The sequence below is a fragment of the Carnobacterium sp. 17-4 genome (assembly GCF_000195575.1).
GTDB lineage: Bacteria > Bacillota > Bacilli > Lactobacillales > Carnobacteriaceae > Carnobacterium_B.
In genome coordinates this window covers 1-50,105 of record NC_015390.1, presented here as the reverse complement: position 1 = coordinate 50,105, position 50,105 = coordinate 1, and the positions used below count along the sequence as shown (strand labels likewise).

At 31.5% G+C, this 50,105-nt stretch carries 52 protein-coding genes and 1 other annotated feature; of the genes, 23 read left to right on the top strand and 29 right to left on the bottom strand.

The window, feature by feature from the left end:
• The first annotated feature begins 1,145 nt into the window (after window positions 1-1,145).
• From CAR_RS12795 to CAR_RS12770, 6 genes are all read left to right on the top strand, one after another.
• Complete coding sequence (locus CAR_RS12795) at window positions 1,146-1,874, top strand: type 1 glutamine amidotransferase (RefSeq protein WP_013709695.1); 729 nt, start codon at window positions 1,146-1,148, stop codon at window positions 1,872-1,874.
• 130 nt (window positions 1,875-2,004) lie between these two features.
• Entirely contained in the window at window positions 2,005-2,475 is a 471-nt protein-coding gene (locus tag CAR_RS12790; protein ID WP_013709694.1) for a hypothetical protein, read from the top strand.
• 57 nt (window positions 2,476-2,532) lie between these two features.
• A complete protein-coding gene (locus tag CAR_RS12785; protein WP_013709693.1) occupies window positions 2,533-3,381 on the top strand; it encodes a hypothetical protein in 849 nt (282 codons plus the stop codon).
• Between the two features lie 164 nt (window positions 3,382-3,545).
• Window positions 3,546-4,580: a hypothetical protein gene (locus tag CAR_RS12780; RefSeq protein ID WP_013709692.1), complete on the top strand. Its 1,035-nt coding sequence runs from the start codon at window positions 3,546-3,548 to the stop codon at window positions 4,578-4,580.
• A gap of 239 nt (window positions 4,581-4,819) precedes the next feature.
• A complete protein-coding gene (locus CAR_RS12775; RefSeq protein ID WP_041557125.1) occupies window positions 4,820-5,152 on the top strand; it encodes a PadR family transcriptional regulator in 333 nt (110 codons plus the stop codon).
• A complete protein-coding gene (locus CAR_RS12770; protein WP_148229472.1) occupies window positions 5,145-5,969 on the top strand; it encodes a hypothetical protein in 825 nt (274 codons plus the stop codon). Before CAR_RS12775 ends, CAR_RS12770 begins: the two co-directional genes overlap by 8 nt.
• Before the next feature lie 122 nt (window positions 5,970-6,091).
• Here CAR_RS12770 and CAR_RS12765 read toward each other — a convergent pair whose 3' ends face one another.
• The gene (locus CAR_RS12765; protein ID WP_013709689.1) at window positions 6,092-6,565 is read right to left on the bottom strand and encodes a hypothetical protein; all 474 of its coding nucleotides are present in this window, start codon (window positions 6,563-6,565) and stop codon (window positions 6,092-6,094) included.
• A 215-nt stretch (window positions 6,566-6,780) separates the two neighbouring features.
• On the opposite strand from CAR_RS12765, the gene CAR_RS12760 reads away from it, so the two are divergent.
• Window positions 6,781-7,263: a GNAT family N-acetyltransferase gene (locus CAR_RS12760; RefSeq protein WP_013709688.1), complete on the top strand. Its 483-nt coding sequence runs from the start codon at window positions 6,781-6,783 to the stop codon at window positions 7,261-7,263.
• Between the two features lie 24 nt (window positions 7,264-7,287).
• On the opposite strand, the gene CAR_RS12755 is transcribed toward CAR_RS12760, so the two are convergent.
• On the bottom strand, window positions 7,288-7,806 hold the full coding sequence (locus CAR_RS12755; RefSeq protein ID WP_013709687.1) for a YcxB family protein: 519 nt from the start codon (window positions 7,804-7,806) through the stop codon (window positions 7,288-7,290).
• 224 nt (window positions 7,807-8,030) lie between these two features.
• Here CAR_RS12755 and CAR_RS12750 point away from each other — a divergent pair, with 224 nt between their 5' ends.
• Both CAR_RS12750 and CAR_RS12745 read left to right on the top strand, forming a co-directional pair.
• On the top strand, window positions 8,031-9,215 hold the full coding sequence (locus tag CAR_RS12750) for a hypothetical protein (RefSeq protein ID WP_013709686.1): 1,185 nt from the start codon (window positions 8,031-8,033) through the stop codon (window positions 9,213-9,215).
• Between the two features lie 95 nt (window positions 9,216-9,310).
• Complete coding sequence (locus CAR_RS12745) at window positions 9,311-9,523, top strand: hypothetical protein (RefSeq protein WP_013709685.1); 213 nt, start codon at window positions 9,311-9,313, stop codon at window positions 9,521-9,523.
• A gap of 73 nt (window positions 9,524-9,596) precedes the next feature.
• Here CAR_RS12745 and CAR_RS12740 read toward each other — a convergent pair whose 3' ends face one another.
• On the bottom strand, window positions 9,597-9,815 hold the full coding sequence (locus tag CAR_RS12740; protein ID WP_041557122.1) for a hypothetical protein: 219 nt from the start codon (window positions 9,813-9,815) through the stop codon (window positions 9,597-9,599).
• A gap of 171 nt (window positions 9,816-9,986) precedes the next feature.
• On the opposite strand from CAR_RS12740, the gene CAR_RS12735 reads away from it, so the two are divergent.
• Window positions 9,987-10,679 (top strand): CPBP family intramembrane glutamic endopeptidase, encoded by a 693-nt coding sequence (locus tag CAR_RS12735; protein ID WP_013709683.1) that lies wholly within the window; start codon window positions 9,987-9,989, stop codon window positions 10,677-10,679.
• A 768-nt stretch (window positions 10,680-11,447) separates the two neighbouring features.
• Here the strand turns inward: CAR_RS12735 and CAR_RS12730 are convergent.
• From CAR_RS12730 to CAR_RS12715, 4 genes are all read right to left on the bottom strand, one after another.
• Complete coding sequence (locus CAR_RS12730) at window positions 11,448-11,864, bottom strand: hypothetical protein (RefSeq protein ID WP_013709682.1); 417 nt, start codon at window positions 11,862-11,864, stop codon at window positions 11,448-11,450.
• 6 nt (window positions 11,865-11,870) lie between these two features.
• The gene (locus CAR_RS12725) at window positions 11,871-12,068 is read right to left on the bottom strand and encodes a helix-turn-helix transcriptional regulator (protein ID WP_013709681.1); all 198 of its coding nucleotides are present in this window, start codon (window positions 12,066-12,068) and stop codon (window positions 11,871-11,873) included.
• A 272-nt stretch (window positions 12,069-12,340) separates the two neighbouring features.
• A complete protein-coding gene (locus CAR_RS12720) occupies window positions 12,341-12,958 on the bottom strand; it encodes a DUF2812 domain-containing protein (protein WP_013709680.1) in 618 nt (205 codons plus the stop codon).
• 14 nt (window positions 12,959-12,972) lie between these two features.
• Window positions 12,973-13,284, bottom strand: a complete 312-nt coding sequence (locus CAR_RS12715; protein ID WP_041557120.1) for a PadR family transcriptional regulator — start codon at window positions 13,282-13,284, stop codon at window positions 12,973-12,975.
• 683 nt (window positions 13,285-13,967) lie between these two features.
• On the opposite strand from CAR_RS12715, the gene CAR_RS12705 reads away from it, so the two are divergent.
• Entirely contained in the window at window positions 13,968-14,438 is a 471-nt protein-coding gene (locus tag CAR_RS12705; protein ID WP_013709678.1) for a helix-turn-helix transcriptional regulator, read from the top strand.
• Between the two features lie 285 nt (window positions 14,439-14,723).
• Window positions 14,724-14,769: a sequence feature (sodium ion sensor (DUF1646 type); this cis-regulatory element may regulate processes involved in with the transportation of sodium ions), on the top strand.
• Window positions 14,770-14,811: 42 nt separating this feature from the next.
• Window positions 14,812-15,819, top strand: a complete 1,008-nt coding sequence (locus tag CAR_RS12700) for a calcium/sodium antiporter (protein ID WP_013709677.1) — start codon at window positions 14,812-14,814, stop codon at window positions 15,817-15,819.
• Window positions 15,820-16,106: 287 nt separating this feature from the next.
• Here the strand turns inward: CAR_RS12700 and CAR_RS13485 are convergent, their stop codons facing one another.
• Window positions 16,107-16,271: a hypothetical protein gene (locus CAR_RS13485; protein ID WP_013709676.1), complete on the bottom strand. Its 165-nt coding sequence runs from the start codon at window positions 16,269-16,271 to the stop codon at window positions 16,107-16,109.
• Window positions 16,272-16,540: 269 nt separating this feature from the next.
• Entirely contained in the window at window positions 16,541-17,074 is a 534-nt protein-coding gene (locus CAR_RS12695; RefSeq protein WP_013709675.1) for a DUF421 domain-containing protein, read from the bottom strand.
• Between the two features lie 240 nt (window positions 17,075-17,314).
• Between CAR_RS12695 and CAR_RS12690 the strand changes: the two genes are divergently transcribed.
• The 3 genes from CAR_RS12690 (at window position 17,315) to CAR_RS12680 (ending at window position 20,630) form a co-directional block, all read left to right on the top strand.
• Entirely contained in the window at window positions 17,315-18,214 is a 900-nt protein-coding gene (locus CAR_RS12690) for a mechanosensitive ion channel family protein (RefSeq protein WP_013709674.1), read from the top strand.
• An 83-nt stretch (window positions 18,215-18,297) separates the two neighbouring features.
• Window positions 18,298-19,647: a TrkH family potassium uptake protein gene (locus CAR_RS12685; RefSeq protein WP_013709673.1), complete on the top strand. Its 1,350-nt coding sequence runs from the start codon at window positions 18,298-18,300 to the stop codon at window positions 19,645-19,647.
• A gap of 431 nt (window positions 19,648-20,078) precedes the next feature.
• Window positions 20,079-20,630, top strand: coding sequence for a tyrosine-type recombinase/integrase (locus CAR_RS12680; RefSeq protein ID WP_013709671.1), 552 nt, complete (start codon window positions 20,079-20,081; stop codon window positions 20,628-20,630).
• Between the two features lie 381 nt (window positions 20,631-21,011).
• Here the strand turns inward: CAR_RS12680 and CAR_RS13250 are convergent, their stop codons facing one another.
• Complete coding sequence (locus CAR_RS13250) at window positions 21,012-21,185, bottom strand: hypothetical protein (protein ID WP_013709670.1); 174 nt, start codon at window positions 21,183-21,185, stop codon at window positions 21,012-21,014.
• Window positions 21,186-21,209: 24 nt separating this feature from the next.
• Window positions 21,210-21,413 carry a hypothetical protein gene (locus tag CAR_RS12670; protein WP_013709669.1) on the bottom strand — a complete coding sequence of 68 codons (204 nt, stop codon included), beginning with the start codon at window positions 21,411-21,413 and terminating at the stop codon, window positions 21,210-21,212.
• A 253-nt stretch (window positions 21,414-21,666) separates the two neighbouring features.
• On the opposite strand from CAR_RS12670, the gene CAR_RS12665 reads away from it, so the two are divergent.
• Window positions 21,667-22,173 (top strand): GNAT family N-acetyltransferase, encoded by a 507-nt coding sequence (locus CAR_RS12665; protein WP_013709668.1) that lies wholly within the window; start codon window positions 21,667-21,669, stop codon window positions 22,171-22,173.
• 125 nt (window positions 22,174-22,298) lie between these two features.
• Window positions 22,299-22,793 (top strand): NUDIX hydrolase, encoded by a 495-nt coding sequence (locus CAR_RS12660; RefSeq protein ID WP_013709667.1) that lies wholly within the window; start codon window positions 22,299-22,301, stop codon window positions 22,791-22,793.
• A 91-nt stretch (window positions 22,794-22,884) separates the two neighbouring features.
• Here the strand turns inward: CAR_RS12660 and CAR_RS12655 are convergent, their stop codons facing one another.
• The 6 genes from CAR_RS12655 to CAR_RS12630 all read right to left on the bottom strand — a co-directional run bounded on the left by CAR_RS12655 (window position 22,885) and on the right by CAR_RS12630 (window position 29,752).
• Window positions 22,885-23,409 (bottom strand): MerR family transcriptional regulator, encoded by a 525-nt coding sequence (locus CAR_RS12655; protein WP_013709666.1) that lies wholly within the window; start codon window positions 23,407-23,409, stop codon window positions 22,885-22,887.
• Window positions 23,410-23,611: 202 nt separating this feature from the next.
• Window positions 23,612-24,106, bottom strand: coding sequence for a hypothetical protein (locus tag CAR_RS12650; protein WP_013709665.1), 495 nt, complete (start codon window positions 24,104-24,106; stop codon window positions 23,612-23,614).
• 819 nt (window positions 24,107-24,925) lie between these two features.
• Window positions 24,926-25,429, bottom strand: coding sequence for a hypothetical protein (locus CAR_RS12645; protein WP_013709664.1), 504 nt, complete (start codon window positions 25,427-25,429; stop codon window positions 24,926-24,928).
• Window positions 25,426-25,677: a hypothetical protein gene (locus CAR_RS12640; RefSeq protein WP_013709663.1), complete on the bottom strand. Its 252-nt coding sequence runs from the start codon at window positions 25,675-25,677 to the stop codon at window positions 25,426-25,428. Before CAR_RS12640 ends, CAR_RS12645 begins: the two co-directional genes overlap by 4 nt.
• 3,536 nt (window positions 25,678-29,213) lie before the next feature.
• Window positions 29,214-29,504 (bottom strand): addiction module toxin YoeB, encoded by a 291-nt coding sequence (locus CAR_RS12635; RefSeq protein WP_013709661.1) that lies wholly within the window; start codon window positions 29,502-29,504, stop codon window positions 29,214-29,216.
• Entirely contained in the window at window positions 29,504-29,752 is a 249-nt protein-coding gene (locus tag CAR_RS12630) for a type II toxin-antitoxin system Phd/YefM family antitoxin (RefSeq protein WP_041557113.1), read from the bottom strand. The genes CAR_RS12635 and CAR_RS12630 overlap by 1 nt, the downstream gene beginning before the upstream one ends.
• A 629-nt stretch (window positions 29,753-30,381) precedes the next feature.
• Between CAR_RS12630 and CAR_RS12625 the strand changes: the two genes are divergently transcribed.
• From CAR_RS12625 to CAR_RS12605, 5 genes are read left to right on the top strand one after another with little or no spacing between them, the layout of a single operon-like run.
• Window positions 30,382-32,025, top strand: coding sequence for a BglG family transcription antiterminator (locus CAR_RS12625; RefSeq protein ID WP_041557111.1), 1,644 nt, complete (start codon window positions 30,382-30,384; stop codon window positions 32,023-32,025).
• Window positions 32,022-32,453 (top strand): PTS sugar transporter subunit IIA, encoded by a 432-nt coding sequence (locus CAR_RS12620; RefSeq protein ID WP_013709658.1) that lies wholly within the window; start codon window positions 32,022-32,024, stop codon window positions 32,451-32,453. Before CAR_RS12625 ends, CAR_RS12620 begins: the two co-directional genes overlap by 4 nt.
• Before the next feature lie 13 nt (window positions 32,454-32,466).
• On the top strand, window positions 32,467-32,748 hold the full coding sequence (locus tag CAR_RS12615) for a PTS sugar transporter subunit IIB (protein ID WP_013709657.1): 282 nt from the start codon (window positions 32,467-32,469) through the stop codon (window positions 32,746-32,748).
• Window positions 32,749-32,751: 3 nt separating this feature from the next.
• Window positions 32,752-34,002: a PTS ascorbate transporter subunit IIC gene (locus CAR_RS12610; RefSeq protein WP_013709656.1), complete on the top strand. Its 1,251-nt coding sequence runs from the start codon at window positions 32,752-32,754 to the stop codon at window positions 34,000-34,002.
• Between the two features lies 1 nt (window position 34,003).
• Entirely contained in the window at window positions 34,004-34,744 is a 741-nt protein-coding gene (locus tag CAR_RS12605; RefSeq protein ID WP_013709655.1) for a sugar isomerase domain-containing protein, read from the top strand.
• Between the two features lie 1,000 nt (window positions 34,745-35,744).
• On the opposite strand, the gene CAR_RS12600 is transcribed toward CAR_RS12605, so the two are convergent.
• The 5 genes from CAR_RS12600 to CAR_RS12580 form a co-directional block, all read right to left on the bottom strand.
• The gene (locus CAR_RS12600; RefSeq protein WP_013709654.1) at window positions 35,745-36,572 is read right to left on the bottom strand and encodes a MurR/RpiR family transcriptional regulator; all 828 of its coding nucleotides are present in this window, start codon (window positions 36,570-36,572) and stop codon (window positions 35,745-35,747) included.
• A gap of 149 nt (window positions 36,573-36,721) precedes the next feature.
• Window positions 36,722-37,981 (bottom strand): PTS transporter subunit EIIC, encoded by a 1,260-nt coding sequence (locus CAR_RS12595; protein ID WP_052303173.1) that lies wholly within the window; start codon window positions 37,979-37,981, stop codon window positions 36,722-36,724.
• A gap of 83 nt (window positions 37,982-38,064) precedes the next feature.
• Entirely contained in the window at window positions 38,065-39,582 is a 1,518-nt protein-coding gene (locus CAR_RS12590; RefSeq protein WP_013709652.1) for a DUF4127 family protein, read from the bottom strand.
• A gap of 27 nt (window positions 39,583-39,609) precedes the next feature.
• Window positions 39,610-40,398, bottom strand: a complete 789-nt coding sequence (locus CAR_RS12585; protein WP_013709651.1) for a Cof-type HAD-IIB family hydrolase — start codon at window positions 40,396-40,398, stop codon at window positions 39,610-39,612.
• The gene (locus CAR_RS12580) at window positions 40,389-41,072 is read right to left on the bottom strand and encodes an N-acetylmannosamine-6-phosphate 2-epimerase (protein WP_013709650.1); all 684 of its coding nucleotides are present in this window, start codon (window positions 41,070-41,072) and stop codon (window positions 40,389-40,391) included. The genes CAR_RS12585 and CAR_RS12580 overlap by 10 nt, the downstream gene beginning before the upstream one ends.
• A 95-nt stretch (window positions 41,073-41,167) precedes the next feature.
• Between CAR_RS12580 and CAR_RS13190 the strand changes: the two genes are divergently transcribed.
• The gene (locus tag CAR_RS13190) at window positions 41,168-41,329 is read left to right on the top strand and encodes a hypothetical protein (protein ID WP_013709649.1); all 162 of its coding nucleotides are present in this window, start codon (window positions 41,168-41,170) and stop codon (window positions 41,327-41,329) included.
• Between the two features lie 505 nt (window positions 41,330-41,834).
• Here CAR_RS13190 and CAR_RS12575 read toward each other — a convergent pair.
• The 7 genes from CAR_RS12575 to CAR_RS12545 form a co-directional block, all read right to left on the bottom strand.
• Complete coding sequence (locus CAR_RS12575; protein ID WP_013709648.1) at window positions 41,835-43,742, bottom strand: PTS fructose transporter subunit IIABC; 1,908 nt, start codon at window positions 43,740-43,742, stop codon at window positions 41,835-41,837.
• 35 nt (window positions 43,743-43,777) lie between these two features.
• Window positions 43,778-44,644, bottom strand: coding sequence for a ketose-bisphosphate aldolase (locus CAR_RS12570; RefSeq protein WP_013709647.1), 867 nt, complete (start codon window positions 44,642-44,644; stop codon window positions 43,778-43,780).
• Window positions 44,645-44,659: 15 nt separating this feature from the next.
• Window positions 44,660-46,516 (bottom strand): BglG family transcription antiterminator, encoded by a 1,857-nt coding sequence (locus CAR_RS12565; RefSeq protein WP_013709646.1) that lies wholly within the window; start codon window positions 46,514-46,516, stop codon window positions 44,660-44,662.
• 343 nt (window positions 46,517-46,859) lie between these two features.
• Complete coding sequence (locus CAR_RS12560; RefSeq protein ID WP_013709645.1) at window positions 46,860-47,462, bottom strand: recombinase family protein; 603 nt, start codon at window positions 47,460-47,462, stop codon at window positions 46,860-46,862.
• A 351-nt stretch (window positions 47,463-47,813) separates the two neighbouring features.
• Window positions 47,814-48,539, bottom strand: a complete 726-nt coding sequence (locus tag CAR_RS12555) for a Fic family protein (protein ID WP_013709644.1) — start codon at window positions 48,537-48,539, stop codon at window positions 47,814-47,816.
• Window positions 48,540-48,722: 183 nt separating this feature from the next.
• Window positions 48,723-49,133 (bottom strand): hypothetical protein, encoded by a 411-nt coding sequence (locus tag CAR_RS12550; RefSeq protein WP_013709643.1) that lies wholly within the window; start codon window positions 49,131-49,133, stop codon window positions 48,723-48,725.
• A gap of 29 nt (window positions 49,134-49,162) precedes the next feature.
• On the bottom strand, window positions 49,163-49,981 hold the full coding sequence (locus CAR_RS12545) for a ParA family protein (protein ID WP_007723335.1): 819 nt from the start codon (window positions 49,979-49,981) through the stop codon (window positions 49,163-49,165).
• Window positions 49,982-50,105 lie beyond the last annotated feature (124 nt).

The window sequence follows — 50,105 nt, the reverse complement described above, 5'->3', positions numbered from 1 at the left end:
AAGCATAAGTATACCAGTATACTTATGCTTAAGTTAAAAAGTATACTAGTATACCAGTATACTACGCACAAGTATACTGGTATACCGACGCATAAGTATACCAGTGTACTTGTGCGTGATCTTATATTTCATTAAGATCACTGACAAAGTAACATTTCCCTATAAATTACTTTCGGTTATACCTAATGAAAACTATACAAGAGTATACCAGTATACCCTTGTATAATTTTTTCAGCATGTAAAAACCTCTACACAAACTACGCGTTAGTATACCAGTATACTAACGTTTGTTTCATAAAGTATACTAGTATACTGTAGTATAGTTTGTTAATAGAAAAAAGCATTTACATCACATTTCAAGTGCGTTAGGCTCGATATAACACTAAAATTAAATAAAAAAAAAGCCCCACGAATTGGCGTTCGTAGGACAACAAATTATTCTGATTTATGTATTGTCATTATACCAAGCACCTGGACAAATGGCAATTGGCTTTTTTACCAACACAGGAGCCAAGCTGTGTGCGTAACAGCATTTAAGTAGACAGGTTAAGCATACGCCGCTGCAATAAGGAATGCTAGGAACAATCAAATAGGGTCGCTATATCCTCTATTGTTCTGAATGGTGACCACGACCGATTTGAACTGGTGGGGGCGGTAATCCAGGTCTGATTTAGACTGGTAGCTTAAAACAATACTCTTAGGGTGGATTTTAAGAGTGTTTTAAGCGTGTTGAGACAACAACACCGACGATATAGCATGTGAAACAGGCTCCGACTCGATCCGAGGCTAGAACATACATAATAGACACATTCGTACTCTAGTTCAGCTTAAATCTATTTTAGGCTTTGCTAGGGTACAACTATGCTCATCTCACCACTTTCTCTCACCTCGGCTAGCAAATGAGAAACCTTAAGTCAACCCCTTTTATTTAAGTTAAATAGTAAATAAAAGGAAATATATCTTGTGATGGTAACTGATGAATGAATAAAAGACTAATATATGGAAATTGAGTTTGATTATAGCTTAAATAACGTTTAAGAATGTTTAAAATAGATTGTTGAGAAACAAAAAATACAAAGAAATATATTTGGTTAATAAAAAAGCTTCATGGAAAAATGAACTATTATAGTTAGTAAGGAGGTAGCATGAATATACATATTATTCAACATGTTTCATTTGAAAATCCTGGTCGGATTATGGACTGGATACAAGAGAATAATCATACAGTCGAAATAATAAAAGTTTTTAACGGAGAGTCTCTTCCCAAAGTGGAAGAAGTCTCTTTCTTAATTGTTTTAGGTGGACCAATGAGTGCGAATGACACAGAACAATGGATACAAGATGAACGACATTTGATAAAACAAGTTGTCGATAGTGGAAAACCGATGTTAGGAATTTGTTTAGGTGCACAACAATTAGCTAAAGCCTATGGAAGTGATATTATTTCTACTCCTAAAGAAGTTGGTTGGCACTCGGTGACCTCTTTAACGCAAAACTTTCATCCGAGTAAAGAGTACACTGTCCTTCATTGGCATGGTGAAGGATTTACAAAACCTTTCCATGCTACGCCTTTATATTCTACTGAAAAGTGGGAAAACCAAGGATTTAGCCTGTTCAATGCGATAGGATTACAATTTCATTTTGAAACGACCAAAGAAACTGTGAAAGAGATTGTAGAAGCTGATTCACAGTTTCTTTCACAGTCAGTTTTCTCTGTGACAAGAGGAAAAACAATAGATTTTACTGTTCCTGATGAGAATAAAGACATTTTATTTTTGATCTTAAATACATTGGAACGTGAAGTGAAATTAAAGGACATGTATTTAAGAAAACGTACTTTCAAGTGCGTTTTTGACTCCCAATTAAAAACATAGTATTCTTCTAAATAATTTCGTATATTTATGAAATGACCATTAGTTATGGAATGTATTATCTAGGAAATTTACTTTCGATTAATAATATGTGTTATTATTAACTATATTATAGAATAAGGGAGTTGTTGAGTTGGAAAAAAGAGTAGATTTTTCGTTGTCAATGTTATTTTTTTGGGTGAAAGGCTTCATTTCTGTAGATTCAAGGTTTGTTAAAGTTTCTGGGGCAAATACTATTTTAGGCATTATCCCAGCTGGTAGAGATAATCAATCGATACCATTGAAAAATATTAGTTCTGCTAGAATTTCTACGAGTTATAAGATAAAACCTATGCTTGTTGGTATCATTCTTATTTTTATTGCTATTAATATGTTAGGGGATAACGTCCTTGGAGCTTTAATTTTATTACTTATTGGTGTGGGTATCTTAGGTAGTGGCATGTTATCTGTATTAATCATTCAAAGAGCTGGTAGTGATTTTTATATTTCAGTCCCATTCTTTGATAAAGGTAAATTACTACAAGCTCAAGATATGATTGAAGAAGCTTTATCTTATGATACTGACAAAGGCGATTTGAACATGTTTTTTGAAAAAAAACAATAGTAGTACTTTAGTTTTTTTTAAAAGTTAAATTAGAAACTAGTTTACACGGAGGAAAAAATGAATATAAAAAAAACGACTACATTATTTTTATCTTTAAGCATACTTACTTTCTTAGGTGGCTGTGAAACTGAAGAAGAAACAACACCTGCACCAACGGGTGCTGTAGAAAGCTCATATGCAGAGGAAGTTCATGACGAACCCTATGAGTTTACAGATGAAACTGGTACATACTTAATCGACAAAGAAAATGCAACAAAAACACCCATTTTTCGTGAGGGAGACGTAGTTGGAGAGGACGCGTATGCATCTACAGAGGGTACAGGTAAGGGTGAAGTAGATTTCAATTTTACTTATTCTTATGATGATGGAGACTACACAGAGATGTTGACTGATGTGGCAAAAGAAGTTGAAAAACCATTATCTAAATTAACAGTATTAAGCGCAGAAAAAACGATGGTTGGACACATAAAACCCGTTAACACAATAGATGAACAAGCTATGGATATCAAAGAAGATTCCGTTGATTTTGCAAACGCTGATCGTAGCGAAACAACATCAAAAATATTTGTAATGAAAAAATCATATGATCAAATCATGTTAAATGATGGGTTTGGTAATGAATTACCAGAGCCAAGTTACTTATATGGAAGCCTCACAAATGAAGAGGTTCAGCGTGAAAATGGGTCGCCACTATCAGAAGATATGCGTAATATTGTCACTCTTTATGAAACGGATGATGTCGTGGTGGTGCTCGTAATACAAGATACCTTAATGGGCCCTACTTACCGCACACTTGACGATGATGAGTCTGTAACAACACCGTATGAAGAAAAAAGTGTCAACAACATTGTTAACCCATTTATGTCTGAAAACGCACAAGACGTTTTTGCTAAACACCTAAATTAAAAACAATCCATGCCAAGCAAGGATCCACATACAGAATTAAAAAAAGAGGAACACTTATATTGAAGTGTTCCTCTTTTTTTCTTTTTATACCATTAAAATTTTAAAAATAAGCAAAAAGTCTTTTAAAAGACTTTTAATAAATTTAATTAAAGGAGAGGAATTATATGCCTATAAAAAATAAAAAAACAATAATTACACTAAGTTTAATAGTTTTACTGATTGTTGGAGGTAGTTCGGTAATTGCTATTGAAAAAAATAAAAAAGAAGAACAAAAAATTTATAATGAAAAAATCGAAAATCACATAAATGAAATTAATGAAAAGTATAATGAATTAACTTTAGAGAAAGATGAATCTAAAAAATTAGAAGAGTTAAAAATTATAATTGCAGAACAAAATAAATATATATCGGACAAGGAAAAAGATGAAAAAGTTGTCGAAGCTTATAAAAATTCTATTGATAAATCAAAAAAAATATTCAAAGATACAAACGACAAAGTTGTAAAAGACAACACTATTAAAGATCTAGAAAAAGAAGAAAGAAATTCTTTAAGTAAAAAATCAGAATTATTAAAATCTTTAAAAGATAAAATTAAATTACAAGAAAATATTGTTTATACCACCAAAGAAAGAGAATCGCTTGATAAGAATATTGGAGGTCTTTTAAAACAATACGGAGACAAAATGACTCAATTGGATAAAGAAGCTAAAGAAAAAGAAGAAGAAAAAATAAAAGAAGAACAAGCAATTAAAGAAGCAGAAGAAGTTGCAGCTGCAGAAGAAAAAATACAATTAGAAAACGAAACTGGTTCTAGTTCTAGCGAAAATGACACTTCTAGCAATAATAGTTATGTTGAAAGCAGCAATAGTGGAAATGGAAGCACAAGTAGTAGTTCTTCAAATGGAAACTACAGTTCTGAAAATACACAATCACCAAATAGTAGCAGCAGTCAAAATAATACAACAAGTTCTAATAGTTCAAACAGTAATTCTAGTTCTTCAACAAAAGCACCAACTCAATCAGCACCAAAACCAAGTGCACCATCTAATAGTTCAGGTAAAGATTATGGTTGGTCTGCCGGTCAAAATGGTGAAAATAAAACGGACACTTGGACACAGACAAATCCAGATGGTTCAGTTTCTGCGGGTTTGGGAAATGGAACCAACGATAAAGAATTGGGAGGTTGGGTGATTGATTAATAACTGAAAAATGAGGATTTTCACATCCTCATTTTTTATTTTAAAGATATAGAGTTATATGCTATTTTAAAAGGTTCTACATACACGTTTTTATACAATTTCATGTATTGAAAACAAGCTATTAATTTAAATTAATAGCTTGTTTCTTTGTCTCATTTAAAAAAACCAACTATTATGCTTTACAAGCTAGTTTGCATTTGATATAACTAACTTGTAAAGCATAATAGAGGAGGGATAGCATGGACAATAAAATAAACTCTCAAATGTTGAAAGGAATTTTATCAGGTAGTATTTTACTTTTACTTTATCAAGAAGAATTATATGGTTATAAATTGAGCGAAAAGCTTACAGACTTTGGTTTTACTGATATTCCTAAAGGAACGATCTATCCTCTTTTGCTCTCACTGGAAAAAAAAGAATTAATAAAAGGGACCTTACGTAATTCTGATACAGGGCCAAAAAGAAAATATTATTCTCTTACTGAAAAAGGGCTAATAGAAAAAAATGAATTTACATTGCAATGGAATAAGTTGAAAGAAAGTGTTGATAATCTAGTAGAAGGAAGTGAATAACTTGGAAAAAAATGAATTGATAGAGACAAATGCGGTCTTACAAGAATCGTTGACAAAAGAAAACGAAAAATACTATGGAAACCTACTTATTTATATTAGAATAATGGCTTTTTTCAGAGATGTGAAAAAAAGCGAAGAATTATTATTAGAAGTTTTAAGGGATATTTTAGATGCTCAAGAACAAGGTATTTCCGCAGAAGAATATTTTGGAGAAAATCCAAAAAAAGTTGCTGACGACATTATTAAACAGCTGCCTATTAATCTTTTAGATACTGTAAAAATAATTCTAACTGCTTTAGCAAGCTATAGTATTTTTAGTATTTTATCTGAAATTATTTTTCCAGATGAAAGCCTGGATATTGGAAGTTTACTAATACGCGGATTCTATTGGGCTATTATGGTTATTTTTGCTCTATGGCTTTTAGGGATTAGCTTATATCGATTTAAAGACAAACTATCTAAACTAGTTTTACTTTTATTAGTTGGGTTAGGCGTCTCAGTTGGTTTTTATATTAGTTTTTTAATATCTACACCACTCAAAGTAAATCTTAGTGGCAATTTAGGCATAGTTACCATCATTCTTATATCTGGACTAATACTCTATCTGTTTTATAAAGAAAAAGATAAAAAAATATGGGCACCTTTTCTTCCAATTGTACTTACTTCTGCTATTTTAGGAATTCTTACTAGGATAGACATTTTTTCAGAATTATTAAGTTCAAAAGAAGGTAAAATAGGTGTGGGTGTTATTTTAGGGATCTTACTTATCCTTCAATACGTATTCATTTATTTAACTAGCAAACAGTCAAATAAATAATTTTTCTACTCATCTTAAAATAACTGAATGCACTAATTTTAAAAAAAAGAACCTTGATTTAACAAGGTTCTTTATACATTAATCTATCTAATTTCATGTATTCAATAAGATAATAAGCATTGTTAATACCAATCGAATTCTTCTTTAATTTTTAATTCTACATTTATATTTCTATTTCGACATTCTTCTAAAAATGCATTCTTTTTTGAAAATGAATCAATTTCCTGTGTTTCTTTATTTACAATGGAATAGTCATATTCTTTAAAAAAAAGACTATCAAAGTTTTCTGTAACCGATTGAACAAGAATATAATTATTATCATAATTCAATTTTTCCACGTGTTCACTTAACGTTATGGGATTTCCGCCATCTTCCACAAACCATAAATAGGATGTGGAAGCACTTGTTGTTACCACAGAGTAGTGTTGATCTATTTTTATTGTATGACCAGCTGCACTTGCAGTTGAAGATCTATAAATATTATCTGGTGGAAAAAATCGCGGAGAAACCCATTTAAATCCAGCAAATAAAAAAATACCTCCAACAGTAACTAATAGAATAATACCTATGATAATTATATTAGATTTCTTTTTCACTATGCGATTCTCCTTTAATTAACTCTAACAGTTACATTATAAGACATTAATCGTTCTAATCCTACAGCGAGATCAGTGTTTAAAATTATTGTTGATACATGAAATTATATAATTTCATGTATCGTATGTGTAAAATATAGAGTATTAATTACTTACTTCTGAGATATAATAACAATAAATAAATGAGTAACTATTGAATTCAATTGGAGGTCCTAATGAAATTAAATCTATTGAAGTTTAAGGAAGATGATTTTGACTATTATTATCAACTTGTTTCAAATGATCGTGTTATGTCTCAAGTCACTGAAAGAGCTATTCCCTATGAAGAAGCCAAAACAAATTTCCAAAAATTAGTAACCTATAATAAAAAAAATAACGATTATGGTTCATACAAAATATCTATGGATTTAGATCAAAAATTTATTGGGCTTGCTCATTTAACTTTGAATGAAAAACAACCTAACGAAGCAGAAATAGGCTATATGATACTTCCAAAATATTGGGGAAGAGGTTATGGAACTGGTGTAGCAAATCAATTAATTGAGATAGCAAGCCGACTAGGGTTAGAGAAAATACAAGCTATCATTGATCCAGAAAACGTTGCTTCTAGAAAAATATTAAGTAATCAAGGTTTCATATCTGAAATTGTTTGTGAAATAGACGGATTGCCCGGAGAAATATTAAGTAAAAAATTATAGATTTTATCTAATTTCATGTATTTTTTATTTTTTTAAGTATACTTTATCAGAAAATATATGTTTTGATATTAATTCTTTGAATAGGTTTATATCTTTTTTAGAAGTAAAACATCTCTTTGGTAAGGTAAAGGCTGTATAGGCAGAATAATAAAGAGCAAAGTCTTTTTTTAGTTCTCGAACTGAATAAAAATAATTCCAGTCTTGGTGGGTACATTCTTGTGTTGTGGTTAAACTAAAACCTGAATCATTAAATTCAAGTAATACCTCTTCACTTAAACTGTAATTGCTTCTAAACTCTTTTTTTGCTTTATAGATTAAACCAACAAGCGCTAAAGGAATGACAAGAAATAATATAACTAGAGCAGAAAGAGTAATATTCATTAGTAACGGAATGCCAGTTAATACATAAAAAACGAGTATATAAAGAAAAAAACCACATGTTAAAATTATTAAACTAGTTTTCATTTTCATGTACAAGAAAAAACGGATATACTCTTTTTCTTTCAATGCTAATTTCACAATAATACTTTTATCATTATTCATAAACTACCTCCTTATAAAATAAACAAAAAAAATTTAAATCGTCTATTGCATTTAGTATAGCAAAGATAAAATAAGCTTTGTTTAATTAAAAAAAATAATAATATATCAAAAAAGAACCTTGATTAATAAAGGTTCTAAATACATGAATCTATGTAATTTCATGTACGCACTTTAAAAATATATTCTACTAAATAAATTTATTGGTGAAATAGGAGGTAATTTAAATGTCTCGAGCAGTAACAGCAGATCATGTATTATTTGATGAATGTATTGCCTTATTTCGTCCAGAAGAAATGAAAATGGATGAAAACGATCACACTACTACAGGGTATTTATTAATAGATTTCCACCTCACTGAAGAATTAGTATTTGAATATTTTACAATTAAGCCATCTATTGAGGTCAAGGGTCCAGGAGCGTATTCAAGTTTTATTGCACCAGTCCTATTACCTACGTGGTTTAGTTGGTATGATGAACATAACGCACATTTATTTACTATAGCACTTGCGTCAGTCTTTTCTTTTATTACAAATAGACCAGTAAGGGCCCCTCGAGATGGATATATATCAAGAAGAGAACAATTAGATGAAAATTCTTTGTACGAATTAGCTATTCAATTTCCTATATTAACTGCAGGACCGGGTGCACATGAAACTAGAATATCCAAGTATACGCTAGATAATATAAATAATGACTTAAAAGAGATGCTAAGAATACTACATGGAGTGCCATACAAAATTTATGTAAACACTATGCAATCGATACGACTTGTTCACCTTTCTCATCTTAATAAAAGGGATGATTTTGGTTTAGCATATTATCTATTAGTTTCTGCAATAGAAACTATGGCACAAAGAGCAATAAAAAAGAAAAAACTTGTTACAAAGCACGAAAAGGAAAACGAATGGAAAGAATTAGCTAACACAGACGAAAATATCAAAGAACTATTGCACTTGTACAAGCACCTACGCAATGAATCTGAATCTATTAGTAAGAGGTTTGTAGCATTTATTATGGAATACTGCCCACCTGATCAGTGGGAAGATTTGGAGCACCCAGAAGCCAACAGAGTAAATTATATGAAAGAACATAATGGGACTGAAAATAACTTTGATTGGCTTTTAGAAAAATCTTGGTTTGAAAAATACCCTTCCGATTTACACGAAGATGAGAAAATGAAAATTATAAATAATATCTATAAGTATAGATCTAAATATGCTCATAGAGGGGAAAGCCCTCCTAATAAAGATCCAAATAGTCATAACAGATTTTTTGATTCTGAAACATTGTATAAAGAAAAAAATGGTAGGTATACGATTGAGGAAATTACGTTACCAAACTTTCAACTAATATCTTTTATTGCAAATCGTTCAATACAAAATTATTTATTACATGTCTACCCTAAATAGACAATTATAAGACATTGAGTTCATAAATTGCACGCTATCTTTTATAACTATCTGTTTAGTTATTTAGCAATTATAAAGAAAACAGGAGGGTTCAAATGATAAAATTATTTGGAAAAGAATACACATTAAATTATCTGCTTTATGTTTTTATTCTTGTATGTAGCATTATCATTATCTTTTTGAATATCTTATATTTTATTTCATTTAAGGAAAGTATTTTTAATGGAAATATGGCATTGGGGATTATTTTATTTATTTCTTCACTAACCCATTTATTTTTTTCAAGAAAAAAAAACAGAAAAGACTAGAGGATCTTTGACCAAGTTGTTTGAAAAATAATTACATAAAATAAAAAAGCAGGGATAAAACAAAAAGTGATTCTTATTTTATCTTTTTATTTTCTTTACTTTGAACTTCATTTCTATCTGTGACGAAATAAAGTAGTCCAACCAGTAAAGATGAACCGCCATAAATGAAACAAAAAGAGGCAATATATTTAGCTGTTGCAGGGAAAATCATCCCAGTTATCCCTACAAGGAACAACACGCCTCCATATAAAAAAGTTATTTTATACTCTTCTTTTTTCATACTATTTTTCATTTTAAGTTTAATTCCTTCCAACTGCTCGTATTCTTTAAAAAAATGTCTTATAAGACATTTTAACACTTAATTTGAATGACTAACCGGAGAATTGTCTATGATTTTAGGTCAAAAAACATATTGGGAAAAAATTAAAGATATATTATTAAACCAAGAATAGGATGATTAGACATGAAAAATAAAAATTTCACTACTATTTTAAAAAAAGTAATACAATCAACACTTATCATCATATGGGCTACATTACCCATAACATTTATTACCACAGCAGACATATATCAAGAAATAACACCAACATATATTAAATGGATGATCGCTCTACTAATTATTTTATTTACATTAATTTCAATGTCTTATTTTTATAACTACTATAAAAACAAGGCATTTCTAAAAATTCAAAAAATACATTTAAAAGATATATTTATAACAATTGGATTGTTTTTAATTCTTAGATTAATTGCTATTATAGGAACTTTACTAAATGAGTACGCAACTGGAAATACGATGACATCAAATGATGCTGCTGTACAAACAACTGACTCTTTAGCAACATTTCCGTTATATTTACTTATTTTTAATTTAATAATTGCTATAGCGGCTCCTATTTTAGAAGAATTAGCATTTCGTGGAATTTTTATAAACATCTGGTTTAAACATAAAAATAAAATATTACCAGGATTAATAACTTCTATTGTTTTTTCTATTGCTCATGGACACGATAATCTGATTACCTTTTCAATGTACTTCTTTATGGGAATGATTTTATTTTTTGCCTATTGCAGACGCTGGAATATTAAAGATTCTATACTATTACATGTACTAAATAATGGATTTATTGTGTTATTTCCTTATATATTTGGATAAAATAATTTAACAAAATAAAAAAAGACTATAATACATAATTTGACTAATAATTTATGTATATTTTAGATATGTAGTCTCTAAAATGCTAGCCGAGGTGATAGAAAGTGGTGAGATGAGCATAGTTGTACCCTAGCAGTTAGCCTTAAGACACCCATAAAAAAGCATAAAAAATAATAATTTGCTGAAGCACACGTTAAAAGACAAAGAAAAAAAAGGGGGGGGGGGCAGTCTAAAAATTTGATAAATGGGCTTATTGTTAAAACAGCCTAAGGACGATGTTTATTTACTGCTCTCTACGTTCGTGCAGGGCAAGCCCTACATACCCAAAATCAGGAAAAACAAAAAACAGACGGCTAATCAGTTGAATATCTATTGTTAAACGCAAAAAAAGCATGTTTAACAGATTTTACCCCACTAAATACACAATTCCCTTCTTTTGTTTTTAAAGTCGCTTAGAAACGATTTTAAGCACCTAAAATGAACTGCGAAATAATAAACGTAATTATTATTGTGATTAACACCATTAAATTAGTGTTAAAATAAGTTTGTAGTGAAGTGTTTTTTTCTGAATCTCGATAATAAAAGGAGAGATGACCATTTTTTTAGTGGGTATGGTTTGTTCCTTATTTGCTTGCTCATTATGGTTATATCTACTAGAAAAAATAAACAATAAATCTATAGTAGATTTATCGTTTTGACACACTAATTTACATAAAAATATGTATTTAGAACCTTATTAAATCAAGGTTGATTTTAAGTAATTATAACCTAATCTTGCTGTTTGGTACGTAGGTAATAAATGTAAATATAGGGTATAAGAATGCAAATAAAACCTATTCCTCCTACGATTAATCCATTTATTGGACCAGATTTACCCGTGAAAGGGACAAAAATTCCAATTGCCATAGAAATAAGTGCAATAATAACGATGGAGATAATAAGGCTTCTTTTAGGAGCTTTTTTACGAACTTCATGATCTACACTAATATTCATGGAGAATAATGTTAATGCAGTAGTTGAAACGATAAAAACAAACCATAATGGGCTTTTGTACATTACTTCTGATCCTCTAGTAATCCAGTCATATCCTAATATACTTAAGATACCTATAGTTTGAATAGCATATGCGTTTCTGATATTTTTTAGATTCTTTAATATTAAACGTTCATCTGTAATTTTTTTCAATTTATATTAGTCCCTTTCTTTCCAAAATAGTTCATCTAGTGTTTTATTGACTGCGTGGCAGATATTAAGACATAGTTTTAAAGAGGGATTATATTTGCCTTTTTCAATTAGACTAATCGTTTGACGAGTGACATCTACTTTTTCAGCTAATTGTTGTTGTGTTAAATCAACCTGAATACGCGCAACTTTTATTCTATTATCCACGAATACTATTGACCTCCTTTATTATCCCTTATAGGGAGAGTGTAACATATAAAAAACATTATTCAATATATATGTTACATAATTTGCAATCCTAGTTGTTTATTTAAAAATATAAATTAACACATGAAATTGGATAGAGTCGTTCATCCAAAACCTTTTTTTAGCAAGATTTTATTTTGCTTGGTACGAAAAAAACTTTAAATTTCTTAATGTGGCACTCCGAAATTAGATTTATTTTTTAATTTCAGAGTGCTGCGCTATGATTTCTATCGTTACTCTTTTGAGATGGTATTTTTATACTGATAGTGAGCTTTGATTGCAAAAATAACATATAGGACGATCAAAATAAGGGGAATTGACCATGCAACCCCTCTTCCCAAAGCAAAAGGGGTTTCAAATAAGAAAGCTCTCCAAAAAGAACTACCTGTCATTTCCCATAAGCCAGGCGTCAGATAGAATGACCGTGGATTGAGAAATGATTTGAAATCAATAATGTTCGTTTGAAAAAATACGATGGCTATCGGTATATATATTAAAGCTAAAGTCAGCCAGCCATTAGCCATTCTTTTATAGCGCTCCGCTTTGGAGAGCTGATCAGAAAAGATATCTCCATCTGCATGAGCATCTTTTTTCATAAAATACTGTTTCCCAGAATTTTTATTTCCTACAAGATGTTGCCAACCACTATCTTCAAATAATAAAATATAGTCTTCTAAATCTTTTTTCGATTTAAATGTTCGATAGTCTATCTTTATCAGTTTTTCTTTACCATCAACTTGATCAAATTCATATTTAAAAATTTTTCCTGATAATACTAGTCCTTGTTGAGCCATTTCATTTAACCATTTTTCTTCTTTATCTAAATTAAAAAAGAACTTAAATTTTTTCATACTTATACACCTTCCTAAGTCAAATTTTCTTCAGTAATAGCTACTATGTGCTTCATTCTTTCACAATCAAGAAAGAGAATGTTTTTTCCTTCTTGTGTAATAACATAAACTTTACGCCTCTTATCTTCATTCTCAACCGGCTTAATAAACTTCAATTTTAATAAGTTTTCGATAGCTCCGTACAATGTCCCAGCAGCCATCCTCACCTCACCATTACTCAAGTCTTCAACTTTTTGTATAATAAGATAACCATGTGCTGGTTCAAATAAAGATAATAGAATATAATAAACAGTTTCTGTCAGCGGTAAATGTTTGTTTCTTTTCATTTAGTTCAGTCCCTTCTTAAAATAAAATACGAAAAATAAACAGTCCAACTATATACTTGCATTGTATACAGTCGAACTGTCTATGTCAATTATTTAATTAAAGATAAAAATAACTAGTTGCTAATTATTTAAAACAATACATGAAATTAGATAAAGTTATGTGTCTAGAATCTTGATTAAACAAGGTTCTTTTTTTGTATTTTCATTCTTTTTTTTAATTAAACAAAGCTTATTCTATCTTTGTTATACTAAAAATAACAGATGATCGCTATATAAATTCTTAATGCAATATTATTATGATCATTAATGATTTATAAAAATTGGAGGTTAATTTATTATGGACAAAAAAATTAAACTAATCATTTTAGCAATAGTATCTTTTATTATTTTCGCTATAACTATGTTTTATGGCGAGAACTCAGTGTGGATTATGATGATTTCCTTAATAAGTTTTGTGACATTTCTACTTTCAGTACATCACATTTTTCTTAATGTTAAAACAAAATCAGATTCCAATACATAAAGACATGTGTTTTGAACCTTGTTAAAACAAGGTTCTTTTTTTATTAATCAGACGCAATGGTTATGTTAATAGGAGCATTTAAAGCAACAGTACGAACGTTGCGTTATCGTTGCTTTGTTTAAAAGAAAAGAAATGATACGTTATATCTGAGGAGGTTATTATGGATATTTCTAATAAATTGAAACTAAAAAGAACAGAATTAAATCTTACACAACAACAAGTAGCAGATAAAGTATTTGTTACACGGCAAACAATTTCTAAATGGGAATTGGGAAAAAGCCAACCTGATTTGATCAGCCTAAAACTTTTAGATAATCTATTCAACTTATCTGACCTTGAAGATAAAGGAACAAACTATTCGAAAGGAGTTTTTGAAATGAATCAAAAATTGTCATTCAAAGATGTTCTTTTCACACTACTATTTGGAGTCTTATTTTTACCCGTTCGATTCCTATATACGTTAAATCAACAGCATAAAGGTTCTAAGGTGCTAAGATTCCTAGTAAAACCTGTTCTACTTGCACTGTTTTTACTATACGTTGGAACTTTAAACTTAAAAGCGCTTATTGTTGTTATAGCAGTTACACTATTTTTCTATTATCTTATGACTATTTATTATTCAGAAGATTAACCAGTTTTTTTAAAAATTATTTAAGATACATGAAATTGCTTAAAATAGTGTACCTAGTACCCTTTTAAAACAAAGTTTTTTTATTAATCAGACGGAATGTTCTTGCAACTATTATAGTTTGAGTATTTATTATTCAGACGACCAATAAATTGTTTCTAAAAAGCTCTCTGTTTGCTAGACACTTCTTGGCGCAGATGACTTTGAGCTAGAAAAACAGCTCTGGAATGGTGTCTATTTAGGGGTTTTTCATGTATAATTGAAATCTAAACATTATAATGATAAGACGGTTGAGCATATGCTTTCAAGGATTTTTCTTCAGGGGCGGGAAGAAGGTTCTTAGGCATATGTTTTTTTGTTTTAAGGGGGTTGTTCTATGGATACATTCATTTCAAATCAAAACACGTTTGTTTTGATTATCATATTTCTTGTTTCACTGGTTATTTTGTCAAAGGCAACCGACATCTTGATTGATCATGCGGTTTATCTTTCCCAGGAATTCGGTATCTCCCAGATTATCATTGGTGCGACCATCGTTTCACTGGGCACTACGCTCCCGGAATTGTCTACTTCCATTGCAGCTATCCTTAAGGGGACGCCCGATTTTGCTCTTGGGAACGCTGTGGGCTCTGTCATTACCAATACTGCTTTGGTTTTAGGTGTGGGATCTTTAGCGGGCGCCATTCCGGTGCCGAGATCGATTGCCAATCGGTTAATCTTCCTTGTAGGTTCACTGCTGATCCTCGTGTTTGGGAGTCTTCGCTTCTTTGACGGGAATCTCTTCAACTCTCCCGGCCATCTCCACCCGCTCATTGGCATCCTCTTTCTCTTGACAGTACCGGTCTTTCTAATGTCCACTTTCTTAAAAAAGAAAGTTCACACTGAACCGGATGGTTCGGAGGAAAAAAAGCGAATAAATAATAAAGCTCTAATAATAGAGGTAAGCATCATCCTTGTCAGTGCAGTTGCCGTAGCTTTCAGCGCCACCGTTCTAGTCTCAACCGTCTCGACGGCGGCAACGCGATTGGGCGTTTCCGAAGCCATCATCGCCGGTACTGTTGTTGCTCTTGGAACCAGCTTGCCAGAATTGACCACAACCTATGCTGCTGCCCGAAAAGGTTATGGCAGCTTAGCCATAGGCAACGTCTTGGGGGCCAATATCTTGAATATACTCTTGGTATTGGGTGTTTCCATTTCGCTGACTCCGGGTGGACTCTCTGTCCCTCCCGTATTCTACCAAATCCATTTCCCCTTCGTCCTAGTGGTGGTGGGTTTACTCAGCTACTTTATCTTCAACACCAAAAAACATGAGATTAGCAAAAACGAAGGAAAGGTATTACTGGCGATTTACCTGCTCTATCTGTTGTTCAGTCTCTTTGCTTAAGGGAACCCTATGTATAGGAAAAACCTCACTGATTACTGTCCCATTTTAATAGGATAGGAATCGGTGAGGTTTTTCCTTAAGTTAATTATATAAAATCCTGAATTAGTTGTATTCTATTATTTCAATTTATCATAGATGGAAGTATTCTAGGATAAACGCTGGGATATTTTTGGACATTAATGACGAAACGGTAACGATTTTAATGTAAGTGACTGGTCATAAAAAAGATATGTGAGAACCGAGACACTAAATTAGATAGATTCATGTATTTGAAAAGAGCAATAAACCTAAACTTGGTTTGTTGCTTTTTTATCTTCACTCCTAAAGTAGATATGTTCTGAGTCCTTCTTTTGTTTTTTTCCAATTTCACTGTAAAAGTTCTTACTATATTTAGATAAAGTTGCTTTCCCACCTTTTCTACCTGCTTCTTGTTTGCTCATTTTTTTGGTCATAAAGTACCTCCTTAGTATTTTTAGAAAAGTAATTCTGTATTTAAGTTTCACTAATTTTATGTATGGAGAAGAAAATTATCGGTATATATCTAGTTACCACAATACCGTTACTACATAAATGCATTAGGTATACTATTTTCATATAATTATATATTGATAAGAAAACTTAATAGTGTGTAATTAAGGAAATAACTGCATAACATAGTTCACTTTTCCTTTTTTTTAACAAGTAGTCCTTTTTTGGTTGGGGAGTGAGGCATTTAACAGACCTATAAATTAGTAAAATGATCTTTTTTTATATTCTTCAATGTACTATTTTCAATAGTAAAGTTACTGTTAGAAAGAACTGAAAACTCACCATTCGTTTCCAAAATAATTCCTGAAATATCGTCCATTGAAACAAATCCAGATGAACGAGCTGTTTGATAAAGATCCTCCTTTAAAATACGCTCTTTTTCCATAGCTTGTTCATCGTAATTTCCTTTAAAGTACAATAGAACAGGTTCTGATTTAACTAACTTATCTATAAAATTGAAACGTTTTATTAATTTTGAAAGAACAAACTGTAAGAATACTAACAACGTCAGTGAGGTTATCCCATCAGCCAATGCTAATTTACTATCTGTCAAAATAGTTGCTAAAATAGAACCAAAAGCAACTGTAACGACAAAGTCAAAAGCACTCATTTTTGAAAGTATTCGTTTTCCGAAAATGCGAAGAACTAGAATTAATAAAAGATATGCTAGTGTTCCAACGAGCAGTGTTCTATAAATGGTTGTCCAATCTTTAAATAAAAAATCCATATTCAACATCCCCTCTATAATAAACTCTCTATTTTAAGAATTAAATCAATGATTCAACATACTATCATAAGGTTTCTTATTCAGCATAACTGATACACTAGAAATATGCATTGTTTTTATGGAAATTACTTCATTTTATTAAGTGGAGAAAAAGTCACTATTCAAGCATGTATTCCAATGTATAGTATACTCGAATAAGAGGAATAATCATTTTTTTATAGAGAGGAAGAGATTACTTGTATGGAATTTATTCGTAATTTTTCTGAATCGTATCCTTTATTAGTAAATATAATTTGGTTTTTTATTTTATTTATTATTCTTTACTTTTTACGCCGTTTTCTGTTAAATCGTTTGTATGGAAGATTAAAGGACTCAGGACATTGGTATGTTTCTCGAAAAATTGCCCGTTGGATAACTAATTTTATTTTATTTATTATATTTATGTATATATTTGGAAGAAACCTTACTGGATTTACAACAGCAATTGGTCTGGCTGGAGCTGGAGTCACTTATGCCTTGCGTGAAGTAATTGTTAGCATTGCAGGATGGATTGCAATTCTATTTGTTGAGTTTTTTGAAACAGGAGATCGTGTACTTCTTGGTGGAATTAAAGGCGATGTAGTAGATATCGGTGTATTAAGAACCACGTTGATGGAAATTGGAGAATGGGTAGATGGTGATCAATACACAGGTAGAATTGTTCGAGTTTCAAATAGTTATATTTTTAGCTCTCCTGTTTACAACTATAATGCTTATTTTAAATTTTTGTGGGATGAAATTAAAATTCCGTTACGTTTTGAAAGTGATATAAAGCTAGCTAAAACTATTTTATTAGAAGTCGCGGAAAAACATACTGGACAATATAATAAAGAAGCTGTTATAGCTTGGGAAAATATGAAAAGACGTTACAAATTAGAAAATGCTTCTTTGGAAAACCAAGTTTTTCTTTCTTTTAATGATAACTGGGTGGAGATAAGTCTTCGTTATGTGGTAGATTATAGAGAAAGGCGTAATGTAAAAGATAAACTTTTCTCGGAAATTATCCAACGATTCGATCAAGAAGGAAATAGCTTGGAAATAGCATCTGAAACGCTTGAAGTGATTTCAGATAGGAGTAAGGAAACGAAAAAAAATAAGTAACTTTAAAGCCAAAAATATTATAAATATTAGTATGGTGATTAAAAAACATTTTTCTTATATAGAAATGAAAGGATTTTAGATAGATGAAGAAGCTTATTTTAAAAGGATATTTAAAACAATCTACTAGTCGTCTTAATCCTTCTGTGACAGTAGTGTTAAGTTTTTTTGTTCTTATTTTAGTTGGTACAGTATTATTGAAGTTGCCCATGGCGACTACAGAAACAATTTCATGGTTAAATACATTGTTTACCGCTACTTCTGCAGTAACAGTTACTGGATTAATTGTAGTTGATACTGGTACGGCTTTTACTTTATTCGGACAAACGGTTATTATGTTTCTCATGCAAATTGGTGGATTAGGTTTAATGACAGCCGCAGTTTTTATCTTTTTTATATTTAAACGAAAAATTAGCATGCAACAAAGGAATCTCATTAAAGAATCTTTAAATCAGGACTCTTCAGGAGGAATTATTCGATTGGTTCGTTATTTGCTTTTTTTCTCTTTCAGTATTGAACTAGTTGGATTTATTTTATTGTCCATCAAATGGATCCCAGAATTTGGATTTTCTAAGGGAGCTTTTTATAGTTTATTCCATACTGTTGCGGCTTTTAATAATGCTGGATTTTCTTTATGGTCTGATAATTTATCTAGCTATGTAGGAGATCCTATAGTTAATTTAACGATTACAAGCATGTTTATTTTAGGAGGAATAGGATTTACAGTTCTTTTAGATGTATGGAATAAGAAGAAATTTAAGACATTGACCTTACATTCAAAAGTAATGATTGTAGGTACACTAGTGATAAATATTAGTGCAATTATTTCAATTTTTATTTTAGAATATTCAAATCCTCAGACTTTAGGTAGTTTATCATTTGAAGATAAAATGTGGAGCGCTTATTTTCAAGGTTTAACTCCTAGAACAGCCGGCTTTAATTCTATTGATATTACGGCACTGACCTTACCTTCTATGCTTTTGACGGTTCTACTAATGTTCATTGGAGCAGGAAGTGCGTCAACTGGTAGTGGAATTAAGCTAAGCACTTTTATTATTTTACTTTTAACAACTATTACCTTCTTAAAAGGTGGAGAAGAAGTATCTTTATTCGGGCGAAGATTAAAAAATAGTGCTGTTTTAAGAGCTTTAACGCTAACATTAATAAGTTTTTTATTAGTGTTTGTAGCTATCTTTGTTTTAGCGGTGACTGAAAATGAATCTTTTATCGCTATTGTTTTTGAAGTTGTTTCAGCATTTGGCACAGTAGGGCTTTCAACTGGGTTAACTACTGAGCTATCAACTATAGGCCGATTTGTAATCATGTTTGTCATGTTCATCGGACGTATTGGTCCAATCACAATTGCCTCTATACTATTAACCAGAAAAAAAACTTCACTGATACGCTATCCTCAAGAAGATATTTTTGTAGGATGACATTAAGAACGTTATTTATTTTTTTAGAGCTAAAATAAATGGAACGAAAGTAGACATTAGTTTTTTATAATTAATTTCACTTAACGCTGTATATATAAGTTAAACAATAATTATTTTATAGTTTGAGTAGACTTTTTATTATCAAGAGTATCTAATGTCCATTAAACAAAACTTGTTATACAGGTTTATTTACAAAAATTTTTGTTTCAAGTAATAGCTTCTGATGTTGACTCCCAATCTTTAGGATTATCATTAAGTTGTGCGCCACATCCTATATAATTTTTTTCTGTGAATACACTATTTTGGATAAAATCGTGTATCGGGAATCCTATTCCAATAGGGTTCTTTTTTTGTATCGCCCCACAATACATGATTTCGTGGTATAATAAACGAAATCATGTATCACTTTTGTGAGAGGAGAGGGCTTTTAAATGAGTTACAACGTCCAACCATTACGGACTCAACAAGAAATAAACGACTTTTTATTCTGTTTGAGGCGCAATAAAAACGCGGATCGGGATGTTTTTCTATTTTTGATTGGCATTAATAGCGGTTTACGCATGTCGGATATCGTTAAATTAAAGAAACAAGACCTGATTTCCTCAAAAAATCCCCGTATTGTCGAAAAGAAAACGGGTAAGACTCGTATTTTGTATTTGAGTAGTCTGCAGGACTTGATCCAGGAGTACACGAAAGACCTGGCAGCAGATGATTATTTATTTCCAAGCACCAAGGGTGGTCATTTAGAAGTGAATACCGTTTACCAGATGTTTCAAAAGGTCGCTCAGCTGTTAGGAAGAGACGATATCGGCACGCACACGCTGCGTAAGACGTTCGGTTACCATTATTACAAAAAAACCAAAGACGTGGCCACACTGATGGAAATATTTGGACACAGCAGCGAGAAAATTACAAAACGCTATATCGGGATCAATGAAGATGAAATCAGCGAGACCTTATTAAATTTCAGATTAGGATTTTAAATAGTTTAAAGGTAAACAAAAACGACAACTAAAAATTAGTTGCCGTTTTTGTTTTGAATTAACATTAATACAAAAAGAGGAATGAAAATTAAAGATTGTACAATAAGTGTTTGAAAAATTGCTCCCAAAAGACCTGAATTATCTGAAAATAAGTAAATATCTATGAATAATACTATAAATGTGACACTAAATAAAATTATACTTTTTTTTAGTGTGATCTTTTTTCCCATTTTCTAGCTCCTTTTTAAATTCAAGTATTATAAAAAGGAAATTACGTGCCTACTCTAATTATAATATTAGTCTTTTTATTAGCTATCCTGATAATTTTTCGGGAATAATAGGTTAAAATGTAAGGTAAGTAACCTATAATTGTTGTTCACCTTACATTACCTTAGTTCTAATGGCCTTGATTACTTGATAGCCTATTACTATAAATACAATTAGTGAAGCCAACAATAATAGCAGTAATGGAGGAAAATTTAGAGTTAATCCACCAAATAAAACGATTAAAAATACCGTTCCAAAAATAATGATTGATTTTAAAATGTCTTTCATATCCTGACTCCTTTCTAAATTAAATTATTTTTTACGATTATAGATAAATTGTTTGATCAAGATTTCAAGTATTTTATATGTAAATAAAATTAGTCCAAGGGCTAAAGATAAGGAACTTAATTGCATTAAAAAGCTACCTATAGTTGTATGAAGTACATTATTCAAAATAAATGTTACAGCTGCATATGAAATTGCTAGGATCCAAAATTGTTTTTTGTTTATTTTCATTATGTCACTCCTTTTGTACAAGAAAAAGTCTATTTTTATTGTCATGCTGCTTGAAAAAATAAGTATAATTATTTTTTGGTAGAAAACTTCTAAAATATTCGATCATATAATATATTCTGAATCAAAAAACAAAATTAAACAACCGTCATCTTAAACTTTGCAGCAGACTAAAAAATAAAAGAGCCCACTTATAATTCAATAGTTTACATAAAACTATTTATTCTATGTTAATAAGTTGAAGGAGTGATTTTAATTGAATGAAGGACGAATTAATATAAGGAAAATCGAGAAAAATGATTTCAAATACTTAAAAGAACTATTGCAAGATGAACAACTAATGATTCTTGGATGGGGAAAAATTTATCCAGATAATGAGGTTAACCTTTGGATAGATAAAATAAGAGAACAATATGCTAAATATGGATATAGTTATTTTCTCATTGAAAATAAAGACACCAATGAATTTATTGGAATAGCTGGATTAATTCAAACTGAAATTAAAAACAGTAACTGCACAGAACTTGCATATATCATAAAAAAAACCTATCAAGGTAAAGGCTTTGGATCTGAAGTTGCAAGGAAATTAATTCTAATGGCTTTTAATGAATTCAATTTAAATAAGGTTGTAGCACAATTTGTTCCTAGTAATATAGCTTCAAAAAAAGTTGTAGAAACCATAGGCATGACGTATAAATTTACTTATACACGAATTCAAAATGGTAGTGATAAAGAACATTTTGTATATGAAATTAAAAAATAAATATTTAAAAGCTTAATTAATACACTCGATATGTTTATCAAATAAAAAAGCATGTTTAAAATACTCTTACTTTTTTTAGTATAAGTTATTATTATATATATTACGAAAGGGGAGATTACATAAATATGAAAAGATACCATACAGCATTTGGAATCTATGGAATACTTTATAGACAAGGTAAGCTTTTAGTCATAAAAAAAACTGGTGGTCCTTATATCTATAGATTTGATTTACCTGGAGGAAGCCAAGAATTCGGAGAAAGATTAGAAGACACTCTAATCAGAGAAATCAAAGAAGAAACTAATTTAATAGTCACCGACTTTCATCAGTTAGGTGTAGTTAATTTTATATATCCTTGGAGCTATAAAAATACAACTATGACTAATCATATAGCTACATTTTATGAGATTGATTCTTTTGTAGGGAGAAATTTGGAACAGGTTGATCAATTTTCAGGTCAGGACTCTGCAGGTTCCGTATGGTTACCTTTGAACGAACTAACTGAGGAGAATTCTTCTCTTTTAGTATTAAAAGCAAAAGAATATATCCAAGAAGGAACATTTATAGATAAAGGCTGGATTCTTGATAAGTGGAAAATATTAGATTCACCAGTATATTAATTAATAAAAGCACTAGTTTACATAATTCCCAATTAACAAAGTATATTTAAAAACGCTACAGACGTTATATCGCATAAAACAGTAGCTAAATTTATTTCTTTTTAAATAAGCGCGTAAAGAAAGTTTGTTTTTCTTCAATCGGTTCTGAATCAGAAAACGGTTCTTCTTCTGGCTGTTCCAAAGCAAGTTTCATTTCTTGGTTATCCTTTATTAATTGATCGTTCTGTTCAATCAATTTTTGAAGTTGATTCCCAATGAAATCTATTTTGTTATGTAGCAGCTTTATTTCATCTGTTTTAGGCGTTTTTTTCGCTATATCATGTTGCGTCCCAAGCGCTTGATTTTCTTGTTTGTATTCATTTAAAACTAGGTCAATAGAGGATTCTAAATTAATATCAGGTGATTTTTTCAAGAAAATTACGCGTTCTAGTATATCAGCCGCTTCTTTATCATATTTCCGTCCATTTTTATTGTCTCTCTTGAAAAAAGGCTCACCGTTTTGTTCGTCAATCATTCCACTATATTTTCTTAAAGTAGAAGGATTAATATTTAACTTCTCACTAAGTTCTGTGGGTGTGTACACCTCTAGTATCTCGACTTCTTCAACTTCTTTCATAATATATAAAACTCCTTATCATAAATTAAATTAGACGCTACACGCGATATAAAAATGTGTTTTAGAGCTTTCTATTAGATTTTAAACATGATTAAGCTAAATGTCTAATTAATATTATGAAACTCAACAGGGATTGAACGGATTACTTCTGGTGCAGCTCTGAGATGATTACATAAAAAACTATAATGAAATCTACATTTTATCATTGGAGATCCTTTTCCTTTACTAAATAATCTCTTTTTAAATCCTTGTAGGCATTTATTGTATTTTTATATTTAGTAGTAAGTTCTTTCATTTCAGGCTGTTTATCTTGGATTTCATCTGTTATTACAGGCGTTGTATCATGAAAAGTATACTCCTTTAATATTTCATTTAGTTGAAACAAATACATTTTTGTATATTCAATCATTCTAATGATTTCAAATTGATTGTCAGAACTCATATATTTTATTTCGTTTTCAAGCAAGTAATCCATTCTTTTATGTATTAGCCGGAGTTCAGTTCTATATTCACTTTCGGTAGTTCTATTTAACTCATTGGTAAGCTCATCTAAAGGATTAATATATTCTTTAAAAAGCATTTCTTTTATTTTTCTCAATTCATTCCATCTTTTATATTTACTATAACAAAAGGAAATAAAGGGTATAAAAGATGCTGTGACAGCACCAATTAATATATTTTTTAGTTGTGGGGTCATTTATTCACGCTCCTGATTTTTTTGCTAAATACCTGGATCTTTTTAAAACAGGTGTTACTCTAGTTATATGGATATTTAGCGAATTAAACAAATAAAAAAGCACCCCGTTTATTATCAGTAAACGAAATGCTATCGACTAATTAATTACAAAATAAGTGTATAGCTTTTTATGGTTTAGTTCAATCCCAGGGTGCTGTAAGGAGTAAATATGAGCCTATATGAGTCAATATCAATTCTTTTAACCCTATTAGCTTTGTTGATCCAATTAGTACGTGAGTAGTTGTTTTCAATCCTTAGATAGCTAGTATGAAAAGTAAATAAATAAAAAGGGTCATAATGGATATCTTCACAGAGCGATTCTGAGACGATTTCAGATTGTTTAGTGAATGACGACCGTGCACGAAAGAGAATTCTAGAGCTCTTTAAAAAAAATAAAAATAATACTTATTTATTAATATATACAATAAATAACATACAAAAATATAATATATTTCATGCTGTTAGCAACATTATTTAAGTTGTAGCACAATTTTTTCCTAGCAATATAGCTTCAAAAAAAGTTGTAGAAACTATTGGTATGAAGTATAAGTTTTCTTATAAACGAATACAAGATGGTAAAGATAAAGAACATTTCGTATATGAAATAAAAAAGTAATCAGTCAAAAATTAATTTAAGCAACAGAGGTTATCAAAAGGAAAGGGACTTCACATGAAGTTTCTTTCCTTTTGATTGTATTAATGTACTTTTACGAACGGTTACTCATATGCATGCAATCGGTCCTAAGCACGTTTTTTTTAATTGCTGGTATCGCGTAAACCTTATTCGTTTTTTTGACTTTCTGAAATCATAATGTCCTCGAACGAAGCTCCCACAAGAGGTGCATTTCGTTTTCGCTTACGACGAATTTCATTCATTAAACGAGCAGTTACTCCATCATTATCGTCCTCATCTAGTAAATCTAAATCAGATTCAACCTGGACTGATTGTGGCATCTCTTCTGTTTCTGTTAATTCAGGAAACTCAAGTTCATCGGCACGTTTATTAAACATAACCGTTTCAGGTTGCTGTTGTTGATTCGGCGGTCCGACTAAACTTGCACAGTGTGTAATGTAGTCGTTGACTGACTGTCTTGACGCTTGATCAATCAATAAACGAATACTGGCTGACACATTTTTTTGGTTTGCTAACCACTTTTTAGTAGATTCGTCTACATCATCCACACGAATGGTCATTCGTTTCATAGTTGGTTTAGTCTTCTTTCTTGACTTTGGTGTTGGTTCGCTATTTTGTGAAGTTATAAGGGATCCATCTGATGGAATCATGATTCATCACCCCAATCCGTTTTCTTTTGTTCTAACAATTCTATCGACGATTGTGTCGATTGTTTTAATGCATTTTTTATAATATCTGTATCAGCTGTTGATCCAATTTGGGTAATCAACATTTCTAATGCATACACTATCGACTGTGATTTGTTTTCTTGCTGATCCAACCAGTCGTCTAACATTGGGTAGTCTTTAGGTTCATAACGAAACATCACTCTTCTTCGTTGCTCAGTTGTTTCAGCCATTTTTTTCTGTCACTCCTCTTTTTTTTAGAATAGGTACTTCTTGAATTAATGGACTGCTTAGTTAAAAATGATTCTCTTTGGGACATTTGGATTCAACTTTCTTGAATATAGACGCTGCTTTCTTATCTATCTATAGTTTAGCACCCTGTCACCTTAGTGTAGGCGGTTTAAAACGATTATATAAATATGAACGATTGTGCTGAATTAAAATGACTGTTGGTTGACTACCTGATTTTATTTAATGTAGTAATCAACTGTCCAATGACTGTCTATTTATTATACTATTAAAATAAAGAACTGTCTATTGACTACCTGATTTTATTTAATATAGTAATTGACTGTCCAATGACTGTCTGATTTTGTTTATTGTAGTAATCACCTGTCCAATGACTGTCTGTTTATTATGATGTTAAAATAAATAACTGTCTGTTGACTGTCTGATTTTGTTTATTGTAGTAATCACCTGTCTAATGACTGTCTATTTATCATGTTGCACACTTTTTAAAGAGACAGTCGTCCGACGGTTCTTTAAAAAGTGTGCGTCTGATTTAGGGGGTCACCTATTTGTCTGTACAGTTTTATAACATTGACCGATAAAATCAATGACAATCATAATGATTCTGGATAACCTGCTTGAATAATCAGTTAAAACCAATAAAGTGGTATACATTGGATAACACTGTTAGATTTTTCTGTTAGCCACACGTGTTCTATTTTTTTGCCGTCGGGTCCAAGACTTGTCGGCTTTTAATTTTTACTAAATCACGCTAAAGCGTATCAGGCTTCGGCGTCATCCAACGGCAAAAAACTAAGATCGTTATCAAAAATACCGTGAACGAACAGCTGATAAAAAACACTTATTCAAAGAGCTGCCCGTAACGCCTGTGTCGGACAAACGACCAAATACACAAGAATTAATTCACTCGTTTAGGCTCATATTTATGGTCCGTTTGACTACTAAGACCAGACAAAATCGTTTGGGGAAATGCGCTGAATAATCCCTCTTTATCGGGCAACCGTTCAAGAGATCTATATGGATACCCTGACAAGGTCGTCAATTAGGACAAGTGCACGTTCACAGTCAAAAGATAGCACATGGATCAGGTCGATTTGCTGGGGACCCCAGCTTGCCTCGGTTTCAGTTTTTACGGCATTGCGCTAAAGCGTCTCAGGCTCGTTAAGCCCCCAGCAAACGACCACATACTATCCGTGGAGAATTACGCTAACAGCAAAGAAACAAGAACCCAATCGAACAAGAAGACCTTAATGGCAACGATTGCTTGAATTTAGATATCCTGCTTTTAAGGCGGACCCAATGGCCGTTCGGCTTTGGGATGTCAGACACCTCGCTAAAGCGACACAGGCTCACGCCCAGCCCCCTCAAAAGCAACAGGCTACAATCATAGAGAAACACTCGTATCGACTGAATTGGACTAAACGATGGAGTTCTTTCGCTAACCGCTTCTTCGTCCATACACGCGTCACGCATGATGTCCACAGGGAGTGAACGAAGTAACCGACAAGAGACCAGATCAAGATCAAAACATTTTGGGATTTACGGTAACCTCTTCTCTAAGCGACCACTTGGCACGCTAATTTTTGGCATCCCCCTTTGTCCATACCGCTCGACCTTTTGAGGATTTTTTTGTAAGGGAATTATGCCTTACAACTGACCTAACAGTAGAACCTTATCTTAGCCGTTTTTCTTTTTCTTGGGGGAATGCGTGAACATACGTTCCCCTTTGACCCTGTCCTACACGTTTTTGAATAACGTCCGTTTTGGGTCAGAGGGTCGGCTTGACGTAGCAACGTTTGCAGGGGGTGTCTACACCTTGGTCAGACCAAACGTGCTTTTTCGTTACCCCCTTACACCTGCTCAAAGTTGTTTGTTATCAAGGGTTTGTTACGGGTATTTGTATCGGGTGTCTGATAACGCGTGGTCAGAGAAGAAAGAGCATAAGGGGAGTGTATTCACAACAGCCTGCGGCTATTGTTCTGCCGGCATAGCCGGCCACTCCCCATACTGCGTAAATAAAGGCTTTCGCCTTCATTTTCTTGCCCTGCGCTACCGCTTGGGTGCCCCTTCTTTTTGCGCCAACTGCGTATGGCTAAAAGAAGCAAAACAACAACGGGTGTCTAATTGTCTATGCGACAATCATTCCCTCTTATGTTGCAAAAGCATGATCCGAAATGTCTTTCGACTCACCTAGATCGGGTTAAAGTAATCCAAACTCTGATGACGACCTGTGTGTCATCTTCGTCCTACACTACCCTCTCTTTTAGACAGACTCCATCTTTAACCTGCGCCATCATCCACTGGATAATGGTTTGATTAGATGGAAAACGTCTGCCCCAATCAAGTGATTTTTAGAGCACAAAATTCCTCTCCGATAAATTTAGTATCAGTAACAAATATGCAGTACGTATTCTTCAAGACGAATCGATAACGTTCGTCGAAAAGATAGCTCGCTTTGTAGCAATCATCTGTGTATGTACAATCACGGATACATGCTAATCTCACCACACGAATAAAAAAGACTAAACCTTATTAATAAACTCCGAAAATGAGTTTATTGAACTTTTACAATATCTGGATGACCACAATCGGACATGAACAAATATATCATCACCCCAGTACGTCAGTATGTTAGTTAAAAAATGATTTGATATAATTTATGCTGAATAAAGAATTTGTCCAAGATAAATATAAACCCTCTATCCAAATAACTGCAAGAAACAAGAACAACACACCAATTCCCACACAAACAAATACACCTCAAAATAGGCATGAATCCCGGTTATACGCAAAAGAGGTGTTCCTATTTTTTTTGAAAACTATTATATATACTGTAATGCACTATAGCTATACCACTTGCTAATTGGTACATGTAGTAATGGAATTACTATTTACATCTCTATATTACTTTCTATTTAAAATAGGAACAAATAGGAACAAAAGTCCATTTAACCCCGACCTTGTGGAAAAGAGGTGTTCCTAATATCGCGTTTTTGTTCCTAAAAACAGGTGTTTTGTTCCTATTATTGGCTGTTTTGTTCCTAATTTCGACGATTTGTTCCTATTCTTAGGAACAATTTGCAGTTTTTTAGATCAATTCATCCTACTTTTTATGACCCAACGACTTTGTGGAAAGATATTAAAACATATACCAGTGAAATTTTATCATCTTATTCTAATCTTAGTATAATCGTTATCTAACTGTTTGTTCCTAATTTTAACGATTTGTTCCTATTTTCTGCACAAAAATAGGAACAAATGACCCTTTTTAGGAACAAATATGGTGTTTTTAGGAACAAAATGGCCCTTTTTAGGAACAAATCGTCGATAATAGGAACAAATGAAATTTTTACAGATGTAACTAATGTATACAAAATAATGTATATTAATTTGTTTATGTACATATTGATATATTGACTACCTTAAATAAATCTTATTTCTTCTATAATTACCTAAATTACCTAACGACTAGGCCGATTAATCATCCGATAAAAAAAGAGGTAAGCTTTATAGCTACCTCTTAGGTGAATAGGTTCTCTTCATTGTGGGACCAAGCAGCCCATATTGTAACGGTTCTTGTTGCCTTAGCTATCGTGAAAATAACCCTATGTTTGTCGTTGATTCTCATGGATTGGACTTTTTTATTTTTTAGTTGAAATACTTCGTTTAGCCTTACTTGTTCAAATGGTTTTTTTTGTGGAATTTTTATTATATTATTGAAATCACCTTTTAAACCATCTCGTTCAAGTAATGGAATGTGCTTTTCCTTAATATCTCTATGTTGCAGGATCTTCCAATAGGTATCGGTCATTAAACTTCCTCAAAATCAACGTCAGTTGAGTTCTCCATAGCGTTTAGTACATACCTAAGTGTTCCTGTTCTTCCCAAGTATAATTCTTCCTGCATTCTTTGGTATTCTTTTTTAGGGATCATCACAACACCATCATTAAACCCTTGTTTGGATTTTATAGTAATTTCTACTGTTTTATTTTCAGTAGTAACACGGTCCAATATATTAGAAATATCTTTTCTGAAGTTTGTCGTTGTAATAATGTCCATTGTCATCCGCTCCTTTTTTCTACTTGTTCTTTATATATATTATAGCGTACGTTTTTCAATATATAAGGATTTGACTCTTTTAATTATTTCAACAACTTCAATACTTTTAGCTTTGCTCAATGGAACCTTGTGTATCTTCCTTTTCTCATTTTTTTTAAAGATAAACAATTATAGAAATATAATCATAACTTAAGAGTATTAACTATGGTTTTCAGCTCCAGTAAAATCAAGGCTTACACGGTGTCATAACTAATAGCCAAAAATAGAATTAAATAAAGGGTGAATATCATGAAGTATGGCTATAAGCGGATGAATAGTAATCACTAACTAAATTATTAGCCTGCCCATTTCAAAATCAAACCTTGATTTTGACTGGTTTGATTGTTTATTTTAATGTCTATTTAGGGTATATCTATAAATAGCACATACAAATTATTGTTTTTATTGCATTTATAATGTGGAGTACAAGTATCGATTAAATAATTAGAAAGGATAGAAGTGAATAAGTTAAAAAGATAAAATTGAATATGATTATAATAGTGTACACTTGTTCTCACTAATTTTTAATTAATTAGTTGGTCTTCTTTTATATAGGGTAATGAAATATAGTTTAGCCAAAGGGTGATATGATGAATGGTAATCAATATGGTGACAGTAAAGATCGTAAGTTAGTTATTCTGAAACGCCTCCTTGACAAAGAACATCTAAGTTATCAAAAGTTAGCAGATGAGTATTGGGTTTCAAGGAGTAGTATAGCTAACGATATCTCTTATATTAAAAAAATATTTGCAAAAGAGGGGGTTAGTCTTACATTCGATAATTCTGGAACTTATTTTAAAGGTAACGAGGTGCAAACGCAACGAATTTTAAAACGGATTACTCTTAATAATATTAATAACTTGAAAAGAATCAAAATATTGATTGATATCGACCTACTGTTAAAAATTAATGGTGTTTTACGAAAAGAAATGGAAAGTAAAAATATTGAGATACCTGAAAGTTATATGCAAAGTATAGTAGTTTCAACTTTATTGATCGTTCAAAGAGGAAAAAATGGGCATAAAATCAACTTTGAAGGGCATAATCAACTTGGTAAACTATTTTTAGAATTCAATAAATATCCTATGGTATACGAATTGTTGAAGAGATTAGAAGATTTAGATATTTATGTTTTTTCTTCAAAAGAGGTTCAGTATCTAACCTATCTTATTGTTGGTAGTGGCTTAAAATTTTTCTTGAAAAATGACACAATCCCAGATTCTTTTAGAGAAGAAATAAGAAATCTAATTCAAAGAGTTAGTGAAGGAATACAAGTAGATTTAACACAGGATAGTAGGCTAGAAGAAGACGCAATTATTCATCTTTATCAATTAAATTTACGTGTAGAAGCCCATACTACTATCGTTAATCCTCTATTAAACGAGATTAAACAAAATTATCCAGCACTATACGGGATAGTTTGGTTTGCTCTTAATGACTTTTGTAAACCTTACCAAATTGATATTTCAGAAGATGAAGTCGGATTTATTGCTATTCATTTTCAAGCTGCAATAGAACGAAAAAAAGAATTAAGCAAAATTATTTTTGTTTGTCCAAATGGTATCGGGACTAGTTCGTTTGTTTCAGCAAAAATTCGAAGAATATTGCCCGAAATCGATAGTATTGAGACAACTTCAATAGCGAAATTAAAACATCTTGATTTATCTGATGTCGATTTTATCATTTCTACTGTTGATATTAAGGAATCTAGAAAGCCTGTTGTAAGAATTTCACCCATGGTTACAACGAGAGATATGAAGCGAATTATGAATTATTATATTGATTTAATTATTGATAATGAAAAATATCAATTTGAAAAGCAAGATCTACCCGAAAAAATAAAATTACTTCTCTCAAAAAATATATTCTTTGGTGATTTTCAATCAAAGAAGGAAGCCTTAAATTTTTTAATAGAAAATAAATATTTTTCAAGTACAAACACAAAAAATAAATTTATTAATTCTATATATGAACGTGAAGAAATTCAATCAACTTATTTGGATAATGGATTTGCAATTCCTCATGGGAATCCAAAATTAGTTGAGGAAACAAATATTTCTATATTAGTATTAGATAAACCTATACTTTGGGGAAATCAAAAAGTAGATATCATTATACTTTTAATGATAAGAGAAGAAGAAGTAAAAGAAATAGAACCAGTAATGAAACTAGTAATGCAAGGTATAGAAGATAAAAGCTGGTTTATTTCAAAAATGTTGGAGGTTAAAAAATGAAAGACCTACAAGAATTATTATCTGAAAATCATATTAAGGTAATTGATTATGTGGAAAACTGGAAGCAAGCCGTAGAAATAGCAAGTGAGCCTTTAATAAAAGAAAATTTAATTTCTCATATTTATGTAGAAAACATGATTTCAAGTGTACAAGATAATGGACCATACATGGTTTTAACTGACTACTTTGCTTTAATGCATGCTAAACCTGGTGAAGGTGTTAATCAACAGAGTATGAGTTTACTTGTGACAAGAAATGAAATTGACTTAGAAGGAAAACCTGTAAAAATATTTTTGATACTCGCTGCAGAGGATAGCCAAAGTCATTTGAAAGGCTTACAAGATGTTATAGCGATTTTCATGGATAAAAACAAGTACCAAACAATTTTAAATGGACAAAAAAAAGATATTATTGAGTTATTTAATTAGAGGAGGAAAAACAATGAAAATTTTAGCAGTTTGTGGTTTTGGAGTAGGTAGTTCTATGGTTTTAAAAATGACGATAGATAAAGTAGTTAAAGAGATGGGAATTAAGGCAACTGTAGAAAATACTGATTTATCATCTGCTAAAGCGGAGGCTGCAGATGTCTATTTTACTAGTAAAGAATTAGCAACAGAGTTAAGTAATTCAGTAAAAAATCCTGTTTATCCTGTAAAAAAATATATGGATAAAGAAGAAGTTAAAAGCCAAATGGAAAAATTCTTGTCAGAAAAGGAGGGCTAAAAAATGTGGTTTATTGCAGAGAACATATTAAAAAATCCACCGGTTTTGTTAGGAATTATTGCAATGATTGGTCTAATTATCCAAAGAAAAACATTTTCAGAAGTTGTTAAAGGCACTTTAACAGCAGCATTTGGTATGGTTATTCTTACTGCAGGAGTAAATATGCTGGTTGGAACTATTGCACCAATCAACGCTGCAGTACAATCACAACTAGGAGTTGAAGTGACAGAGGGATTATCTGATATAACCTTCACAGCTGAATATGGTGGAACTGTTGGTTTAGCAATGTTTGTTGGACTTATCATTCATCTGCTAATTGCGCGCTTTACGCCTGTAAAAACAATTTTCTTAACTGGACATATGCTTTGGTGGTTCCCATTCGTTTTTGTTGCAGCTGGAGTTGAAGCAGGACTGAGTGGGTTATTATTGATTGTTGTTGCGGCTGTATTGTCAGCTTGTTATTGGTCATTTATGCCATGGATTATGAGGAAATATGTCTGGGATGCTACAGGTGATGAATCATTCTTGATTGGACATCCAACGGGAATATTATCTCTAATATCTGGTTTTGTTGCTAAGCGAGTTGGCAATAAAGAGAAGTCAACAGAAGATATTAATGTACCTGAAAACTTGTCTTTCTTCAGAGAGATTTCTATTACGGGAGGTCTAGTCCTATTTTTGATGAATTTAGTAATGGGGATTATTGCACCAGGTCTAATACCTGAAGATGGTAGTCTAATATTATTTTCAATAGAAGCTGGATTAAATTTTGGAGCGGGACTACTAGTGATGTTATATGGTGTACGCTTATTAATTAATCAAATTGTACCTGCTTTTCAAGGAATTGCTGAGAAAGTCGTTCCTGGAGCTAAGCCAGCATTTGATGTCCCTATTTTATTTAACTACAAACCAAATGCTGTAATAATTGGATTTATCGTAGCGATGATTACCTCTACAATAGTGGTTATCATTGCAGATAGTTTTAATATTTTTGGAGTATTAATCGTTCCACTTATTATTACTAGCTTCTTTGAGTGTGGAGGAGCAGCAGTAATTGGGGAGGGACAAGGTGGTTTAAGAGGAGCTATTATAGGAACAGCGGTAGCTTCTATCGTAATGGTAGTTTTAGTAGGTCTTTCAGCAGTAGTTTTTAGCTCAACTATTCAAAACTGGATATTAATTTTTGGTGGTAATGATCTTTCCCTATGGGGAATATTAGGAAGAGGAATTAGTGAGTTATTAGGAGGATTTTAAAATGTTTCAATATATGGAAAAAATTAGTGAACTATTAAAGATAGTTGCTAAAGAAGAAAATGAGAGTGTAGAGAAGGCAATTGATTTAATAACAAAAGCAAACTTAGAGAAAAAATCTGTATATGCATTTGGAGCAAGCCATGCCGGTATATTAGTGCAAGAATTATATTATCGTGCAGGTGGAATGATGACTATAAATCCTATATTTGGACGAGAAGTCATGTTAGATCGTTCTCCTATTACTTTTACTAGTAAAATGGAAAGACTAGAAGGTTACGGGAAAGTGCTAGCTAGTACTGTAAATTTCAAAGAGGGGGATGTTTTAATACTCCATTCGGTTTCTGGTAGAAACCCTATAATAATTGATTTAGCAATTGAAGCAAAAGAAAAAGGTGTAGAAATATTAAGTATTACTAATTTGACATATTCCAAGTCAATAACTAGTCGCCATTCTTCTGGAAAACGTCTGTTTGAAGTGTCAGATATTGTGATTGATAATCATGGCGACATAGGGGATGGCTGTTGTGATATAGAAGGTATCGAGCAAAAGGTAGGTGCTTCATCTACAGTAATTGGTGCAACTATTCTCAATACTATTATAGTGGAAGTTTGTAAAAAACTAATAGAAAATGGAGTAGAATATCCACCTATTTTTTATTCTGCTAACTTAGACGGAGGAGATCAATTGAACCAAGAGTTATATGAAAAATATAAAGACTCGATTCATTATGAGTTTAACTAGAAGCGTTTAAAAATTATATAAATGTTTTAGAGAAAAGTTTAAGGTACTTATTTTTTAAGTATCTTAGGTTTTTTTTTATTTAGGAGACCGATAAAAGGTATTCCTTTATGCTTGTCTAAATAGAAAATAAATGAATTATCCTGAAGAATTAAAGTCACCACAACCCATCCAAAGGCAGAACTCACTTGCTCCATCAAATGATATGAGAAATATGTTAGTTATTCAAGATGAAAATATTTTATTTAAAGATTAATGCGTGGAATATGGTTACTATAAAGGAAAAGAATATAAATTTATTAAGGGTACCTTGACGTCCTCCTACGAAATGTCCAAAGTATCTGACGCCTAATAGCTATTATTCCATTTATCGAAATGACAATCAACTGTCTTGGATCACCCTTCCAATGAGCGCGATCTACCCAATTTATTTACTTTTAAAGAAGCAGCGTTCATGTGTAAAGCAGACTGATCGACCAGTAAGGCCAAAACACTGATTGTAAAAGTACAATATTTTATGGTCAATAATTTTAAAACTGAAATTTTTGACCATAATGTCCGTATGATGGTAAGGTTATTAGCTTATAACATCGTCAATTTCATACGCACTCTTCGTTTCTTCTTATTTAAAGTATGTGGTAAACTTTTTCATTCTGGAAGAAAGACATTTTTTTAACTCAGTTCCTATCATGTTTACCAAGAACTCTTTTATAAAATCTTGTAGAATATCCAGCATTTTAAATGGCAGTAGCACTTACACCTATTTCAAAAATTTAAAAAAGCAGACTAATTTTAAGGAATTAGTCTGCCTGGAAATCTTTATTTCCCGACAAAAAAATAGTAGCTTAGAAATTTTAAGTAAAACAAGTGAAAGTAGCAACCTACTGATATGAACGAAGTAAAAAACATACAATTTGTTATTTTTTTAAAAAGTATGAATCATTCAGGTTAGTAAAGACAATAGATAATTACCAAATTAGTTTTAGATATCTGTCTTTTAAATTTAAATCAAGCGATCAATCAATGCATTATTAGTCTTGTTTCTCAACGATTGTATTTTTTCTTTATCCAAATCTACAATTTTTCTAAACAATACGTCCATAGTATACATTTGAGAGACCTTTGAAGCAAAAGAAACGTAAACAGAAGAATACTCTTTTGGTGAACAGACAAGCGCATTTTCTGTCAAATTAGTCACGCTAGAGTTCGAGTAATTTGTAATAGCAGCAAGAAATGCCCCGGTCTCGGACGCAATATTTAGGTTCAACAGTACGTCTTTTGTATTTCCAGAAACAGTAATAGCAAAAGCAACATCTTTATTGGTCATTACAGAAGCATTTATTGCTTGTATATGTGAATCTGAATGAAAGATTGCTTTTTTACCGATACGTATAAAACGATTTGCACAATCCGCTGCAAGAGTTCCTGAGTTACCAACCGCAAACAAGTAGATACACTCAGCTTTCGATATGTTTTCTGCAATACAGTTCAATTTTTCTTCTTGCTCATTTAAAAATTGTTGTGTATTTATTAAAATTTCTTGTAATTGTTGCTGAACAATCCAAGAATCTCCTTTTTTTTCATCCATATAAGGAAGTGCTTCTCTTAATTGATTCTTAACTAGCTCTAATTTGAATTGTTGATACCCATCAAATCCAATTTTTCTTGTGAAGCGAACAATAGTACTCTCTCCAACTTTTGCTTGTTTTGCCAATTCCTGAATGGAGATTACTTCAATTTTATCTGGATTTGCTAATATAAACTGAGCAACTTTTTGTTCGGATTTAGTTAATGAGGGGAAAAAACTGTTTATTTTTGCCAATAAATTCATTATTTTTCCTCTTTCTTCTCTTATTTACTTATTTATTTTAACACACAGTTGGAATACTCCATAGAGAAAAAGAGTTGACGTGTTAGCTATTTTTCAACTAGCAAACTGTGTCAACTCTTTTATTTTAGTTTGTTTATATTTTAGTTTGTTTATATTTTAATTTTATTTGTCAGCTGTACGAAAGGCATATAAATTAGTGTCCCAATAACAATCAATAAAATTTGTAGAACTACTGCTTTCCAATCCCCACCAGTTGCTAAGAAACTTGATAGTATTGGCGGGGTTGTCCAAGGAATCATAACAGATGTTTTCTCTATCAAGCCAATGTTAGTTGCTAAGTATGCCACGCTGATAGAAATAGATGGAACCAAAATTAAAGGGATTGCTAACAAGGGATTAAACACTACCGGCAACCCAAACATCATTGGTTCGCTAATGTTGAATAAAGAAGGAATAAGCCCTACTTTTGTCAATGCACGATAATCTTCACGTTTGGATATTATTAAAATAGCAATCACCAAGCAAATAAGATTGCCACCTCCACCCATCCATCCAAATGCATCTATGAATGGTTTTGTAACTATATTTGGCAATTCAATACCTGCTTTTAAAGCGTCTATGTTCTGTTGAATCGAGGTTAGAAGAATCGGTTCACCTATGGAACCTAAAATAGATGTCCCATGCAAACCAAATGCCCACAGTAGATTACTCAGAAATACGTAAAGTAAAATACCAGGAAGTGACTGAATTGATCCTACTAATGGAGCTTGGAAGAATTGTGTAATCAAATCAGGAATATCAGATTTGAATATAAGTAAAATTATAAATTCAATTAGCGCCAATATAAATGTTGTTAGAAAGATAGGTATTAGTACATTAAATGACTTAGCAATTGTTGAGGGTACACTTTCTGGCATCACGATTTTTAATTTTTCAATTGTGATTAGTTTACATAGTATTGTAACCCCGAGTAAGGAAGCAATGATTGCAAGAAACATTCCAGTAGCACTTGTCAGTCCTTGGGTCAAGATTGCTCCTGCTTCAAAGATCTCTCCATCCACACTAGTTACCATTACCGTCGCAGGAAGCAGTGTCACGAAGGAAACAACACCTGTATAGCCACCTACTATACGATCTTGATCATAACTATTTGCTAAGCGACTCCCTGTTGTAAAGGCAATCAAAATTGCTAATATTCCTAGTGTTGCATTATACACGCTGTTTCCAATTTCTGAAAAAATACCAATATTAGGAATGAAACGCAAGAATCCTGTATCTGGATTTAGTAAAATATTATTCATTAAAACCCAAAAGGATGCGATGATAGTCAAGGGTATTAATTCTATAAAACCATCTCTTATCGCAGAGATATGCCTTTGGTTCGCAAATTTACTAGCTACATTCACCATTCCATTGACAAATTTATTATCTTCATTAAGCACTTATCATTCACTCCTTTTCATTATACAATTAGATGAATTAAGACCTATAGCTACTTTATTGATAATTGGCAAGAAATCTCAAACATCCGATTCCATGGAAAATCTACAGAAATTTGATAAGAATCTGTTGAAAAAGTTTGCTTCAAAAAGGTCTTTTTTTGTTGCTCTAATTTTTCTTCAATTATGCATCTCACAATTTCTTTTTTTTCTCCTAAATCAAAATAATTTAGGCCAAGTTTTGGAAGTTCATTTTCTGTCACTTCCATACGAACCAAGCTTTGATAAAAGAAATCATCAAAAAGGTGCATTAATAAGTTTTGTTTTATTGCTTCAGAATTCCCTTCACCTAAAGCAAATACACCTGCTGCAATAGTACTGCCTAATGTATTTCCATTAGTGTTCCAACCTTTGTAACTAGACAATTTTTCCAACAATTTTTTACTATCTAATAACTTTATAAGCTCCCCATCTCCCCCGTTCGAGTAGGCTGAATCTGCTATAATAACTGGATATCCATTATCTAAGTAATTTTCTATCTCTCTAACAAATGTAGGTAAGTGGCGGTATGATGAATAAGTTATATCAATGTTATCGGTAAGTTGATCCCATGATTCTTGCATTTTTTTACCTGGTGTATTATATGCCAGTATTATGTCTGCTTTTTCCGGAGAATTCACTAATTCACATCCATTGACCATTATATGCGCTTTCATAGTTTCGTTGATTGGTCTGTCCTCATATAGAGGAATGATATAAGGACCCAACGTAGAAGAATAAATTGGAAATATTTTTGGTCGTTGCTTTTTCTGCTCATTATATGCTCGAGCTAATAAGCTAAAGCCCACTTCATCAGCCCCAGGATAAATCATGACACTTTGTGAATAATCTTCATCTAGCCATTTGAAAACCTTTTTTTGGTCCATTGCAGTGTACCCAAATTCTGCTGCATCATCTTGAGGAATGACAAGAAAATCAATGATTTTATTATTAAGTAATGAAATATTTAGTTGGTTAATTCTAAGATTGAATTTCCGCCTATTTTCATAATCTTGTATGTGCTCGATGGGAACATAGGTCTTTACGTAACTGAATTGTTGAAGTTCTTCATTGGACAAACCTTCACGTTTTTTCTTGTCTTTCAGCCATCCATATTGAAATATTTCTGCTCCATATTCTTCATAATAATCAGGTTCTTCATCGCTGCTACTGGAACGTGGTGTTCGCATAATAAGATTAGATACATAAAGTTTCAAATTTTCATTTTGAGACTTTAGTTGTCGTATTGTTTTCTCGTAGTTTATAATGATTTCTTCATCAGAAGCGTGTAAACGCGATGGTAGTAACCCTCCATAAGCGAGCATTTCAGTTGAAATGACTGCTGCATCTGCATCACTAGATTCTTTTAACAAAAATTTTCGAAGTCCTTTTATGTCTCCTTGTTTTTTCTTTTGCCCCAAAAGTCTTATATTGGGTGTAATAATTGTCCAATCAGAAGCTACTTCTGATGCTTGCTTGGGATAAGTCGTGTTACAAGGACGCTCATCTAATGGTAAATAAATAATTTTCAAAATAGTTATACTCCTTCCTAGTATTTTCTAAATATAGCTAGTGAGTAGTTCTTCTATACCACAAACATGATAATCAGCAGCTTTTATCACCTTTTTATCGCAATGTTCCCCAACAGCGAAAGAATTTCCAGCATATTGGAACATTGTAATATCACTTTCAGCATCTCCTGCTGCTACAATATTCTCTTTGTCTATATTTAATTGTAAAGAAATATATTTTGCAGCATTCCCTTTTGAAGCTTCTTTTGAAAAAATTTCCAAAGAAGTGGGGCTCGTTTGTACAATAGAAATTTCAGCACCTAAAGCTACTTGAATTTCTTTTTTTATTATCTCAAATTGAGCTTCTTCCCCAAAATTAAGATAGATTGTAGGATTCAAATTTTTTAATGCATAATCAAATAAATTTTCTTTTACTATAGATGTATCTATAAATTCTGCAATGTTTTCTGGATTTCTCGGGCTAGGATAATATCGATTTTGGAGATCATTAATTTCAGTTCGTACTTCATGATGAGATAAGATATTATTCAATACACCTACATAATCTTTAGCAATCTTCTTGTGGAAAATTACTTTATCATCTTTAGTTTTAATAACTGCTCCATTTTGGCTAATCCGAAAACTACCTTTAATTCCTAATTTTTTTTCTACATATTCAATGTCTTGATCTAAGCGTCCCGTACAAATAATAAATATACCACCGTCATTGACAAATTCTTTTATTTTTTCTATATCTCCTATCTTAATTGTTCCATCACTTTGCACCAAAACACCATCTAAATCACAAAAAAATAATTTTTCTTTTCTTATATCCATTTTGTCTCCTTTATAATATCCGTATATAGTTTGGTAATGTATTGAGGTCTAGTGATAATAGACCCAACGACCACAGCAAAGGCACCCAATTGTAATCCCTGTTTAACATGTTCAGGTGATCGTGTATGACCTTCCATGATTACAGGTAAATGGATATTTTCTTTTATTTTCTTAATCAAACCAAATGCTGGTTCATCCAAGTTTCCAGAATAATTTGTATATCCTGCCATTGTTGTAGATACCAAATCAAAACCTATTTTTTCTGCAGCAATAGCCTCCTCCAAAATAGAAATGTCCGCCATAGCCAATCTTCCTGCGTCATGAATTTGATCTACTAATTCACTCAAGGATGTTTCAAATGGTCTAGTCCTGTTTGTGCCATCTAAAGCGATAATTTCACAATCTGTTCCCAATAATGCATTAACTTCTTTAGTGGTTGGAGTTATGTATACATCAGAATCTTCATAGTCTTGTTTAATAATGCCAATAATCGGTAAATTTGTTTCTTTTCTGATAGCAATAATATCTTCTACACCATTAGCTCGAATTCCCGCTGCGCCACCTTCCTCCGCTGCCTTAGCCATCCTAGACATAATAAAGGAACTATGTAGCGGTTCATTTTCTAAGGCTTGACAGGAAACAATTAATCCATTTTTTATTTTTTCAAGTATCATTTGTTATTCCCCTCTCTTTTCATCAAAATAATAACATGAAAACGATTTTATGTAAATGTATTTTATTTTATTTTTTATTTAGGTACATTGTTTCAATGTTGAAAATAAGTAAACTTAACGGTAGCTTAAATTTTTATTCGATTGAACTAGTTTCTAAAGATAAGGCATTTGATTATGTCATTGCTACGGGTAAAGGTAAAAAAGATATTGTAACCGTTTGGTTAGGAGAAAATACTGCTGATATCTGGTTAAAATAAGACGTTAAATACTGTGTGTTGGTTAAGAATATTAATCAAGAATTAAATATGGAAAAATAAAGGATATAGTTAAACTAACCGAAAATGAGAAAGTATCGATGAATATTTTTTCAACTCAATTCAACTCTGATACAAAGAAAGTATCATCCCCAGCGTTATGAAAATGAATGTGGATTTAGGATCAAATTGGTAAAGTTAAAAGGATGGACCAACTGGTTATTAATCAGTTATTCCATCCTTTATTTATTTTTTTTAGTTTTTTTAGAGCATTTTAAAAAAAAAAATTAAATGTATCATATTGTAAGTATGTAAACTTTGAATGAGTTCTGCGCACTTATTGAGTAGTATTATTAAGTTAATTCTTCAGCTTAATAATACTACCCATCTAGTGAATGTATTTAATGATATACTATTTAATGAGAATTTAACCATTCATGCTCTTTTTCTAGAGCTTCTTCTTCTGTAAATTCATCCATATTTTAATAATAGATGAAATATTTCGTAATTAGAATAGATTTATCATATCTCCTCTTAAAGATTGCTCTTTCTCAGTAAGTGGCTTTTTAAGGAAACCTATAATTAGACAGGTAACAATTGAACCTAACAGAACACAGCCAATATAGAGTAAGGGTTTGTTAGAAGCGATTGGGATTACAAAAATCCCACCATGAGGTGCTTTTAAGCTAATATTTAGAGCCATACTAATTGCTCCACCTATTGCAGCTCCAATGATATTCGCAGGAATTATACGTAAGGGATCAGCAGCAGCAAAAGGAATAGCTCCTTCTGTAATAAAACTAGCACCTAAGATATAACTTGCTTTACCTGCTTCTCTTTCTTGTTCGGTAAATCTATTTTTAAAGAATGTCGTTGCTAAAGCAATTCCAATTGGAGGTACCATACCACCAACCATCAAAGCAGCGGAAGGTTCAAAAATGTTTGCTGAAAACATTGCGAGTCCAAATGCTGAAGCGGTTTTATTAATCGGACCACCCATATCTGAAGCCATCATTCCTGCTAATAAAGCCCCTAATAATACCGCATTAACTCCGGTCAGACTGGTTAGCCAGTTTTCAAGAAATATATTTAACATTGACATTGGAGTATTTAAGATGAAGAACATGAATGCCCCGACAATTAAAGTACTAAGCAATGGCACTGCTAAAACAGAGACTAATCCTTGGAATGATTTGGGTACTTTTCTCATTGACCTACCAATAATTAATGCTGAAAATCCACCAATAAATCCGGCTGCCATACCACCAAGGAAACCCGAACCGCCGATACTTGCCATCATCCCACCAATCATAGCTGGTGCAAGCCCTTGTTTATCAGCTATACTGTATCCAATGTATCCTGCCAATATAGGGACCATAAGAGCAAATGCAGCTTCTCCTCCCATCTGACTAAAGAACTCTGCAAAGACATTGTATTGACTGCTATCAGGATCGGCAGCATAAATTCCGAACATAAAAGAAATTGCTATAAAGATTCCGCCAACAACTACGAATGGAATCATATAAGAGACACCACTCATAATATGTTTATAAAAATTTAAACCTTCTTTTTTTTCTTCGTTTTCTGGTTCAATATCACTCGTATCATTAAAATTACTATTAGAATCTTTAATTTTATATGATAAAGCTAAGTCAATTAATTCGTCAGCTTTATTGATTGCTTTTTTTACAGGGACGTCAACAATTTTTTTTCCTTTGAAAATAGATTTGTCAACGTTTACATCGTGTGCAATGATAATTGCATCTGCTTTAGCAACATCGGATGGAGTCAATTTGTTTTCAGGTCCATTTGCTCCATTAGTTTGAATTTTTGCAGTCATACCTCTTTTACGAGCAGCTTCTTTTAACGATTCAGCAGCCATATAAGTATGTGCTATTCCCGTCATACAACCGGTGATTCCAATTAAATATTTCCCGGATTCTTCAATATTAGTTAGAGTAGAAGTTTGTTTTTTTTCTTGTTCTTTGATAGCATTAATAACATCATTATTAGTTTGTGCTACTAACAATTTTGCACGAAAAGTTTCATTAATCAAGAAGGTTGATAATTTGGATAGTAAGGATAAATGCTCGTTTGATGCGTTTTCAGGTGCAGCAATCATAAATATTAGATTTGTATTTTCACCACCGTATTCTATTCCTTTTAAAGAACGACCCATCATAATTGATGGCTTTTTTACAGCGAAACTTTGAGCATGAGGTATAGCTATACCATCTCCAATAGCAGTAGAAACTTCGTTTTCTCTTTTCCAAATAGCATTTTTAAACGTTTCAATATTATCAATTATTTCATTTTCTTTAAGTTTAGTTACTAATTCATCTATGACACTAGCTTGGTCTTGTCCGTTTAAAGTTAAAATTATATTTTTATCATTAATTAAATCCTCAAGTTTCATTACTTTCCCTCCTAATAAAGTAGGAAAAACACTACTTATTTATATAAAGTTGCTTTTCCAGTAGAATTAAATAAATCCATTTTATGTTTAACTAATTCTTTAGCAGATTCACGAGCACTTGGTATGATAACGTCAGGTTCATATGCATTCTCATTTTCAGTTAAAAATGTGCGCATTTGTTTGAAAAATGCATTTTTCATATCTGTAGATAGATTAATTTTAGCTACCCCATGATGATATGTTTGTTGAATTTCTTCATCTTTATTGTCGCTTCCTCCGTGCAATACCAAGGGAATATCTACTAGGTTATTAATTTCTTCAAGTAAATCAATTTTTAATTCAGGTTTTCCTTTATGTCTGTACTGTCCATGAGATGTGCCTATAGCTACAGCAAGAATATCGATTCCGGTTTCTTTTATGAATCTTTTAGCATCTTCAGGATTAGTGTAAAGAATTTCATCGGCTCCACCTTCAGAACTACCCTCATTTGTTCCAATAGTTCCAAGTTCTGCTTCTACAGAAACATTTACAGCATGAGCAATTTCAACAACTTTTTTTGTAATAGCTATGTTATCTTCAAAACTGTCATGAGAAGCATCTATCATTACTGATGTATACCCATTTCTAATTGCTCTCAAAACATCTTTTACTGAAGCACCATGATCTAGATGGATAGATATGGGGATACGTGTATTTTTACATGCTTCCACGACATAAGTGATAAAATCATCTCCAACTAATTCAACCTCATTTGGATGAATTTGAATAATTGCTGGAGCCCCTTTTTCTTCTGCTGCTTCAATTACAACTTTAACAAATTCACTATTAGCAACATTAAAAGATCCGACCGCAAAATTATTTTCGTAAGCAACTGTAAGTAATTCTTTTGTATTCATTAACATATTTATTACATCCTCTCAAATTTCATTCCATTTTTTTATAAATTGTTCTTTTGTCTTTGTTTTTATTAATTTTCTAACATCTGTAATGTCTTTTGTTTTTTGATAAAATTCTTGAAAAATAAATTCATTTCTTTCAGTATCTGAAGAAGGAATATAAACTAGTATCAATTGGACGGCTTCTTTACCCCAAGTTACTTCTTGGTTAATAATGCCTATAATTATCTTTTCTTTATATTCACTTTTCCCAATGTAGGGGTGTGGAATAGCGACTAAGTTTCCAATTGAGGTAGAAGAAATTTCTTCGCGTTTTAATATTGAATCAAGCATAATTTCTTGGCCTTCTATAACCAGTAGTTTTTTTATTATTTCCTTGGGATCATCAGCATTCAGACAATGAATAGTTGCTTTTTCTAAAAAAATCTTCTGTGATTCAAGAAAAAAGTTAATCTTTTTTATATCGTTGCTTCGGAAGCTACTTCCAAGATTAATAAAATTATTTATTTTTGGGGGAACGTTAACTAAATTTATTCCGACATAAAGATTTTTTTCGTGAAATTTAAAATTATTAGTATATTTTTCTATTGCTATAATCTCTAATTCATCGAAATAAGTGATTAATTTTGATGATAATAATTTAGATCGTTCATAGTTTCGACTGTATAAAATGACAGTTTTGATTTTCTTTTTATCTTGAGATTCCAAAATTACTTGGATATGATAAGCTAAATAAGCAATTTCACTATCCCTTATTTCTAAATGAAAAAACTTTTCGAGTTTAAGTGCAATATTTGAAGCAATACTAAATGAAAAAATATACTCTGATTTCGCTTCTTTCACATGTGGGTTATATATTAAAATGTTCTGTGAAGCAGGGTGTATTATTCTGTAAATATGATCTGATATGTTGTTTCTAAAACGTTTTTTTGAAAATGTTTCAATATTATATACAGATTCTATTTCTTCTAGAATTGAATGAATAGTTGCTAAAATCATTGAATCTTGTCCATCTGAAGAAATTTTCCCTAAATCTAATTGAAGAGAAATAAGATAGTTTACTAGAAATAAAGACTCTCCATCATCTAGAAATATAAGTTCATTCAGTTCTGTTTCTATTTTTAAGGCTACTTCGTACTCTTTGAATATTTTAATTTCTTCTAATTGATTCTTATCAAATTCAATAGATTTTTGAATATTTATTTGATGAACCATAATAATAAGTTGAGTTATAGTTTTTTTATACATTAAAAATTCGAGATTTAATTCAAGATCTGTATTTATCTTATCAACTATTCTGAAAATTTTTTCTATTTTCTTAGGTTCAATCCAATTATCAAAGCTCTTGATAACCAAGTCTTTAAACATTTCTTTTTTCACAAAAATATTGGTAAAAAATATTTCTAATAATATTCTTTTTTGAACTTCGCTTCCAATTAATTTGATACCTTTAAAAACTTTTGTATCAATTGTAACTTTTATCCCTAATTCATTAATGGTTATTACGAGTTTCTGAATTCTACTTCTAATTGTTTGGGGTGAGTAGAAAAATTTATTGGCTATCTCATCATAAGAAGTATAGTTATTATTGTTTAATAGAAATTGAATGATTTGAAACTCTAATAATTTGTTTTCTGAATCCGATTCATTAAATTCTCCCTTCTCATGTATGTGTTCACTATCAGTGGAAATTATCTTGTATCCAAGCTGAGATGATGAGATCATAACACCATTTGAAACATTACTATTTATCTCCTTGATATAGTTCCTAATACTTCTGTCAGTAACATTAAGTGCTTCTGCAAGAACTAATGCAGATACATACTCTCCATTATGACTACTTAAACATTCGATCAGTTGCCGATATTTATTTTTCATGTTGACCTCCTGATAAATAGTATTTTACAGCGACTATAATGTAAGCGCTACAATGATAAGCTTTCCTACACATAGGAAAACTTATCATTATGAGCCGTCTTTTATTATGTATAAGATAAGAAATATTCTTCCGACTATTAAACCAAATTATTTTTGTTAAATAATAAAATAAGGCTATATCATGGCAAAACACACCGGTGAAAAAGGTAGAAAAGCAATAAAAAGTATATGTTCAAAAAAAATAACCAACCAACAAAATCAATAGCAGGAAAAACGTTAAAAAAATTAAGTTAATTAAATATTTTTAAAAAAAAAGAAACTAAAGGATATTAGCTCAAGAGCTTTAATCTTTAGTTTCTTTTACTGTGTCTTTAATTTCAATTAACGTTTGTTTGAATTCTCTTTCTTTTATTTTCCTATATAACGAACCTTGAGAGATACCAGTGATTCGTATAATGTCTCTAACTGAATAATGTCCTGAATCATATAAGCGTAAAGCATCTGTTACCTTTTGTTTATCCATTATCGGTCTACCAAGCTTGACTCCACGTGCTTTAGCGGACGCTAAACCTTCATTCACTCGCTGTACCGTCAGATCACGTTCCAATTGAGCAATTACGGCCATCATTTGAAACATAGCTTGGCCGGTTGGAGTAGAGGTATCTAAATTTTCTTTTAACGAAATAACTTCTACGCCTTGCTCTTTAAGTTCTTCAACCGTAGACAGAATATCTAGCGTTTTTCTACCTAAACGACTAATTGATTCAATAATAACGGTATCCCCTGATCGAACGGTATTAAATAAGCTATCTAGTCCAGCACGTTTTTTCTGTGTACCTGTAAATTTCTCTTGAATGAGTTTATCATATCCAATTCTTTCTAAAGCGTCTAATTGACGATAAAGTTCTTGTTTATCTGTTGATACTCGAGCATAAGCAATTCGCATAACTCCACCTCTTTAAAAAGTTTCTTCTATTATATAAATATAGTTAATAAAATAAAGTAACAATGTGTCCTTTTCTAGTATATCATTAAGCTTATTATTTGTAATAGTATTTGGTAATCATTATGGTAATGTGTTTTGGTAATGTAAGAAAAGTAGATTTTATAAGGATTTTTGTTGTTTTTATTTTTGTGTAAAACTAATTACCAAAAACACTTGTATTTGGTAATTGGATTAATCACTTAATTAGTCTCCTTTAAATACAACTACACACTAAAAAAATTGAAACGTTCTTAAAATGCTCCTGATAGACACTTGAAATCAAAAAAATTGAAGAATAAAAGCCAAAAAAGCTTATTCTTCAATTTCTTTGATTTTTTCTTGATCCATATTTTGAAATGCTATCATTCGTTTAGTTTCTTTATCTAGGATTGATTTAGCAAAAGTTAAAAAAGAATCTACGTCTTGAGTTGCTAAAATTTCAACATACTGTGCTTTTGTATCCTTTTCAATAATTAATGGAGGAAATCCCTCCTGTAGTAAAGAATAGTTCATCATCATCCGACCAGTTCGGCCATTCCCATCTGAGAATGGATGAATCCGTTCAAACTGAATATGAGTATCCAAAATAGCCATTAACTTAGCTTCCCTATCTTTAGATATACTTAAACGATAATTTAAATTATCAATTAATTGAGAAACTAACAAAGGTGTTTCTGATGGTGAAGCTGTTTGAAATTCAGCACCTAAAATCATATTTTCATTCTTTTTAAATTGACCTTTATCGTATTGTAATCGATCTGTTAAATCAGCGTGTATCTCTTTAATAATGGTGGTAGAAAGGGTCTCTTCATTTATTAAATGATTTATCATATGATCAAAAGCTTGCTTGTGGTTCTCAATCTCATAAAATTCTCTAACTGTAGCGCCGGAACTAATGGGTAAAGTACCATTTACAATGATAGAAACGGTAGCAGGTAGAGAAATCGTATTTCCCTCAATCCCTGCCGAATGATGAGCTAATCGTACTAAAATATCTTCAAAGTAGTCGCTAGTTATGGATTTGAAAAATTTATTCATTTGAAGGCCTCCTACATTTAATATCTACACAAAAGTATACTTACGCAAGCTATTCAACAGTGTCTGTGTGAGTATTTTTAAAATTCTAAGCTTAAAAGTCTTTTGTTATCTACGGATCTTTAAAGTTAACTATACAAAAGTATACTAGTATACTTTTGTATAGTTAACTTATTTTCTGCAAACTTATTTTTTTGAATGCTCGTAAAGATGTTCGTACATTTGATTATAACCCTCTCTTTGACGGTTAGTTAAGCGCGCGTTTACATAACTTTCAATTAGCATTTGCATCATATCGTTTACAGTTGATTTATCCATTTCTTCTAACTCTTCAATAAAAGGTTTTAATGTATTTAGTCTTAGTAATACATCAGGAGATAATTTAGCTGTTTTTGTAGCTTTAAAAAAGTTTTCGGGTACCTTCTTCTCTTGTGCTTTAAATTGTTTTTGAATTTGTGTTTTTTTGATTTCAATTGGAAGATCATTTGGTGAATGGATAGGTGACCTACCAAAGTCATTAGTTCCTTTTATGGATACATTTTTTTCTTGGAGACTACTTTTTTGTCTTTTGATAATTGGTTCAAATGACTTACTCATAAAATACTCCCTTCTCCCACTCTAAGCAGTTAAATATTTTCTAAATACGCTTCATGGTCGTTCAATTCATTTAAAACATCTATGAAAATTTGGTGAGCTTTTCCATCCCACATTTCTACTTTTCCATTTGCATTAGTGTTCATGTGAACACCTTCTACATCATATACTTTTAAACGTTCTTGGTAATTTACAATAGTATCAATAACATTGCTGCCATACATTTCTCTTGCTTGATCTAAAACTCTAGTATCCACTCGTCCACCTTGTCTTAACATCATAGGAATAATTCCAACAACTTGTAAGTGGGCATTATAGTTTTCTGATAAAAATTGCATGTAAGCAATATATGTTTGGGCACCATCTAATGAGAGTTCTTGGGTTTGAAGAACAATAATACAATAATCGGCAGCTATCATAGCATTGTCTGAGTAATCAGATATTGTGGGTGGAACATCTATATAAATGCGATCATAACTATTTTTGAAGGGCTCAATTAGTTCTTTTAAATAAGAAATTTGAGCTATTTCATTATCTGGGTATTTATCAAAAAGAATCTTTGATAAGTTTCTAAATGATGTATTTGCTGGTATCATATCTAAATTATCCATGACATGAACGATTTCATCGGTAAGGTTTCCGTTTCGAAAACCATCAGTAATTGATTTTGATATGTTATCAAGATTTCCAGTTTTAGCAAGCACTCTAGTAGCATTGCCTTGAGGGTCCATATCAATAACTAAGATACGTTCCTTTAAATATGTAGCTGCTTCATATGCCAGCATAGTTACGGTTTTTGTTTTACCAACCCCGCCCTTAAAGTTTCCAACAACATAAACTTTTCCGTTCATTTGTTTACCTCCTAATTTATACATAAGTATACTTATGTATAAATTTTAACATTTACAAACATAATATGCAACGGTATACTACTGCGAAAGTTACTTATGTGTAGATGTAACAAAAATGAAATAT

What these genes read in the sequence shown, in the direction of transcription:
- CAR_RS12795 (WP_013709695.1), top strand. Translation starts at nt 1,146, where the DNA reads ATGAATATACATATTATTCAACATGTTTCATTTGAAAATCCTGGTCGG.
- CAR_RS12785 (WP_013709693.1), top strand. Translation starts at nt 2,533, where the DNA reads ATGAATATAAAAAAAACGACTACATTATTTTTATCTTTAAGCATACTT.
- CAR_RS12780 (WP_013709692.1), top strand. Translation starts at nt 3,546, where the DNA reads ATGCCTATAAAAAATAAAAAAACAATAATTACACTAAGTTTAATAGTT.
- CAR_RS12775 (WP_041557125.1), top strand. Translation starts at nt 4,820, where the DNA reads ATGGACAATAAAATAAACTCTCAAATGTTGAAAGGAATTTTATCAGGT.
- CAR_RS12760 (WP_013709688.1), top strand. Translation starts at nt 6,781, where the DNA reads ATGAAATTAAATCTATTGAAGTTTAAGGAAGATGATTTTGACTATTAT.
- CAR_RS12755 (WP_013709687.1), bottom strand. Translation starts at nt 7,806, where the DNA reads ATGAATAATGATAAAAGTATTATTGTGAAATTAGCATTGAAAGAAAAA.
- CAR_RS12750 (WP_013709686.1), top strand. Translation starts at nt 8,031, where the DNA reads ATGTCTCGAGCAGTAACAGCAGATCATGTATTATTTGATGAATGTATT.
- CAR_RS12745 (WP_013709685.1), top strand. Translation starts at nt 9,311, where the DNA reads ATGATAAAATTATTTGGAAAAGAATACACATTAAATTATCTGCTTTAT.
- CAR_RS12740 (WP_041557122.1), bottom strand. Translation starts at nt 9,815, where the DNA reads ATGAAAAATAGTATGAAAAAAGAAGAGTATAAAATAACTTTTTTATAT.
- CAR_RS12735 (WP_013709683.1), top strand. Translation starts at nt 9,987, where the DNA reads ATGAAAAATAAAAATTTCACTACTATTTTAAAAAAAGTAATACAATCA.
- CAR_RS12720 (WP_013709680.1), bottom strand. Translation starts at nt 12,958, where the DNA reads ATGAAAAAATTTAAGTTCTTTTTTAATTTAGATAAAGAAGAAAAATGG.
- CAR_RS12715 (WP_041557120.1), bottom strand. Translation starts at nt 13,284, where the DNA reads ATGAAAAGAAACAAACATTTACCGCTGACAGAAACTGTTTATTATATT.
- CAR_RS12705 (WP_013709678.1), top strand. Translation starts at nt 13,968, where the DNA reads ATGGATATTTCTAATAAATTGAAACTAAAAAGAACAGAATTAAATCTT.
- CAR_RS12700 (WP_013709677.1), top strand. Translation starts at nt 14,812, where the DNA reads ATGGATACATTCATTTCAAATCAAAACACGTTTGTTTTGATTATCATA.
- CAR_RS13485 (WP_013709676.1), bottom strand. Translation starts at nt 16,271, where the DNA reads ATGACCAAAAAAATGAGCAAACAAGAAGCAGGTAGAAAAGGTGGGAAA.
- CAR_RS12695 (WP_013709675.1), bottom strand. Translation starts at nt 17,074, where the DNA reads ATGGATTTTTTATTTAAAGATTGGACAACCATTTATAGAACACTGCTC.
- CAR_RS12690 (WP_013709674.1), top strand. Translation starts at nt 17,315, where the DNA reads ATGGAATTTATTCGTAATTTTTCTGAATCGTATCCTTTATTAGTAAAT.
- CAR_RS12685 (WP_013709673.1), top strand. Translation starts at nt 18,298, where the DNA reads ATGAAGAAGCTTATTTTAAAAGGATATTTAAAACAATCTACTAGTCGT.
- CAR_RS12680 (WP_013709671.1), top strand. Translation starts at nt 20,079, where the DNA reads ATGAGTTACAACGTCCAACCATTACGGACTCAACAAGAAATAAACGAC.
- CAR_RS13250 (WP_013709670.1), bottom strand. Translation starts at nt 21,185, where the DNA reads ATGAAAGACATTTTAAAATCAATCATTATTTTTGGAACGGTATTTTTA.
- CAR_RS12670 (WP_013709669.1), bottom strand. Translation starts at nt 21,413, where the DNA reads ATGAAAATAAACAAAAAACAATTTTGGATCCTAGCAATTTCATATGCA.
- CAR_RS12660 (WP_013709667.1), top strand. Translation starts at nt 22,299, where the DNA reads ATGAAAAGATACCATACAGCATTTGGAATCTATGGAATACTTTATAGA.
- CAR_RS12655 (WP_013709666.1), bottom strand. Translation starts at nt 23,409, where the DNA reads ATGAAAGAAGTTGAAGAAGTCGAGATACTAGAGGTGTACACACCCACA.
- CAR_RS12650 (WP_013709665.1), bottom strand. Translation starts at nt 24,106, where the DNA reads ATGACCCCACAACTAAAAAATATATTAATTGGTGCTGTCACAGCATCT.
- CAR_RS12645 (WP_013709664.1), bottom strand. Translation starts at nt 25,429, where the DNA reads ATGATTCCATCAGATGGATCCCTTATAACTTCACAAAATAGCGAACCA.
- CAR_RS12640 (WP_013709663.1), bottom strand. Translation starts at nt 25,677, where the DNA reads ATGGCTGAAACAACTGAGCAACGAAGAAGAGTGATGTTTCGTTATGAA.
- CAR_RS12635 (WP_013709661.1), bottom strand. Translation starts at nt 29,504, where the DNA reads ATGACCGATACCTATTGGAAGATCCTGCAACATAGAGATATTAAGGAA.
- CAR_RS12630 (WP_041557113.1), bottom strand. Translation starts at nt 29,752, where the DNA reads ATGGACATTATTACAACGACAAACTTCAGAAAAGATATTTCTAATATA.
- CAR_RS12625 (WP_041557111.1), top strand. Translation starts at nt 30,382, where the DNA reads ATGAATGGTAATCAATATGGTGACAGTAAAGATCGTAAGTTAGTTATT.
- CAR_RS12620 (WP_013709658.1), top strand. Translation starts at nt 32,022, where the DNA reads ATGAAAGACCTACAAGAATTATTATCTGAAAATCATATTAAGGTAATT.
- CAR_RS12615 (WP_013709657.1), top strand. Translation starts at nt 32,467, where the DNA reads ATGAAAATTTTAGCAGTTTGTGGTTTTGGAGTAGGTAGTTCTATGGTT.
- CAR_RS12610 (WP_013709656.1), top strand. Translation starts at nt 32,752, where the DNA reads ATGTGGTTTATTGCAGAGAACATATTAAAAAATCCACCGGTTTTGTTA.
- CAR_RS12605 (WP_013709655.1), top strand. Translation starts at nt 34,004, where the DNA reads ATGTTTCAATATATGGAAAAAATTAGTGAACTATTAAAGATAGTTGCT.
- CAR_RS12600 (WP_013709654.1), bottom strand. Translation starts at nt 36,572, where the DNA reads ATGAATTTATTGGCAAAAATAAACAGTTTTTTCCCCTCATTAACTAAA.
- CAR_RS12595 (WP_052303173.1), bottom strand. Translation starts at nt 37,981, where the DNA reads ATGGTGAATGTAGCTAGTAAATTTGCGAACCAAAGGCATATCTCTGCG.
- CAR_RS12585 (WP_013709651.1), bottom strand. Translation starts at nt 40,398, where the DNA reads ATGGATATAAGAAAAGAAAAATTATTTTTTTGTGATTTAGATGGTGTT.
- CAR_RS12580 (WP_013709650.1), bottom strand. Translation starts at nt 41,072, where the DNA reads ATGATACTTGAAAAAATAAAAAATGGATTAATTGTTTCCTGTCAAGCC.
- CAR_RS13190 (WP_013709649.1), top strand. Translation starts at nt 41,168, where the DNA reads ATGTTGAAAATAAGTAAACTTAACGGTAGCTTAAATTTTTATTCGATT.
- CAR_RS12575 (WP_013709648.1), bottom strand. Translation starts at nt 43,742, where the DNA reads ATGAAACTTGAGGATTTAATTAATGATAAAAATATAATTTTAACTTTA.
- CAR_RS12570 (WP_013709647.1), bottom strand. Translation starts at nt 44,644, where the DNA reads ATGTTAATGAATACAAAAGAATTACTTACAGTTGCTTACGAAAATAAT.
- CAR_RS12565 (WP_013709646.1), bottom strand. Translation starts at nt 46,516, where the DNA reads ATGAAAAATAAATATCGGCAACTGATCGAATGTTTAAGTAGTCATAAT.
- CAR_RS12560 (WP_013709645.1), bottom strand. Translation starts at nt 47,462, where the DNA reads ATGCGAATTGCTTATGCTCGAGTATCAACAGATAAACAAGAACTTTAT.
- CAR_RS12555 (WP_013709644.1), bottom strand. Translation starts at nt 48,539, where the DNA reads ATGAATAAATTTTTCAAATCCATAACTAGCGACTACTTTGAAGATATT.
- CAR_RS12550 (WP_013709643.1), bottom strand. Translation starts at nt 49,133, where the DNA reads ATGAGTAAGTCATTTGAACCAATTATCAAAAGACAAAAAAGTAGTCTC.
- CAR_RS12545 (WP_007723335.1), bottom strand. Translation starts at nt 49,981, where the DNA reads ATGAACGGAAAAGTTTATGTTGTTGGAAACTTTAAGGGCGGGGTTGGT.